We start from the raw sequence: 57671 nt of genomic DNA, 5'->3' as shown, positions 1-57671 counted from the left end.
GCAGCACCGTGCTCATCCGAGCCGCATATGTACACCACGTCCTTCTTTTTCAACCTTAAATACCGCACAAAAATATCTGCCGGCAGGTAAGCACCGGCAAGGTGACCGATATGTAAGGGGCCGTTGGCATAAGGCAGGGCCGATGTAATGGTGAATCGTTTATATTTGTTGAGTTGTGACATTAAATATCGCCTTGGTAAATAGTGTGCAAAGATAATTGATTTAAGTGGGAAAAATGCCTGAACCATGATGCTCATGATTTAAGGATTTCCTGATTTTTTTCTCTTATTATCAAGGTAATCGTTCAATCTTTAAAATCATGGTTCAAACTCAACCCTCATACCTCAAAAAAGGCGACAAAATAGCCATCACCTGCCCTGCCAAAAAACTGCCCAACCCCATGACAGATGCTATCGCGCTTCTGCAGAGCTGGGGACTGGAAGTTGTTTTGGGAGATACTGTAGACGCCTCATTTCATCAATTTGCCGGCGATGATGATTTTAGGGCAGCCGATATGCAGCGTTTTATTGACGATGACAGTATCAAAGCCATCATTGCCGCCCGTGGGGGCTATGGAACCGTGAGGATGATTGACAAGGTTGACTTTAGCCGTTTTGTACAAAATCCCAAATGGCTTATCGGCTTTAGCGATATAACGCTATTACATACCCACTTGTTTACTAATTATGGGGTGCAAACCATTCACGGGCAAATGCCGGTTAACATTCCCGATGCGTCCAAACATTCGATCGATACTTTACGAAGAGCCTTGTTTGGCGAGGAATTAAATTATGAATTTACAACACATGATGTTAATAAACCAGGCAAAGCCAAAGGTACCATTGTAGGCGGTAATTTATCGTTGCTGGTAGCTGCTGCAGGGTCGGTGTCCGATCTGGATTATAACAATAAGGTTCTGTTTATAGAGGACGTAGGTGAGTATTTGTACTCGGTAGATAGAATGCTGCGGATGTTGGACAGGGCAGGTAAACTAAAAAAACTCGCAGGTTTGGTAGTAGGCGGCTTTACCGATATCAAAGATAATGACATACCGTTTGGCCAAACTGTGTCCCAAATAGTGATGGAGATTGTTAAAGAATATAACTACCCGGTATGTTTCGATTTCCCGGCAGGGCATATCCCCGATAATAACAGTTTGGTATTAGGGCGAGAAGTGAGATTGCAGGTAGATGAAAAGCAGGCGAAGTTGTGGTTTAAATAACCAACAACGTAAGCTTCAAAAGAAAATGTCATTTCGACGAACCGGTTGTGGAAAATGTGTGAAGGGGGGAGGAGAAATCTTACGCCATGCATAGCGGCCTGCATGGCGTATAAGATTTCTCTTTCGCCCCGCCGCTCAAGTCTGCCCTTGCTCTATCGAAATGACATTTTTTTTGTTTTTGGGATGCTCCCCCTTTAGGGCCCCCGGGGGCAAACCAATTTGCTTATCAGTAGTTTATATAACATGGCTAAAAAACCGCTGCTTGAATTTACAGATAGAGGGATTTACTGCGCGCAGGGCAAATTTTATATCGATCCATGGAAGCCGGTTGATGATGCTGTAATAACCCACGCCCATGCCGATCATGCTTATTGGGGGCATAAACATTACCTTGCCCATCATCTTTCGCGCGAGGTTTTATTGTACCGTTTAGGCGAAATCAACCTGCAAACGGTTGAGTATGGTGAAATAGTACACAAGAATGGTGTTACTGTGTCACTCTTCCCGGCAGGCCACGTGATCGGCTCAGCGCAGATCCGGGTTGAATACAAAGGCGAGGTTTGGGTAGTATCCGGCGATTACAAGGTAGAAGATGATGGGATCTCTACTCCGTTTGAGCCGGTTAAATGCCATCACTTTATTTCAGAGTGTACTTTTGGGATGCCGGTTTACCAATGGAAACCGCAGGTACAAACCTTTAACGAGATTAATAGCTGGTGGCGTAATAACCTTGATAACGGACTGGCCACCGTATTGGTGGGTTATTCTTTAGGAAAAGCACAACGTATATTGCAAAACCTCGATTTGTTTAATGGAAAGATTTATACTCATGGTGTTATCGAAAATACCAATGAAGCCCTTCGTCGCAATGGCGTGTTGTTAAACCCAACCGAAAGAATTACGCAGGAAAGCTCAAAAGAAGAAGTTAGGAAAGGCATCATCATAGCGCCACCCTCATCAGTAGGTACGCCCTGGATGCGTAAGTTTCAGCCGTATAGTTTTGGTTATTGTTCGGGTTGGATGGCCATCCGCGGGGCTAAACGCCGTCGCGCTGCCGACAGGGGTTTTGTGCTTTCTGACCATGCCGATTGGGATGGTCTCATTAGCGCTATTGACGCTACGGATTGTGAGTGCGTTTACCTTACCCATGGATACACAGCCACGTTTTCGAGATATTTAAATGAGATTGGTTTTAATGCACATGAGGTGCATACTTTGTATGGAGGCGAAGAAGACCCCTCCAACCTCCCCGAAGGGGAGGCTCCAAGCGCCGGAGAACCAGAAAAGGAAGTCCTCTCCTTTGGAGAGGATTTAAGTGAGGTTGGAGGGGCCGATTCATGAAAGCCTTCGCCCAACTCTTTCTTTCGCTTGACGAAACCAATAAAACCAACGAAAAGGTTAAAGTATTAAAAGACTATTTTAATACAGTGCCCGATACCGATAAAATGCACATGCTTGCTTTGTTTACCGGTCGCCGGGCAAAGCGGCAGATCAATTCAACGCTGGTACGAAACTGGGCCATCGAGGCATCACACATTCCTGCCTGGCTTTTTGAGGAAAGCTATCATGTAGTGGGAGATTTGGCAGAAACTATGGCATTACTTATGCCTCAAAGTGACGCAAGCAGCAGCAAAACGCTTACCGAATGGATAGCCGAGATTAATGCCCTTAACGATAAAACTGAAGAGCGAAAAAAAGAATGGCTGATGGATTCATGGGCCATGCTGGATAGCCAGGAACGCTTTGTGTTTAATAAACTGCTAACCGGCAGTTTCAGGGTTGGCGTATCACAAAATTTGGTAATCAAGGCGCTGGCGGATATTTCCGGACTCGAACCCGCAGTACTTACCCATCGCATTATGGGGAGCTGGCTGCCCGAAACTTATCAGTTTTCGCAATTGATGGCGGAGCAGGATGCCGAAGCTAATATCTCCCGGCCTTATCCTTTTTTCCTGGCCTATCCTATCCAGGAAACGTCCGAAAAACAAAAAACTCCTGCTGAAGTAGGGATCGCCCTCGGTGATGCATCCGACTGGCAGGCCGAGTGGAAGTGGGATGGGATCCGTGCGCAAATGATAAAGCGCGGCGGCGAGATTTTTATCTGGAGCCGTGGCGAAGATCTGGCTACTGAGAAGTTTCCTGAGCTGCATCTCTTTTTAAATGCCCTCCCCGATGGTACGGTGATTGACGGCGAGATCCTCAGTTTCCAAAATGGCTTGCCTATGCCGTTTAACGTGCTGCAAACGCGTATCGGCAGAAAAAATCTCAGCAAAAAAATTCTGGAAGAAAGCCCTGTAGCCGTTATTGCTTATGATTGCCTGGAACATAAAGGTGAAGATATCCGCTATAAATCCCAAACTGAAAGACGGGAAATTTTGGAACAGTTACAAACAGAGACACGATATTCCGAAGTGTTCCGTATTTCATCGCTGATTCAGTTTGAAAGCTGGGAGCAGCTTGGAAGTATCAGGGAACAGTCGCGCGCTATGATAGCCGAGGGGATCATGCTGAAACGCAAAAGCGCGGCCTACCAGGTAGGCCGCCGCAGGGGCGATTGGTGGAAATGGAAGATCGATCCGCTATCGGTGGATGCTGTGATGATCTATGCCCAAAAAGGTCATGGCCGCCGGGCCGACCTGTATGCAGATTATACTTTTGCCGTTTGGGATGGCGACAAGCTGGTGCCTTTTGCCAAGGCTTATTCGGGGCTTACCGATGCGGAGATCAATAAGGTCGACTATTTTGTAAAACGCAATACCATCGAAAAATTTGGTCCCGTACGTACCGTAAAGCCCGAGTTGGTGTTTGAAATAGGTTTTGAGGGTATCAATAAGTCCACCCGTCATAAATCGGGCATAGCATTGCGGTTCCCGCGGATATTGAGGTGGCGGCATGACAAACCAAAAGAAGAAGCAGACACACTGGAAAGCTTAAAGGCATTACTGGGCGAATAAACACTATAATTTAATACCTTTGCGGCTTCAATATTAAAAAAACCTAACTATCAATAAACCAATATGATTGTAATCAGCAGTTTTCAGGAGTTTGAACAGCAGGTTGGCAACGACCTTGGCGTATCATCATGGCACACCATTACGCAGGAGCAGATCAACAAATTTGCCGATGCAACCCTCGATCACCAATGGATCCATACCGACCCGGAAAGGGCAAAAACTGAAAGCCCGTTTAAGTCAACCATTGCACATGGCTACCTTACACTTTCACTTATCCCTCACCTATGGAAAGAGATCGTAAAGATCGAAAACCTGAAAATGGAAATTAATTACGGTATCGAAAACCTTCGTTTTGCACAGCCGGTGCTGGTTGATAATGAAGTACGGTTAAAGGTAAAGCTGACCAGCTTGCTTAACCTTCGTGGCACAACGAAATCCACCATGGCCATCGAACTCGAAATAAAAGACCAGCGCAAACCGGCTTTTACCGGCGAAGTTGTGTTTTTATATCATTTTATTGGGTAAACCCACACTTAATAATCGCCCGTCATTGCTTTAAGGTACAAAGCGATGACGGGCGATTTAGATTTACAGAGTTACCTGTACAAGCTTTTGCTCTCAATAAATTTCAATACCGGGTCTGGTACAAAAAACTGTACGTTCTTTTTTTCGGCTATTGATTTGCGGATAAACGTTGCCGAAAGCTCCATAAGCGGTGTCATGGTGATGGTAACCGAAGGGTGATCGGCCAGTTCGGCGTTTTCATACCCGGGGCGTGGGTACACGTAAATGCGGTAATCGCGCAGGATAAGCTTATAGTTTTTCCACTTATGCAGGGAGCCAAGGTTATCCGAACCCATGATGAGGGCAAACTCATGCTCGGGATATTTTTCCTTTAAATGGGCAAGGGTATCAATGGTATACGATGGCTGGGGCAACTTCAGCTCAACATCGCTCACACTAATATTGGTTGCATTATCAGTAGCCAGGCGGGCCATCTCCAATCTGTCATAAGTGTTGATCAGATCGCCATACTTTTTTAACGGATTTTGGGGCGATACCACCAGCCACACCTTATCAAGCGTGGTATGGTTTGCCATATAATTGGCAATAATCAAATGCCCTATATGTATAGGATTAAATGAACCAAACAGTAAGCCTATCTTCATGTTGTGCCCCTAACCCCTAAAGGGGAAATTAAAAGTTTTGTAGATTAAGCGCTCCCGGTGTACAAAATGAGTTTTTTGCACTCCCCCTTCAGGGGGCCGGGGGGCTAATAAAGTTACTCACCAATTCCTCCGCTTCTGCGCAAGCCGTTTCAAGATCGTAATTTTTGAGTATAATATCAAATTGCGGAGCGTATTTAAGCTCTTTTTCTGCCTTAGCAAAGCGTTCTTTCAGTTTTTCTTCACTATCAGTGCCACGGCCGGTCAACCTTTCAATTAAAACCTCAAGCGATGGCGGTTGTACAAATATGGCCAAAGCCTGGGGACCGTATTTGCGTTTAAGGTGAAGGCCACCCTCAACGTCAATATCAAATATTACCGTTTTGCCTTTTGCCCAGATGCGCTCAATTTCAGTACGGAGCGTGCCATAAAAAGTACCGGTATAAACTTCTTCAAATTCAACAAACTGTTTTTTGGCAATGCGGTGCAAAAACTCTTCTTTACTTATAAAGTAGTAATCTTTTTCATGCACCTCATCGCCGCGGCGCTCACGCGTGGTGGCCGAAATGGAAAATTCAAGATCAGGAATTTTTCCCAGCAAATGATGTACTATGGTGGTTTTACCAGCACCTGAGGGAGCCGAAAATATGATGAGTTTACCTTCTTTGGTCATCGTTCATTAGTTCATGGTTCATAGCTGGTTATAGGGCAATGGAAGTAATCCATGAACTACGAACCATCATCTATGAACTTTACAATACGTTTAACAGTTGTTCTTTAATTTTTTCAAGCTCTTCTTTCATGCCTACTACCAGTTTCTGGATGTTGGCATCATTGGCTTTTGATCCTAATGTATTGATCTCGCGGCCAATCTCCTGCGAAATGAAGCCCAGCTTTTTGCCGTTTGCATCGGCGTTTTTTAATGTCTCGATAAAGTATTCGCAATGCGCTTTCAGCCTTACCTTTTCTTCGGTAATATCAAGCTTATCGATATAGTAGATCAGTTCCTGTTCAAACCGGTTTTGATCTATAGCTTCGCGGCTTGCGGCTTCGGCTAAAAACGTATTAAGGCGCTCGCGGACCAAAGGAACTCGTTTTGGATCTTCCAGCTCAACAAGGTCCAGGTTTTTTAATATAGTGTTAATACGCCCTTTAATCTCCAGTTCAATAACATTGCCTTCCTGTGACCTGAAATCCTGGAAAGCGGCCATAGCCTGTTGGAAAGTTTTCTCAACGGCTTTCCACTCATCTTCGGATATGGTATCTTCTTCGTATTTCACAACCTCTGGTAAGCCCAATGCCAGCTGAAGCAAGTTGCCGGTTGGTTCGCCAAGCTCTTCACTAACCGATTTAAGTTGATTATAGTAGTGTTTAAGCAGATCTTTATCGATCCCCGCCGCTTTTACCGACTGGCTTACCTGTTCGGTATTGATAGATAAGTTTACTTTACCGCGTTCAATAAGCTTGCTGCAGTCATTACGCAGCTGAAACTCTTTTTCGGCAAAAATCTTCGGCAAACGAAGTGATAGTTCTAAAAATTTGCTGTTCAGGGATTTAACCTCTACGGTGTATTTTGTACTGCCCGAATCAAAACTGGCAATTCCATACCCTGTCATGGATTTTATCATGCGGCAAAGATAGCAAATTTAGTTAGAGGTTAGAGATCGGAGATTAGAGGTTAGGTCACTCGGATTTCGAATGTTAAATTTCGGATTTGAAATAAATTCAATAGAGAGAGTTTATCATTCAAAAAAAATAAAAACTAACCTCCAGTCTCTAACCTCCAACCACCAAAGCGAAGCGCTTTAACACTTTTTCACATTTCAAATAAAATACACTTCCTATATTTACGTTCAATTATCACTGATGCGCAACTATTTATACCTGCTTTTAACAGGGGTTCTATACCTCATTACCGTTCATGTTTCGGCCCAGGAGTTTACGGTAAAAGGGGTTATCTCAAAAAAGGTGACCAATGAGCGTGTAGGGCAGGTTTTTGTTAAAGATCTGAATACCAAAACATTGATACTTAGTGATGATGTTGGCTGGTTTAGCATAAAAACCCGTGTTGGCGATACCCTGCTTTTTTCCCGCGATGACTATACCCCTCAAAAAGTAGTGGTACTGAACAATAGCGACATGCCCGTTTACATGCAGCCCATTATAAAACTTGACGAGGTAAAAGTTGTTGGCCAAACCAAGAGGCAGGAGATAAACCAGGTGTTAAACGATTATAAGAAACAGGGAACTTATTATAATGGCAAGCCGCCCGCGTTATCTTTTTTAAGTAACCCTGTAACCGGCCTTTACGAGCTTTTAGGAACAACTCCCAATCGCGCACGTCGCTTCGCTCAAAACGCCCAAAGCGAATTGGAGCAGGCCGAAATTCACAAACATTACAACATCCCATTTGTGAAGCAATATACCGGACTGGCTACTGATAGCCTTGCCCGTAAATTCATGAATTATTATACGCCTACCTACAAGGATATTAAAGCCTGGACTGATTATGACCTGATAAAGCACACCATACGGGCATATGAATATTACAAAAATAGCAGTGATAAAGAAAAGCTCGAAAAGCTAAACAGCCCAACATTCATCGTGCCGGATTCAACTGTTAAATTGGGTGAAGGGCCGGTAGAACTTAAAAAGGAAAAAAAACTGCCGCTTTAATCGTTAAAATACTTTGAATCAGATCCCCAAGGCTTCGCATGCTTTTTCAGCGGCAAGCTTTTCGGCGTTCTTTTTACTGAATTCTTTGCCCGAGCCCATCACTTCACCATCTATATTGGCCTGTACAGTGAAAAGCTTGGTGCTTTCGCCGTCCTGGTTGGTTACCAGTTCAAAAATAATATCGCGGCCATGTCGCTGGCACCATTCAATAAGCTTGCTTTTGAAGTTAGTTTCCGTTTGCTCAAGCGTATGAATATCAATATGAGGTTTTATGATGTGGTTGATGAGGAAGTTTTTGGTAAAGTCATAGCCTTTATCCAAATAAACCGCGCCAATCAGGGCTTCAAAGGCATCGCCCAGTAATGATCCCTGCCTGCTTGAGTTAAGCATACGGTTGTCATACTCAATCAATTTATCAAAGCCAAGTTTTTTTCCGAGTGCGTTAAGGTTTACACGGCTTACTATTTTTGAGCGTAATTCGGTCAAAAAGCCCTCATCTTCATAAGGGTATAATTTAAAAAGTACTTCAGCAACAACACTGCCCAGTACGGCATCGCCCAAAAATTCCAGGCGTTCGTTACTGTTTTTTACCCCCTTCTTGATGTTTTGGGCTACCGATTTATGACGGAAAGCCATGCGGTATAAAGACAAATTGCCCGGCACAAAACCGAGCAAATTCTTTAAAATTTTAACATACTTTCTGTTGGGTGATATATAAAGCTTGTAGAACCGACTTATAGGCATCAAACCACAATTAATCTTCGTACTTTTTAAATATTACAGAAGCGTTGTGTCCGCCAAAACCAAATCCATTGCTTTGCACTATATTAATATCGCGTTTTTGAGCGGTATTGAAAGTGAAATTGATCTTAGGATCAAAAGCCGGATCATCAGTAAAGTGATTAATGGTTGGAGGGATGATACCATGTTTTAATGCCAGTATCGATGCAATAGCTTCAACCGCGCCGGCAGCACCAAGTAAATGGCCAGTCATTGATTTGGTTGAGCTAATGTTGATACGGTAAATATCATCGCCAAACACATCCTGTATTGCTTTAATTTCCTGCGGATCACCGATTGGGGTTGATGTGCCGTGAACGTTCACATAATCAATATCGGCAGGGCTAAGTTTAGCATCTTCGAGGGCTGCGCGCATTACAAATGCGGCACCTAAGCCATCGGGATGAGGTGCTGTCATGTGATAGGCATCGGCGCTCATGCCGCCACCCATCATTTCGGCGTATATTTTAGCGCCGCGGGCTTTTGCATGCTCTAACTCCTCTAAAATGATAGTACCTGCTCCTTCACCGGCCACAAAACCATCCCTGTCCAGATCAAACGGACGTGATGCCGTTGCCGGATCATCGTTTCGGGTTGATAATGCATGCATGGCGTTAAAACCACCTATGCCGGCTTCGTTGATAATGGCTTCAGAACCACCGCTGATGAACATGTTAGCTTTACCCAGGCGGATGTAGTTAAATGAATCTATCAAGGAATTATTTGATGAAGCACATGCCGAAACAGTAGTGAAGTTGGGGCCGCGCAAACCATATTTAATAGATATATGGCCGGGGGCTATATCGGCAATCATTTTAGGGATAAAGAACGGGTTAAAACGCGGAGAGCCATCACCTTTGGCAAAGGCCGTCACCTCGTCGAGGAAAGTTTTTAACCCCCCAATACCCGAGCCCCAGATAACGCCAATACGGCTGGTATCCAGTTTTGAAAAATCTAACCCTGCGTCTTTTACGGCTTCTTCGGTTGAAAATAAGGCGTATTGTACAAAGGGATCCAATTTGCGGGCGTCTTTACGGCCCAAAAAACCATCCGCGTCAAAGTCTTTTACTTCGCACGCAAACTTAGTTTTGAATTTTTCGGTATCAAAACTTTTGATCAAGGCAGCGCCACTTACTCCATTGATCAGTCCGTTCCAATAATCTGAAACAGTGTTACCAATAGGAGTAAGTGCTCCAAGCCCGGTTACTACAACTCTTTTAAACTCCATTTAATCCAGTTAAGGAGTTTTATTTAACGTTTTTTTCAAGGTAAGCAACTGCCTGGCCAACAGTACCAATAGTTTCAGCCTGATCGTCAGGAATAGCCACGTTAAATTCTTTTTCAAACTCCATGATTAATTCCACGGTGTCTAACGAGTCGGCACCAAGATCGTTGGTGAAACTCGCTTCTGGCGTAACTTCACTTTCGTCAACACCCAGTTTTTCTACGATAATAGCTTTTACTCTTGAAGCGATATCAGACATAGTCTTTATAGTTTAATGATTAATAAAAATTCAGTGCAAAGAAAAATAAATTCTGTCAATAAACAAATCTAAAACTTTTACAATATAAATCTCTAAACAAAATTTTATTGAAACGGTTTGTATTAGTAATTTTGACGGCGTAAAAGTAATGATTTTGAACAGGAAATTTTTAAAGTTTGAGATCGATTTTGATTTTGTGCTCATTGCAGTAACAAGCTCACTTAAAGATTACCGGGTTTGTTTTCTTATAAACAAGTACTTGAATTTTAATTTCGTAAAAACCGATGACCTGGAAGTAGATATTTACCCCGGGAGCGAACCTGTTTTGTTTTCATTATACCGTTATAGCTGGGAAACCACCGAAACAGACTTCTTCTTTATAGGCAATAAAGGCTCAGATGGCTACCTGGTGCCTGAAATAAAAAGTGCCGACTATTTTTTAATGATCCGTAACTATATAGATGATAATGAGCTTGATACGATCATTTCATCGCTAAATAAAATACCAGAGATTGTTGCAGCTGTAAAGATTGACCCAAAAAAAATAAAATCACGGGAAAATCTTTTATTTTAGCGCCGAATTTAAAAAGATGTTGATTTTACAATCATTAAATACCCTCCAGTTTTAACCCGAATAATATGGAACTATACTATAATCGTACAAAAATTGTTGCCACCATGGGGCCGGCATCAGCTAAAAAGGATGTTTTATTAGCGATGATCAAGGCAGGTGTTAACGTTTGCCGTCTTAATTTTTCGCACGGTAAGCCTGAAGATCATAAGGTAGTGATCGATCTTATCCGTGAAATTAACGAGCAATACAAAACCAACGTAGGTATCCTGGCCGATTTACAGGGCCCAAAGATCCGCATCGGGTTGGTAAAGGACGGCGGTATTCATTTAGTTAACGGAACGCACATTAAAATTACCACTCACGAGTGCATTGGTAACGATGAGCAGATCTATATTACTTATGATACCTTCCCACAGGACGTACAGGCAAACGAAATTATTTTGCTTGATGACGGCAAACTGCAGTTAAGGGTTATTGAAACCAACAAAATTGATACAGTTATATGTGAGGTTGTTCACGGCGGTATCTTAACGTCACGCAAGGGTGTTAACCTGCCTAACACCAAAGTGTCTATCCCAAGCTTAACCGAAGAAGATTTGATCAATCTTGAATTTGCCCTTAAACAGGATGTTGAATGGATCGGTCTTTCTTTTGTTCGCACAGGCGAGGATATCATTGACTTGAAACGTATTATAGCACGCAACGGTTCGGCGGCTAAGGTAATTGCCAAAGTTGAAAAGCCGGAAGCTATTGAAAATATTGATGCCATTATTGCTGCTACAGATGGTGTAATGGTTGCCCGTGGTGACCTTGGTGTTGAAATGCCGCTTGAAGAAGTACCGTTACTGCAAAAAATGATTGCCCGTAAATGTCGCGCTGCTTCAAAGCCGGTTATCGTAGCTACCCAGATGCTGGAATCAATGATCACCACACCACGCCCAACCCGTGCCGAAGTGAATGACGTTGCCAACTCTGTACTTGATGGTGCCGATGCGGTTATGTTAAGCGGCGAAACATCAGTTGGTGAGTTCCCGGTTATTGTTATTGAAACTATGGCCAAAATTGTACGCAATGTTGAAGAATTAGGCTATCCGTTTAACGCTCCAAAGCAAGCAACAGTTAAAGACCCTTCTTCTCCGGATTTCCTGATCAATGCACTTTGCGAATCTGCCGTACATATTGCTGAGCAAAGTAATGCGGTAGGTATCGTTTCCATGACTACTTCAGGTTATACTGCATTTGAAATATCAAGCCACAGGCCTAAAGCCAGTACATATATCTTTACATCAAATAAGCAGCTATTGAATGCGCTTAGCCTCGTTTGGGGTGTGAGGGCGTATTATTATGATCAGCTGGAAAGCACAGATCAAACCATTGCTGATGTTAACGACATCCTTAAAGCTGAAGGCCTGATTAAAACGGGCGACGTAGTTGTTAACACGGCTTCTACCCCTATAATTAAACAGGGTAAAACCAATACGCTTAAATTAAGCGTTGTGGAATAAGGCTATTTAAAATCTTACTTTTAATGAAGAAGGCTCGCCGGGATAACTGGCGGGCTTTTTTGTTGGCGGAATATGCAGACATCAATGGAACAGCGCGTTCCGTCTTATAGGATATAAGGTGATGTATCTGCAAAAAAACAATGCCGGCTACCCGAAAGTAAACCGGCAAAGCACAATTAAAATCAGGCATAATTCAAGTTTAAGTTGAAAGGCTGATTTCTCTTGCTATCCTAAAAAATAAAAGGTAGATGCTTAAATAAATTTATCCGCGTTTATAAAACCTGTTTGAGCACCTGCTGCAGCGATAGCGTTTTACTGCAAGCCGGGGAAGCAACAGTTTAACAATAGCACCTCTTTTTATCCGGTCGCAAAATTTGTTTTTGCATCTCGGACATATTGCATCAGGCGCTTTGCCGATAGTTGGTATTGTATCGGTTTGGCTGTTAAGGGTACGGAGGTTATCCTCATTAAAAGTCACAGTCATTATATTAGGGGGTGATTGTATCTCACAAAGCTGCCTAAAAGCGATATAATAAAACTGCCATTTAGCTTTATAAAACCGCCATTTGCTTAAAAAAAGCCTCCTGTCAGTTAAAGATTTCTGAAAATTAAGAAGACAATGATAACCGGCCGGATTGTTTAAAGTAGCTCGTTAACGTCGCGGCCATAATGTTCCTTAAACAATTTGCCAAAGTATGCAGGTGTATCAAACCCCGCGGCATATGATACTTCGGCAATGGTGCGGTACTTGCCGCTTTCGATAGCTTCGCGTGCTATTTGCAATTTAATGGCGCGGATGTATTTATTAGGCGTAAGTCCGGTAATTGATTTTATGCGGCGAAACAATTGCCGCTCACTGATCGCCAGTTCATAGCTCAGGGCGGCAAGCGTAAGATCGGTTTTGCCGGTATGTTTTCGTACCCGGGCTTCCAATTCCTCAAGCCAGGATAAATCGGCAGGCGAAAGTTTCAAGCCCGGGTTTTCTGCCGGTTGTTCAATCTGCAGATCATTGGTTCCTGTAATCAGCTCATCATCATCAGAGATGGTAGCCCCGGAGCGGGCGGCGGCGTTGTTAATAAGATTAACAGTGCGTGCAAGCAATTCGCTGCTTAAAAATGGTTTGGTGAGATAATCATCAACACCAATATGAAGCGCTTTAAGCTTATGCCGTGTATTGGCCAGTGCGGTGAGCATGATCACTGGGATGTTGCAGTAAGCCGGGCTTTGCTTCAGGGTTTCAAGCAGGGTAAAGCCATCCATTTCGGGCATCATCACATCTGATATGATCAGGCTGGGCATTACCGGCATATCCTGCAGTTTTTGCAGTGCTGCGCGGCCATTGCCGGCAGTGATGAGTCGATATTGTGGCCGTAAAATATCTGCAATGTAAGCAGCCATTTCATGATGGTCTTCAACCAGCATAATAAGTTCCCCGTTAGTGTCTTTCCCCACGGTTTTACTATTCGAAACAATTACGGCTTCTGTTCCGGACACTTCAGTTGCCGGCTTTTCAGTTGCCTTAAACGGGATAACTATCTTAAAAAACACACCCTTTCCCCAATTATTATCAACCGCAATATGCCCGCCCATCAGTTCTGTAAGTTCACGTGCTATAGCAAGGCCTATGCCAGTGCCGCCTTCTGAGGGTTCGTTATTACCTCTGCCCTGGTAATAGCGGTCAAAAATGTTAGGCAGATCATCCGGATGAATCCCCACACCGGTATTGGCTACTCCAAACTCAATCATTTCCAGCTTTATATCAGCAGTAATGGTTATAGTACCTGCATAAGGCGTAAACTTAATAGCATTACTGATGAGGTTATTAGCTATTTTTTCAAACTTTTCCTGATCGAGCAAAACAAAAAGCGCCGGATCAATGAAGTTGAGCAGTCTGTAATCCATTTGTTTATATTCAGCGGCCGATACAAAACCCTGGTATAGTATCTTTACAAATGATAATAATGCAACGGGCTGGGGTTGTAATGCTAATTTCCCTGCTTCCAATTTGCCAAGATCAAGCAATTCGTTGGCCATATTGAGTAGCTTTTTGCTATTGCGTAATATCGAATGCAGCATGTTAAGCTGTTCATCTTCATAATTAGTAAAAGCCAGGAGCTGAACCGCCGGCCCCATGATGAGCGTTAATGGAGTGCGTAATTCATGACTTACGTTTGCAAAAAAGCGTGTTTTCATAGCATCCATTTTTTCCAGTTGACTATGTTCTTCGGCCAGCAACGCCGTCTCTCTTTTCTTTTTAAGAATAAACCAACGATAACTGATAATGGAGGACATTACTATAAACAGCGCAAGCACAATTAAAAAATTCCGTTGTACCTCAACCAGCTTAGTTTCACCGGCGGCTATTAATAACCGTTTATCGGCCTGGTATTTTTTATCCAGTTCGGAAGCATCCCTTGCTTTATCAAGCTGGTTGATACTGTCATTAAGCCGCCGGTACAGATAACTATACTTAAAAGCGTTTTTATAATCACCAATACCTTCATATGCATCGGTTAAATGATTATAGATGTTTTTTTGTACGGTGATGTTACTTTGTGATTCGGGTTGGATACTAACCGCCATTTCCCCGTATCGCGCGGCCTTCTTAAACTCCTTATGATCAACATACATGGTCATAAGTTCGTTAAGGTTATGCTTTTCGAGAGTTTTGAACTCGCCTTTGCGGGATAATTCCAGTGATTTCATCAGGATCTCCTCTGCCTTTTTATCCTGGTTGGTCATGAGGTAAAGCCGGCCCAGATTGCCCTGGTAACGGGCTATGCTAAAATCTGAAAGAAAATGAGCATACTTTTTATCAAGTACCTGTTCCATTAGCCGGGTAGCTTTTACCAGGTTACCCGGCGACGATATACTCCGTTCGGAAAGGATGTTAGATAGGTTACTCAGCGCAAAAATATAAGAAGCTGTATCTTTTATGCTCAATGCATCTTTTGAAGCTTGCTCAGCATAAGGCAGGGCTTGTTTAGGGTTACCAATCGACCGATAAATATCGGCAATACAAGCGCGGCAGTCTATACTTAAACTTTTCCATCCCCTATTATCGCACTCTTTCAGTATTTTAAAAGCAACGTTTAAGGCTTCAACCGTTTTGGCTTCGCGGCTGAGCATGTAGGCTACCATTATTGGTGCTTTTTCATAAGTAAGTGAATCGGCCGTGGTTGTCAATTTGGTAGCTTCACGACCAAAGGTTAAAGCATCATGTTCATTACCAATGCCATAAGCCTGGTAAGCCCGGGCCAGCAACACCCGCGCTTCAAATGGTTTATTGTTATTTTTCCTGGCCGAATCGATCAGCTTTTTTGCAAGCACAGCTGCCGAATCCGGACTTTTCATGCTGCGGAGTATTTTTAGTACAGGTTCTTTAGCGGGCCGGGATTGACTTTGAGCCAGTGCAGCAAAGCTGCATAAAATGGTAACACAAAAAGGGATGATCCTTCGGAAAAGATGAATAGGGTAAATTGTAATAGGGGTCATGATATTGAAGCCCAAATTACAATTTTATCGGCGCCCGGAATTACCTTAATTTGAAATAAATCTCCTTATAAACAATTTTTATCCAAGGTTTTTTCAGCTTACCCGTTTTAAATCAATAGTTAAAACTGCCAGTTTTGCTGTTAATATTACACCATTAAAGCTATGCCAGCTTAAGCTATAATTGATTACTTTAGCAGCTGATATCGTTATAAAATTGACCATGAAACACTACGGGCTAATTGGTTTTCCGCTCTCTCATTCATTTTCAAAAAAGTTTTTTACCGAAAAGTTCAAAAACGAAGGGATTACAGATGCACGCTATGATCTTTACCCTATTGAGCATATCAAGGACCTGCAGGACCTGCTTGATGAGCATCCGGATATTTGCGGCCTTAATGTAACCATTCCTCATAAAATAAACGTGCTGCCTTTTTTAGATTGGATAGAGCATGACGCCCGTACAGCCGGCGCTGTAAACTGTATCAGGGTGACTGCCGAAAGCCCGATTGAAGCCGCATTTTCGGGCGAGATAGGGGTTAAAGACCATGATTTCAGACTGGAAGGTTATAATACCGATATTTATGGGTTTGAGGAATCATTAAAGCCTTTAATTGGAGATGGCAATGATGACGCCCTGGTTTTGGGCGATGGAGGTGCCGCAAAAGCAGTAAAATGTGTACTGGAAAATTTAGGTATCACCTATAAAGTTGTTACCCGCAAGCCAACACACCATGCGGATAATATTTTGTTTAAAGATCTTCAGCCACACCATATCTTACAGCACAAACTTATCATCAATACAACTCCTTTGGGTACCCATCCTAATATTGATGAATGCCCGCCTATACCTTATGATTTTATTGGCGAAAATCATATTTTGTACGACCTGATCTATAATCCCGAAGAAACCCTGTTTTTAAAACACGGCCGCGAGCGCGGCGCGGTAACTAAAAATGGCTACGAAATGCTGGTTTTGCAGGCCGAAAAATCATGGGAGATCTGGAACTCAAAGGAGAAACATCCATGAAGTATGTAAGTTTACTGGCAGCAGTGCTATTGTTTTTGTCCGCATGCAGCGGCAATCATGATTACGCGCCCAAGCCCCGCGGCTACTATCGCATTCCGTTCCCAAAAAAAGAATACCAGGATTACGCTGCCGGTTGTCCGTATGCTTTTACATATCCCAAGTACGCCTTTATAGAACCGGATAAAAAGCGAGGTGCCAAACCTTGCTGGATAAACATGCAGTTCCCGCGGTTTAATGCCACGCTGCATTTAAGCTATCAGCCCATCACCTCAAAAAAAGAGTTTAACCAACTGGTGGAGGATGCCCGCACCTTCGCCTTTAAGCATACCGTAAAAGCCACATCCATTGACGAAGGCATCATCCATTATACTGATAAAAAAGTTTATGGCATTTATTATACCATAGACGGCAATGCCGCTTCATCGGCGCAGTTTTTCCTTACAGATAGTGTGCATAATTATATACGGGGAGCGCTATATTTTAACACCGAACCCCGGCTCGACTCCATACAACCTGTGCTTAGTTTTATAAAGCAGGATATGGCGGTGATGATTAAAAGTTTTAAGTGGAAGTAGAAGCCAAAACCGGAGACAAGACAGCGAGATATTAGAAGCAAGATTTTTAGAACCGGGATGCAGGATATTTTAACCATGCAAAATTGCTATATAGGTATTGAAATAGGCGGAACCAAACTGCAAATAGTTTTGGCCGATGATAGTTTTATTGTCAACAGGGCATTTCGTTTTGCGGTAGACAGAGTGTTGGGTGCCGCAGGGATCAGGGAGCATATTGCCCAAACCATCACCAATATTTCAAAAGAGTATATCATTAAAGGCATAAGCATCGGTTTTGGCGGACCGGTTGACAGGGAGGCGGGCTGCATTGCTAAGTCGCACCAGTTAAGCGGATGGGACGGATTTAACATTTCGGGTTGGTTGCAACAGCAGGTTAATGCACCGGTTATTTTGGAGAATGATGCTAATGCAGCTGCCCTTGGCGAGGCATTAAAAGGGGCCGGGCGTAACTATGAACATGTATTTTATGTAACTCTTGGCAGTGGTGTAGGTGCCGGAATGGTCATTAACGGCCAAATTTATCACGGGACAAAACCCGGAGAAGCTGAGATAGGGCATATCCGCCTTAACCGCGAAGGCCTTACGCTTGAAGATAGCTGCTCGGGCTGGGCGGTTGACAAAAAGATCCGTACAGTAATCGCTCAAAAGCCTGATGGTAAACTGGCCCAACTTTGTGCGGATGTAAATGGAGACGAGGCCAAAATGTTACTAACTGCTTTGGAACAGGGAGATGCAGATGCGCTGAAAATATTGAATGATACCGCTGCCGACCTGGGCTTCGGCTTATCACACGCCGTACATCTTTTTCACCCTGATATCATAGTGTTGGGCGGCGGGTTATCTTTATTGGGTGAGCCTTTGCGGATTCGCGTACAAGAGGTTATTCGGGCTAATACTATGGCACTGTTTTTACCCGGCCCCGAGGTTGTAATAGCCAAATTAGGCGAACTGGCAGTACCCGTTGGGGCAATTGAAAACTTAAGGAAACATATAGGTTAAATTAATTACCCTTCAAGGTTAGTTTCTCGCAATTTTAGAAAATCATTCCACCTGAAAAAGCCTGCCTCTATATGAGCGATCCCGATCAGGATGAAAAATATGGCTTAGCTATCCCATAAAACTTATTTGTTCTGTTTCCACCAAATTTACAAACACGCAGATGGATCTGTTGTTAATAGTACAGCGGCGTAATAACTGCCAATAATTTATAAACAATGAAACTCATCAAATTCAATAAAATAGGTAATGATATCCGTTTACATACCGAAAGCCTTGCCCATATGGGGTTTAGGAAAATATTTGAAGGTATCGATCAGCTTAAAATAAAAAACGGCGTTGATAAACTCGGCCTCGAAGGTTTTATTAACCAGTGCGCTTGTCTTGCAGCAGGTTCGGGGGCTATGGCAGGCAGCGGGGGGATGTTTACCCTCGTAGCGGGGATCCCATTTGATTTCATCAATTTGATCACCCAGCAGTTTAGGGCTATTATGGGCATTATGTATTATTATCGGGGCACGTATGATAATGGTTTCGACGATTTTATGTCGTTAGTAGCAACATCCGTAAGGGTGGAAGCCGGCGTGGCTATCACCAGATCCATGATGGAAGGCATTGCCGAAAGGATGCTGATGATATTAGGCACCCGCACTGCCGAACGCCTGGTTCCGGTTGTAGGCGCGGTTATTGGCGGTACGGCAAATTACCTGTTTATTAAACGCATGGCCGAGCAGGTGAAACGGATGCAAAAGGATTTTGTGGTTATTGAAGTAGGATAGGGCAACTAAGCGCAGAGCAGGCATATAGGCCTTTAACTTTAGCTTTCAAGTAATTACAGATTTGAACTACGGTTTGATGATATACCTGAGTTGAATAAGTCCGCTTGAAAATTGCTCGGCATCAAGCAATACCAGGTTAATGCGTTCTTTTATATTTGTAAAAAGTGGTTTTCCACTACCTAAAATTACCGGGTGTACTGATAGTAATAATTCGGAGATTAGATTTTTTTTGATAAACGCTTCAACAAGTTCTGCCCCGCCAAACAACCAGATATCGCGTCCTTCCTGGCTCCTGATTTCTTCGACCCTGTTTTTAAAATCAGCAGGCCTTATTATTTCAACATTATCAGCTTGGGGATCATGAAGTGTATCCGAAAACACATAAATTTTCATGGCGGCAAACATTTTTGGATCGGTACGCATGATCAGCTCATAACTTTTGCGCCCGATGAAGATGGCATCACAGGCTTTAAAAAAGTCGGTAAGGCCATAATCCTGGTCGTCAAAGCACCAGTCGTACTCACCATTAGGGCCCTCAATATAGCTGTCGAGACTAACAGCTACGTTTAAAATTATTTTACGCATAGCATTATTCTTCGGGTGTGTTGTTCATTTCCTGCCATTGCTTGCTAAATGACTTATCAGCTACCCGAGGCATCTCGCGTAAATGGCCCCAGGTACGTTTAAAGAAGGTTTTAAGCAGGAAGTTTTTCATGCCGCCGCCAAAAAAATCGGTAAGTTTGCGTTTAAGCATTCCCTTTTTCCAGATAGCCCAGCCCCAGCGTTCTTTATTGGTAACCAGGTTTTCGTTAACCGCATCGCGGCGGTTAAGGAGCAACATTTTATGGATGTCGATCTTAACCGGGCAAACCTCGGTACATTTACCACACAGGCTTGAAGCATAGCTCAGGTGTTTAAAATTTTCCATCCCCTGAGTATGCGGGGTAATAATAGAGCCTATCGGGCCACTGTAAGTGGTGGCATAAGTGTGGCCTCCAATGTTTTTATAAATGGGGCAACCGTTAAGGCAAGCCCCGCAACGGATGCAGTAAAGGCCCTGGCGCTGGTCTTTTTTTGCCAGCAGGTTGGTGCGGCCATTATCCAGCAGTACTACGTACATTTCCTCAGGTCCGTCGGTTTCATCCGGCCGGCGCGGACCACTTAATATAGTATTGTAAACCGTAAGATTTTGGCCGGTACCATGAGTAGATAGCATTGGCCAAAACAAGTCCAGATCGGTAATGGAAGGGATGATCTTCTCGATCCCCACAATGGCAATATGGATTTTAGGGAATGTAGTACAAAGGCGCGCGTTGCCTTCATTTTCGCTGATGGCGATGCTGCCGGTATCTGCTAATAAGAAATTGGCACCGGTAATACCTACATCGGCCTGTACATATTTTTCACGAAGCAACTCACGGGCTTTCAGGGTAATTTGTTCGGGCGTGGCATCAATGGGGGTGCCAAATTTTTCGTGGAAAAGTTTCGCGATATCCTCCTTGCTGAGGTGCATAGCCGGGGTAACAATATGATATGGCTTTTGGCCCAGCAGCTGCACTATATATTCACCCAGGTCGGTTTCAAGCGATTCTATTTGATTGCTCTCTAAAAACTCGTTCAGGTGAATTTCTTCCGTAACCATCGATTTGGATTTCACCACAGTTTTGGCGTTGGCTTTTTTGATGATGTTCAGGATTTCGCGCTGGGCCTCCTCAACGTCATTTGCCCAGATCACCTTGCCGCCTCGTTTCTGAAAATTGGCCTCAAATTCGGGTAGGAACTTATCCAGGTTTTCCATCACCTTCCATTTAAGCACATGACCTTTCTTTTTGGCATTATCTAAATTGATAATGCGCGAAAGGCCCCGCGATACCGCTGTATTGTACCGGTCAATATTGAAGTTGATGATGCGACGGTGATCGGCATCAAAAGCCTTCTCCTCCGATTTTACCAAAAATTCTTCAGCGGTTGCTCCCATATATGCGAAAGTAGGATTTTTGTTTTATTTTTTGGGTGAGTGGTTGATTAAGTTGATTATATGGGTGGTTGTTTTTGAACAGATAACATGTTAGAAGGTTTTAAAAGCTTCTCATTGCCGTAGGTTTAGCGCAGCGTAACCCGTGGTTCTAAATAATTGAAGCTTTCAGCTTCAGTGGTTAAGTTGAAAACTTAACCGATACAACCCACGGGTTACGCTGCGCTAAACCCACGGGAGTTATTTATAAAACACAAAAGGCGCATATTGTGCGCCTTTTGTGTTTTATTTTGATGAGAGAACCACTCTCCCCATCAACCACTCACTATTTCCCTCGGGCAGCAGCTTCATCCACTACAGGGCGTTTATCGCGGTTAGCAAGCTCCCATCCTGTGTAAAATACCAGTTGAGCGCGTTTGGCGAGTAGCGGGAAATTGATTTTGCTTACTTCATCACCCGGCTGGTGGTAATCAGCGTGTACACCGTTGAAGTAGAAGATGATTGGTACGCCATGTTTTGCAAAATTGTAATGATCGCTGCGGTAGTAAAACCTGTTTGGATCATTTGGATCGTCATACTTGTAATCAAGCTTTAACTTGGTATAAGTGTTATTGGCATTCTCGCCAATTTCATGCAGTTCTTTGCTTAGCATGGCCGACCCGATGGGGTAGACATAATTTGCAGAATCGGGTTTGCCGATATATTCTTCACCAACGCGGCCAATCATATCAATGTTTAAATCGGTAATGGTATTAGCCAGTGGGAATACAGGATGATCTGAATAATACTCAGACCCTAATAAACCTTTCTCTTCGCCAATGTTACCTAAAAACAGGATGCTGCGGCGTGGCCCGTGCCCATCTTTTTTAGCTTTAGCGAACGCGCGAGCAATTTCCAGAACGCCGGTAGTACCTGATCCATCATCATCGGCACCGTTGTTCACTTTATCTTTAGCCTTTTCGTCGGGGTTTAAACCGATGTGGTCATAATGTGCCGAAAAGACCAACACTTCATCTTTCAGGTCGGTACCCTGCATATAGCCTAACACATCAACCGCTTTTACATCTTTTTTAGTAGTTGCGTAGTTTATAACCACGTTGTTTTTAATGTCTGTTGCAGGAGTAGTAGATGCTGCCGAAGCAGATTTAAGATCAGCATAAGTTTTGCCGGTTGGTTTTATCAGTTCGTCAGCCAACGCTGCAGTGATGTTAAATACAGGGGCATTGGTGTTTGCCGGTTTGCCTGCTTCGTCTTTAATGGTTAACCGCGGACTTGTTACGCTTTTTCCAAAACGGGCCAGTGCGGCGGCAATACCAGGGTTAGCAGCTAATATAATAGCCGGATTTTTGCTTTGTAAGTTTTTTACAACCTTCATACGCGCATTGCTCATGCGGTAGCTGGTGTTTGGTGTTGTGCCTGCTTCGGGTTTATCTTCGTTGATCCAAAGTATAATTTTACCCGCCAGATCAGTGCTGCCTATTTCGGCATCGGTACCGTAGCCAACAAAAACGATATCACTTACAGATGTGCTTTTATCCGGGAATGCTCCTCCTAAATAAAAATCGGTACCATACTCAAACGATTTACCATTAACAGTAAATGCTGTTACTTTTAAAGCATTTTCGGTAAGTGGCACGTCAAAAAAGTATGAGCCGTTAACGGGTGCCTGCAGGCCTAATTTTTTAAATTCGGCGGCTATATAGTTAGCGGCCTTTTCAGCGCCTGGTTTGCCCGTTTCGCGGCCTTCAAAGGCATCCGAAGCCAGGATGCTCAGGTGCTTTTTCGCATCTTCAGCAGTTATGAGCCCGGCATATTTCATTGCCGTGGCATTCTGCTGGGCACAGGCTGTCGTTGCCGAAGCCAGCGCGATGAGCAATAGTGGTAATTTATTCATTCTTTTAGTTAATAGTTCTTTTTTTGAGGTTAAAGGGCAAAGGTGAAAGGCAAAAGGCAGCTGCCTTTTGCAAAACAAACGAAGAGATAAAAAAAACCTTTAACCTTTCGCCTTTTCCCTTTAACCTAATTACATGCAGGCTATCTTTTCCACACGGTTAGCATGCCTGCCGCCTTCAAATTCAGTATTTAAAAATGTAGTTACTATAGCGTTCGCTTCTTCGGGGGTAACAAAGCGGGCAGGTACGCAAACTATGTTGGCATTATTATGGCTACGGGCCAGTACTGCTATTTCTTCTTTCCAGCAAATGGCAGCACGAATGCCCTGGTGTTTGTTGGCGGTTATGGCAACGCCATTGGCGGCGCCGCAAATCAGGATCCCCAGGTCGCATTCACCGCTTTCAACGGCATTGGCTACAGGGTGGGCAAAATCGGGATAATCAACCGATTCGGATGAATAGGTGCCGAAATCTTTTACTTCGACAGAAGACAGTGCCTTTGTTAAAATTTGTTTGTAATCATACCCGGCGTGGTCCGAACCGATAGCTATTTTTAATCCTTGCTTCATTTATCAAAAGTATAACGTTTTATCGCTTTTTAAAGGTAAATAATTTGTTATAAACCAACCGGCGTGTATCTACCGAAAAGGGGGATTATTACAGTCAAAAATATGCAGATCTCACTTTTTCGATACAGTCCAATAAAAACTACTTGTTAACTGTAAAATAAAGCGATTTTACTATTCGCCTTTTTCGAAATCAAGTTCCTTTTTGATCTTACGTTTTTCAACAAGGCCTGCTACAACAATACTAACCTCATACAACACAAACAGCGGGATACTAACAACTGTCATGGTGAGCATATCAGGAGTTGGGGTAACCACGGCGGCTATGACCAGGATCACCACAATAGCATAACGGCGGGTTTCTTTCATGAACTTAGGCGTCATGATACCCAGGTTAGCCAATATATAAACCAGTATAGGCAATTGGAAAACAACGCCTGTAGCGAGGGTAAGGGTAGCTACTGACGAGATATAAGAATCGATATCAAATAAGTTTTGGATAACCGTACTTACTGTATAACTCGACAGGAAATTAATAGACATCGGTGTGATCACAAAGTAACCAAAAGTGATCCCTAAAAAGAAAAGCACACAGGCATAAAATACAAAGCCGGTTGCGGCTTTACGCTCGGCGTCATGCAATGCGGGTTTAATAAAACGCCATATCTCCCATATCAGGTAAGGAACGCCTAATGTAATACCAATAATTAATGCCGAGTTAATTTGGAGGGTAAACTGCCCCGCCATTTCGGTGTTGATTAATTTAATATTTACTTTGTCAATGCAAAAACCATCCCGGTGCAAAGCTGCACCAATTTTGCAAAGCATCCGGTAAGTCCAGAAGGTTGATTTACTGGGGCCCATGATAATGGTATCAAAGATCCAGTCGTAGTAGTAAAAAACAACAGCGGTAAATATTACAATTGCTACCGAAGCTCTTACGAGGTGCCATCTCAAGGCTTCGAGGTGATCAAAGAACGACATTTCTGCCTCTAACGTTTTACCTTTATCCTTTATGGCCTTGATGATCTTGTTTTCGCTCATTGTAATATATACCGCTGTATCAACGCTATAGTGCTAAATACGTTTTATAGTATGAAGATAGTTTGAATTTATTTTTATAATTCAAATGTATCCATAAACTTGGTGGTAAAGTTACCAGCGCGGAAGTTAGGATCCTTCAATAATTTTAAATGGAATGGAATAGTAGTTTTCACGCCTTCTATCACAAATTCGCTCAATGCGCGCTCCATGGTGCTTAAAGCTTCATCGCGGGTTTGGGCCACGCAAATTACCTTTGCAATCATCGAATCGTAGTTTGGCGGGATAACATAGCCTGTATACACGTGTGTATCAATACGTACACCATGGCCACCGGGAGAGTGGAAATTGGTTATTTTACCCGGTGACGGACGGAAACTGTTAAACGGATCTTCGGCATTGATACGGCATTCAATGGCATGCATTGTTGGCTCGTAATTTTTACCTGAAATAGGGATTCCTGCAGCTACCTTAATTTGCTCTTTGATCAGGTCGAAGTTAATCACCTCTTCGGTAACCGGGTGTTCTACCTGGATGCGGGTGTTCATCTCCATAAAGTAGAAGTTGCGATCTTTATCAACCAAAAACTCTACAGTGCCGGCACCTTCATATTTAACAGCTTTGGCGCCTTTAATAGCTGCCTCACCCATTTTTTTACGGAGTTTTTCGGTCATGAAAGGGGAAGGTGATTCCTCAACCAGTTTCTGGTGACGGCGCTGAATAGAGCAGTCACGTTCAGAAAGATGGCATACTTTGCCAAACTGATCGCCCACAACCTGAATTTCGATGTGGCGCGGGTCCTGAACATATTTTTCAAGGTATAAGCCATCGTTACCAAAGGCTGCACCTGATTCGGCACGAGCCGAGTCCCAGGCGTTCTCAAACTCTTCGTCTTTCCAAACAATGCGCATCCCGCGGCCACCACCGCCGGCAGTTGCTTTTAATATAACAGGGTAACCTATTTTATTGGCGATAGCAATACCCGATTTTACATCGGCAAGCAGACCATCAGATCCGGGAACAATAGGCACACCGGCTTTTTTCATGGTATCTTTGGCCGAAGCTTTATCACCCATCTGGTTGATCTGCTCGGCAGTAGCACCGATAAATTTGATACCATACTCAGCGCAAATGGCCGAAAATTTAGCATTTTCAGACAGGAAACCGTAACCTGGATGGATCGCATCTGCATTGGTTAGTTCGGCAGCCGAAATGATATTAGGAATATTTAAATAAGAATCGCGGCTTGGCGGCGGACCGATACAAACAGCTTCGTCGGCAAAACGAACGTGAAGGCTGTCGCGATCTGCAGTTGAATATACAGCAACCGTTTTAATACCCATTTCCTTACAGGTGCGGATAATACGAAGGGCGATTTCGCCACGGTTAGCTATTAATATTTTTTTAAACATTGTTTTTCTTGAATGTGCAAATTACAGATGTGCAAATATGCAGATGAAAAATATTAATGAATGATTGAAGGGCAAATATGTAAATTATAAATGTGCAAACGAATTAAATATCATCTGCACATCTGTAATCTGCACATATGTGCATCAATTAAACTGGTTCTACTAAAAACAGTGGTTGATCGTACTCAACTGGTGAAGCGTTATCAACAAGTACTTTTACTATACGGCCTGAAACTTCAGATTCAATTTCATTGAACAGTTTCATAGCCTCAATGATACATACTACGCTACCTGGTTTAATCTCGTCGCCAACATTAACAAACAGGGGTTTATCCGGGCTTGATGAACGATAAAAAGTACCGATCATTGGTGATTTTACGGTAATGTATTTCGACGTATCCGGAGCAGCAGGAGCAGCAGGCTCAACAGGCGCAGGAGCCGGTGCAGTTGGTAATGCCTGTGTAACAGGTTGCGTAACTGCCGGAATAGTGGCATGAACCACTGTAGGTTGCACCTCGTTGGTTTTTATTGTGATCTTAAAATCTTTTTGCTCGATTGATACTTCGTTCACGCCCGATTTGGAAACAAAGCGAATAAGGTCCTGAATTTGTTTAATATCCATGTTGAAGGATTAATTGGTTTTGGACAAAGTTTATATCTAAGTTATAGTCAAATGTGCAGATATGCAAATGCGCAAATATGCAAGTTATGTGTTGATTAATTAGTGAGCGGATACCATAAGTAGCCCGTTAGTTGCGTTGTTCATAAGCAGATAACATGCACTTTTTACGGATGTTTTAATTTTTTGATATATCAAATATGCTTTTTAATAGAAAATTTGCACATCTGCACATCTGAAATTTGAACATCTATAATCCGTACATCAATAAGCCCATTTTAAATAAACTGAACCCCAGGTAAAGCCACCGCCAAAGGCTGCTAAAATAAGGTTATCCCCTTTTTTAAACTTGCTTTCCCATTCCCACAGGCAAAGTGGGATGGTGCCGTTGGTGGTATTGCCATAGCGCTCGATGTTAATGATCACTTTATCTGAACTTATACCTGTACGGTTTGCAGTAGCATCGATAATACGCTTGTTGGCCTGGTGTGGTACCAGCCAGGCAATATCATCACCGGTTAGGTGGTTGCGTTCCATTACCTCGTGCGCAACATCGGCCATATTGGTTACTGCAAATTTAAACACGGCCTGGCCTTCCTGGTAGGCGAAGTGTTCTTTAGCGTCAACCGTTTCATGGCTTGCCGGTTTCAATGAGCCGCCGGCTTTTAGGTTTAAATACTGTGCACCCGAACCATCGCTCTTTAAAATAGAATCGATGATACCGTTACCCTCTTCGTTTGGCTCAAGTAATACAGCACCGCAGCCATCGCCAAAAATAATACAGGTAGCACGGTCTTCATAATTAACAATAGCCGACATTTTATCGCCGCCTACTACCAATACTTTTTTGTGCTTACCGCTTTCAATAAATTGTGCGCCTGATGTTAAACCGTACAGGAAGCCTGAACAGGCTGCCTGCAAATCAAATCCCCATGCGTTTTTAGCACCAATTTTATGCGCTAAAAGGTTTGCTGTAGCCGGGAAGATCATATCGGGGGTAGTAGTACAAAAGATGATAAGATCGATCTCCTCGGCACCGATGCCGCGTTTTCTGAGCAGCTCGGTAACGGCAGGGACCGCCATATCAGATGTAGCAAGGCCTTCGCCTTTTAATATGCGCCGCTCTTTGATACCGGTACGGCTGGTTATCCATTCGTCATTTGTATCAACCATTGTTTCCAGTTCCTGGTTGGTTAATACATAGTCGGGAACGTAACCATGTACTGCGGTAATAGCGGCATGAACTTTACTCATCTTTATAAAATTACTGGAATGCTTGTTTTATTTTATCAACGAGGTTACTCTCCACCATATTCCTTGATAAAAGGACCATGTTTTTTATTGCCTCGGGGCTCGAGATGCCGTGACCAACAACAACGGGGGCATTTACACCCAGTATAGGGCTGCCACCGTATTGTTCATAATTAAACCTGTCAAAAAACTCGTCCTTTAGCTGTTTCTTCCGCGTTATAACATAGAACGATTCGGCAAGCTTTAATATTACATTGCCGGTAAAACCATCGCATACATAAACGTCGGCGCTTTCACTGAAAAGATCGCGTCCTTCAACATTACCCACAAAGTTAAACAACGATGTAGCTTTCATTAATGGGTAGGTGGCCTGGCTAAGGATATTACCTTTTTCTTCTTCTTCGCCGATGTTCATGAGAGCAACACGCGGGTTGCTGATATCATAAACTGCCTGTGCAAATAAACTGCCGAGTACACCGAACTGAACAAGCACATCTGGCTTACAATCGGCATTGGCACCTACATCCAACAAAATACCCAAACCGCCTTTAAGTTTGGGTACAATAGTAGTCATTGCCGGGCGTACAACACCCGGAATAGTTTTTACGCTGAACATGGCACCAACAAGCATGGCGCCGGTATTGCCAGCCGATGAGAAGGCCTGAATTTCGCCGCTTTTTAACAGTTGGAACCCAACTGATATGCTCGAATCAGGCTTCTGAACAATAGCTTTGGTGGGGTGCTCACCCATACCAATAACTTCGGTTGTATGTACAAACTCGAAGTTATCAGGGCTTACACCATTTTCCTGAAGAATACTTACTGTAACTTCCTTATCGCCAATAAGCACCAGTTTCTGGTCGGCAGATAAAGTTTTATACGCTTCGATAGCTCCTAAAACAGCTGCTTTGGGAGCGTAATCACCGCCCATAATATCTAAGCCAATCTTCATTTTCAGAAAATTAAACTTATGCTACTGCTGCTTTCTCAATAAGAACTTTACCGTTGTAGTAAACATTACCATCAACAGTATATGCCCTGTGCGGCAAATGCACAGCGCCTGTAGTTTGGCAGGTAGTTAAAGTTGGAGCTTCCGCTTTGTAATGCGTTCTGCGTTTATCTCTCCTTGATTTCGAAAATTTCCGCTTTGGATGTGGCATAATATCCTAATATTAATTATTTATTCATTTTCCTGAGCGCATCCCACCGTGGGTCTGTTTGCTCACTTTGTTCACCATTTGCCGAAAAGCTATTTAGTTTTTCAAGCATTTCTTTATCACAATAAGGGGTTTCACCCTCGTTGTCGCAAACCGATGTAAACGGCACTGCAACGTTAATGTATTCATAAATCAGCCCGGCTACATCAATCTCATGATCGTTTTTGCCAAGGGTAATGATCTCCTCGTCTTCATCTATCAATTCATCGCTGAACTTAGCTATTTGCTGTTCAGTAATATCAACCTGCTGCGGCAGTTGCGATAAACACCTGTCGCAGGTGGTATCAATTGTGCCGTCTATCTTAAAATTCAGGATCAGCATAGTTTCCTGCTTATCCAGTTCAACCTCGCAGTGCAGGGTTGCTTTTTTTACGAGCGAATATTCAAACTCATCAAAAAAGTCATCCTGTATGTCATACTCAAACTGGTGTTTCCCAAGTTTAAGCCCCGTAAAGGGAATCGAATATTTTTTAAGCGATTTCAATGAGCAACAATTAGCCCGCAAATGTAGAGAAAAATACCATAACTGGAAAGTGTTTTTTTATTTTGCCCCTTTGAAGAGGCGAAAGGCGCCTGGTTAAAGGTAAAAGGTTATGTTACAGCGATTTTTATGTGCGCAAAAATCGCTGTAACATTGTTAAAAATCAATTTGCTAAGCTGTCGCCTTTCATCTTTGAGGCCAGTTGCAATGCTTTGTAAGCATTTACAATGCCCCCGGTTTTGGATAGCGTTGTAAAATCAACCTTTTCGGTTTTGCTGCCGGGTTTTAATACCATGGTGCCCCTTAGCGGTGTTGCCGAGCCTAAAATAGCTTCCTTTACCTGCTTAGCACTCAGGCTTGGATAGTATTCTAATATCAAAGCCGCAATGCCTGCCGTTATTGGCGACGAAAAGCTGGTGCCGTCTTCTGTATCAACCTCAGCATCGGTAGTAATGGAGGTAACTTTTACCCCCGGCGCAAATATATCCACGCTTTTTTTGCCGTAGTTGGAAAAATCGCCGGCAAGGTTTTGCCCCATTCTGGGCCCCGACGCACCAACGCTGATCACGTTATCAGCATCGCTTGATGAGCCATCTAAGAAAGTATCATTTGGAAATTCGGGCTGAAGATCCATGTCCTGGTTATCGTTACCGGCAGCCATCACTAATAAAACATTCTTTGAGGCAGCATATTTGAAAGCGGCATCTACCCATTCCTTATGCGGCGAGATCTTTTTTCCGAAACTCATGTTAACCACCCTGGCGCCGTTATCAACCGCGTAGCGTATAGCATTGGCTACGTCTTTATCATATTCATCGCCATTAGGGATGGCCTTAATGATCATCAGTTTTACATTATCGGCCACACCGTTGATACCATAATTGTTGTTACGCACCGCGCCAATGAGCCCGGCCACACCGGTGCCATGTGCCGCATCGGCAAATTTTACCAGGTTATTGCCATATGGTTTGCCATCCATTGTATCAGGGTCATCCCCCACAACGCGCTTACGCGAAGTAAGATCAGGCGATACATCGTTGTTGAGCTTTGCAAGATATTCGCTTAGGTCTTTAATGATTTTGGCGTTGGTGGAACCGGCTCCCTCCTGCGAAAATACTGATTCCCAAACATATTTGCTTTGGCTTAGGGTGTCATTAGTGGCTTTAACCTTAACAAGGTCGGCCTGGCTAAAAGTGCCGTTTGCCGGTAAGTTCAGACCGCGCTTAATATACCCGCTGGTAACCATCAACGCGTTCATTACCGGCGAAAGCTGGCCGATTTCGGTATTGGCCTTGTTTACTGTTGAATCATAAACCGTTTTAACACGCAGCCAGTAAGCATATTCTTTTTTATTGGTAGCAGTCGAATCCGTAACCGAGGCATATTTACCTTTTAATTTATTGTATTCACGTACCTCTTCTGTGGTTTCGGTAAAGTCGGCTTTGCCGCCGGGGCCGCCTAAAAAGTTCCATCCGTGTATATCGTCAACGTAGCCGTTATGGTCGTCATCAATGCCGTTTCCCGGAATTTCTTTTTTATTTATCCATAGCACTGTTTTAAGATCCGTTTGTGAGGTATCGGCACCACTGTCAATAGTTGCAACAACAACCGGCTTGCTTTTTTTGCCTTGCACAAACATATAAGCCTGCTTTAAGCTGATGCCGTAAAAGCCGCTCTCCTTTAAATCAAGCAGATGCCAGGCTTTTGGCGGGGCAGGATCGGTAACAGGGGCCTGTTGTGCCGATGCCGGTAAATTAACTAATAATGCTGCTGATAAAGTGGTTGCGCTTAAATACTTGCAAAATTTGAACATGAACAGTGTTTAATATGATGTCTTTATTTAAAGACTAATGAATCGTTTTAGTTTCTATATAATCTTACCAGGCTTTTTACGTGCCGGCTTTCATTTAGGTTAATTTTTATTTTCAGGGTGTTTCCTCTGGCCGGGCTATCCGCTCATACGCCTGCAGGCCTTACGCTCGTGGCCGGTATCCGCTACTATCCCTAACACTGTCTGAACCGGGATTTGGGTGGATTATGGGGATGGACAGGATTTTTTCTTGTGTCCTACTTATAAAATAGGAACAGCAATCCCATAAATCCTAAAAACTCCTCCAAATCCTGGTTCAGAAACTACAAATCAAACTTTATCCCCTGGGCTAAAGGCAGCGTTTTTGAATAGTTTATAGTATTGGTTTGTCGCCTCATATAAACTTTCCATGCATCCGAACCTGATTCCCTGCCGCCGCCGGTTTCCTTTTCGCCACCGAAAGCGCCGCCTATTTCGGCGCCCGATGTACCGATGTTAACATTGGCAATTCCGCAATCAGAACCTGCGTAGGATAGAAATTGTTCTGCCTCGCGCAAATTATTGGTCATAATAGCCGATGACAGTCCTTGCAGAACACCATTTTGCAGGTCGATGGCCTCCTCAATAGTGCTGTATTTAATGAGGTAAAGGATAGGGGCAAAGGTTTCATGCTGCACTATCTTAAAGTGATTTTTAACTTCGGCAATGCACGGTTTAACATAGCAACCAGATTCATAACCTGCGCCTTCCAGCTTGCCGCCTTCAACTACAAAGTTGCCGCCTTCGGCTTTGCATTTTTCAATCGACTCAAGATACAAGGCAACAGCATCGGCGTCAATCAACGGCCCCATATGGTTGTGCTCATTCAATGGGTTTCCAATCCTGATTTGTTTGTAGGCGCTAACTAATTTTTGTTTAAAGGCATCGTAAACGCTTTCGTGAATAATAAGCCTGCGGGTACTGGTACAACGCTGGCCGGCAGTACCCACTGCACCAAACACCGCGCCGATGAGCGACATGTCCAAATCGGCATTTTCGCTGATGATAATTGAATTGTTACCGCCAAGCTCCAGCAGGCTTTTGCCCAACCTTGCACCAACCGCGGCGCTCACCGCTTTACCCATACGGGTTGAACCTGTGGCTGAAATTAAGGGAACACGCGTATCAGCAGCCATGAGCTCACCAATGTTGCGGTCGCCGATAACCAGGCATGAAACGCCTTCTTCAATGTTATTCTTCTTAAAAACCTCCTGTGCTATATGCTGGCAGGCAATAGCTGTTAAAGGCGTTTTTTCGGATGGTTTCCAGATGCATACATCGCCGCACACCCAGGCCAGCAGGGAGTTCCAGCTCCAAACTGCAACAGGAAAGTTAAATGCCGAAATAATACCAACTATACCCAGCGGGTGGTATTGCTCATACATGCGGTGCTCTGGTCTTTCGCTGTGCATGGTTAAGCCATATAATTGGCGGCTTAAGCCAACTGCAAAATCGGCAATATCTATCATTTCCTGCACCTCGCCCAGGCCTTCCTGCAGGCTTTTGCCCATTTCGTAGGATACCAGGGTGCCCAGGTCATGCTTGGCTGCGCGTAAAGCCTCACCAATCTGGCGCACTATTTCGCCCCGTTTAGGTGCCGGGGTTTTACGCCAGGTTTTAAATGCTTTGGCTGCCTGCTCAATCGTCTGGTTATAATCTGCTTCGGTTGCCAGCCTTACTGATGCTATTTTTTTGCCATCGACCGGCGATGTTATATTTTTTACTGCAGCACCGTTGCTGCTGCCCCAGGTACTGCCTGTACTAAAGGCGTCATTAATATCGTTTATATGTAAACGTTTTAGGATATCTGAAATATTAGGCTCCATAATTGTTACTTTTGCCAAAGGTAGAAATCTTTAGGGCAATTTTTCAGAATCACTCATCGCTTGCCTGTTGTATCCATTGTCATTAATTATCAATGCTTTGTATTGAACAGTTGTTAAGAATGTTTGAATGTTGAAAACTAAATTGCATTTTGGATGCTTACTTATTGTAATTTGAACTCAATAAGTCTTTACAAGGCAATTTGTCAACCTAAAGCGGATGTTCTGCAAACAAAATTGAATGGAAGAAGAATTTGAATTTGGTTTTACCGAAGACCCAAAATTCTCGGTAGAACGGTACGAGGAAATGATCAGAAATCAGGACTTGTACTTTTTTGATGCCCAGGCGTTTGAGAACATTATCGACTACTACATCGAAAAAAATGATCCGGCCAGGGCATTACAGGTAGCAGAGTACGCGAGAAGCCAGCACCCTTTTGCGGCAATTTTCCTGATTAAACAGGCCCAACTGCTTGTGGTAAGCAACAAGGTTCCGGAGGCTTTTGCCGCTTTGGACCAAGCTGCTATGCTCGAAGCATCTGACGCGGATATCTATATCATCCGTGGTAATCTGTACGAAAGCCTGGAGCGTTACTCCGAGGCGCTGGAAAATTACGAAAAAGCGCTTGACCTTGCCGAAGAGACCGACGAGATCCTGCTGCACATAGCCTACGTTTATCAAAACATGGGCGATTATGATACTGCTATAACCTATCTTAAGCTTTGCCTTAAGCAAAATATGGAAAACCAGGATGCCCTTTACGAGCTGGCTTTTTGCTACGACGTAATGGACAACCAGCAGGAAAGCGTACAGTTTTATCAGCAATATATCGATAACGAACCGTACAGCTACGCGGCCTGGTATAACTTGGGCAACGCTTATACCAAGCTGAGTCTGTTTGAAAAAGCCATCGATGCTTATGACTATGCTATATTAATTAAGGACAGCTTTGCTTCGGCCTATTTTAACAAAGGCAACGCACTGGTTAACCTTGAAAAATATGCAGAAGCTATAGAAGTATACCGTCATACTTTTGAGTATGAACAGCCTAATGCCGATACGTATTGTGCCATTGGCGAATGCTACGAAAAGCTGGAGCAAATGGACGACGCCCGGGCTTTCTACAAAAAATCGGTTAAAATGGATCCAAAGCTGGCCGATGCCTGGTTTGGGATAGGTGTAACCCTTGATTTTGAGGAGCGCTATTTTGAGGCCCTGCACTTTTATAAAAAAGCGCTTGACCTTGACATCGCCAATGCCGATTACTGGTTTGCTATTGCCGATGCCGAATATAAGCTCGGGCATTTGGATGAAGCAGAAAAGGCTTACGAAAAGGTGGTTGAGCTAAATCCGCTTGATATTGACGCCTGGCTTGATTATTCGTCGATACTTTACGAGCAGCAAAAGCTTAATGAAGCTATTGAAATTATAGCCCAGGCTATCAAAAATAATCCCGAAGCGGCCGAGCTTTACTATCGTATGGTTGCCTACCTGTTTGCCAAAGGCGAATACAATGAAGCCCTTAACAACTTGGAGTATGCTTTAGCAGCCGATCCGGAAAAACATTACATCCTGTTTGATTACCTGCCGCAATTGCAAAAGAATAAAGTGATTGTGGATATTATCAACAGGTATACTAAGTAGGGAGAATGGTTGATTGAGTTGATTAGGTGAATGGTTCTATCTCTTAAATAAGGTAAAACACGAAAAGACGCATAGAATATGTGTCTTTTCGTGTTTTAAGATAAACGCGCGGCCGCAAGATGACGGCATATCACCCCACTCACTTAATCAACTCAATCAACAACTCACTACCAACAATGAATTTACCATGAGCTTTAAAATCATTTAACATTTGAAATTTGCACATCTGCATATTTGTTGCGACCTTTGCCTCGTTAGAACTTTTAGTTATAGGCTATAACAAATATTTACAATGAACTACACTATTAATCATCTTCCTGATCGTACAACTAAACCCCGCGATAAAGGCATTACCATGGTTATGGACAAAGGCCTTAGCTTGCGCCAGGTTGAAGATTTTATTGAAGTTGGCGGGCCGTATACTGACATTGTAAAGCTGGGTTGGGCTACATCATATGTAACCCCTAACCTTGAACAAAAGCTAAAGCTCTACCGGGAGGCGGGGATCCCTGTTTATTTTGGGGGAACCTTATTTGAGGCCTTTATTGTACGTAACCAGTTTGACGATTACCGCCGTTTATTGGATAAGTACCAACTGGAACATTGCGAAGTATCCGATGGTTCGATCACTATTGAGCATGATGTAAAATGTAACTATATCAGCGAGCTGGCCAAACAAGTTACAGTAATATCTGAAGTGGGCTCAAAAGATGTTCAAAAGATTTTTGCTCCTTATAAATGGATCAAATTGATGAATGCCGAAATTGAGGCCGGCTCATGGAAGGTGATAGCCGAAGCTCGTGAAAGCGGTAACGTTGGTATCTATCGTGATTCGGGAGAGGTACGCCAGGGGTTGATTGATGAGATCCTGACCCAGATCCCCGAAGGGACAATTATATGGGAAGCGCCTCAAAAAGCGCAGCAAGTTTGGTTCATTAAATTGATAGGTGCAAATGTAAGCCTGGGTAATATCGCCCCAACGGATATCATCCCGCTTGAAACCCTAAGGTTAGGTATCCGCAGCGATACTTTCGACCATTTTTTAGAGATGTAATTGTTGACTGATCTTAATATAACAATTTACCCAGCCTCCGGAGCAATCCGGAGGCTTTTTGTTTTAGAAAGCAAGAGTCAATCTTACACACATGCAACCTGACAAGACTGGCACCGGCAGGCTAAAGCACAGTGACTGAGCATTGTTAAAACTATATGTCTTTTTTCAAAAAAAACACATGAATTCTTAATTATCAACACTGCAAGTATTTAAAAATCAATTAATTTCTCTTGCATAAGAACAAGGGATGCATGTTATTCCAGGCATGTGGAAAACTCCGGCTATTATGCTGTTCAGCATACTAATAGATTTGATTTAAAACCCCTGAACCTTTTTAACGTTGCACGTACTCAGTTAATTTTATCATAATCTGTAAAAGCTATGGCTAAAAACATTACCAGGAAGGCGCCCGCAGCAAGCGGGGAAAAGGGGCTCAAAGCCGAACGCTATTTCACCAAAGAAGGTACCAGTGTTTACGACCTGTTTAAATATGAAAAGCGATCGTCGGTGATCCGCAACCCCTCAGGCGATGCTGTATTTGAAATGAACGATGTTGAGGTACCGGCGGGCTGGTCGCAGGTGGCTACTGATATCCTGGCTCAAAAATATTTCCGTAAGGCAGGCGTACCTCAACCCGACGGCTCAACCGGATCTGAAAAAAGCATTAAACAAGTTGCCCACCGTATGGCCAACTGCTGGAAGGATTGGGGCATGCGATATGGTTATTTTGCTTCGTCAAAAGATGCTGAGATTTTTTATGATGAAATAGTTTATACTATTATTGGGCAACTGGCTGCTCCAAACTCGCCGCAATGGTTCAATACCGGCTTGCATACTTCATACGGCATTACCGGCAAACCACAGGGCCACTATTATGTCGACCCGGTAACAGAACAGTTGAGCAAGTCAACCTCAGCTTATGAGCGCCCGCAGCCGCACGCCTGCTTCATCCTTTCTGTTGATGACGATTTGGTGAACGAGGGCGGCATCATGGACCTTTGGGTTCGTGAGGCCCGTATTTTCAAATACGGATCGGGCGTAGGCACAAACTTTTCTAAGATCCGCGGCGAGAGTGAAAAACTATCGGGCGGTGGTTATTCATCGGGCCTGATGTCATTCCTGAAAATAGGCGACAGGGCAGCGGGAGCTATCAAATCGGGCGGGACAACCCGTAGGGCAGCCAAAATGGTTTGCCTTGACCTGGATCACCCCGAAATTGAGGGTTTTGTGAACTGGAAAGTGGAAGAAGAAAAGAAAGTAGCAGCCCTGATAGCCGCAGGTTATTCGTCTGATTATGAAGGCGAGGCCTACCGCACGGTATCGGGTCAAAACTCCAATAACTCGGTACGCATTCCCAACAGCTTTTTCACAGCACTTAAAACCGGCTCGGCCTGGAATTTAACCAGCCGGATGAGCGGCAAAGCCGTTAAATCCATATCCTCGCAAAAACTGTGGGACGATATCGCTTTTGCTGCCTGGGCCTGTGCCGATCCGGGTGTTCAGTTTGATAGCACCATCAATGAGTGGCATACATGCCCCGAAGGTGGCAGGATCAATGCATCTAACCCCTGCTCGGAGTATATGTTTTTAGATAATACAGCCTGTAACCTGGCATCCATCAACCTTGCTCATTTCTTTAATCCGCAAACACGTGTATTTGATGTAAAGGGTTTTGAACATGCCTGCCGCATGTGGACCATTGTACTGGAAATTTCCGTATTGATGGCTCAATTCCCATCAAAAGAAGTAGCACAATTATCCTATGATTACCGCACGCTTGGCCTTGGTTATGCCAACCTGGGTTCGGCCCTGATGGTGAACGGCATACCTTATGATAGTGACGAAGCGCGTGCTATTGGCGGCGCCATCACCGCCATCATGACCGGCACTGCCTATGCAACTTCAGCCGAAATGGCCCGTGAGTTGGGTGCTTTCAGCCGTTACAATGATAATAAGGAGCACATGATGCGGGTGATGCGCAACCATCGATATGCTGCGTATAACTCTACCGAAAACTACGAGGGACTGGAAATTACCCCTCCGGGTATTAACCCAAAGCATTGCCCCGATTACCTGCTTTCAGCTGCCTGCAATGCCTGGGACAAGGCTGTTGAAATGGGCGAAAAATACGGCTACCGCAACGCCCAAACCACTGTTATTGCTCCGACGGGAACTATCGGTTTGGTGATGGATTGTGATACTACGGGTATCGAGCCGGATTTTGCACTGGTGAAATTTAAGAAGCTATCGGGCGGCGGTTACTTCAAGATCATTAACCAGGCCGTACCGGAGGCTTTGCGCAATTTAGGTTACCAGGAACATGAGGTTACCGCCATTGTTAATTATGCCAAAGGTGCAGCGACCCTAAAAGGTGCTCCGCATATCAATATAGATACGCTTAAAGCCAAAGGTTTTAATGATGATGAACTGGAAAAGCTGGACAAAGGCCTGGTATCTGCCTTTGAGATCAGTTTTGCTTTCAATATCTGGTCGCTGGGCGAAGAATGTTTGAAACGTTTGGGCATCACGGCCGAGCAGTATAATGCGCCCGATTTTAATGTGCTGCGCGCACTTGGTTTCAGCAAAAAACAAATTGCAGAAGCTAATGAGTATATCTGCGGTACTATGACCATTGAGGGAGCGCCGTACCTGAAACAACATCACTATCCTATTTTTGATTGCGCCAACAAATGCGGCGCAAAAGGCCAGCGCTATATCCATGCCCATGGGCACATCAAAATGATGGCAGCAGCGCAGCCGTTTCTTTCGGGTGCCATTTCAAAAACCATCAACCTGCCAAACGAAGCCAAAGTTGATGAGATCAAAGATTGCTACGAGCTTTCGTGGAAGCTGGGCCTGAAAGCCAACGCACTTTATCGTGATGGCTGTAAGCTATCCCAACCGCTCTCAACCAAATCAGATGTTAAGGAAGAAGCTGATGACAAGCTGGATACAATTGAAGAAGTATTAGGCGAAGCTGCTAACGTAAAACTGAGCGATCTGACACCCGAGCAGGTTATTGAAGCAGCCATGGCCATCATGGAGAAATCAAAGGATACAAATTTTATGCGCCAGCTTTCGCGTGTAGTGCAAAAGAAACACCTGCCGTACAAACGCCGCGGCTTTACGCAAAAGGCCAGTATTGACGGGCAAACCGTATTTGTACGTACCGGGGAATATGAGGACGGTACCCTGGGCGAGATTTTTGTAGATATGCATAAAGAAGGTGCAACCTTCCGCTCATTGATGAACTGTTTTGCCATCGCGGTTTCTATCGGCCTGCAATATGGTGTACCGCTGGAAGAATACGTAGAAAAATTTACCTTCACCCGTTTTGAACCGGCGGGAATGGTGGTAGGGCATACCAATATTAAAAGTGCAACCTCCATTATCGATTATATTTTCAGGATGCTGGGCTATGAATACCAGGACCGCACCGACCTGGTACACATCATAACCGATAAAAATGGCATATTGGGAAACCCGCAAATGGGTGATGAGGATTTTAATGCCGATGAAACCAATGTGTACCAGCCATCTACGCTATCTTCAGATAATTCTATTAATGCTCAAAGAAAAGGCTTATCTTTCGATGTTAGTATGGGTGTACAAAGTGATGCGCCAAGCTGTAACGTTTGCGGGCATACCACGATTCGTTCAGGTACCTGTTATAAATGCTTAAACTGCGGCAACTCAATGGGATGCTCGTAATCAATACGGATTTTTTCAAATCAATTATAAATAGTTAATTATGTTTAGCCCCGCTCACCAGGCGGGGCTTATTTATTACCAGGGTCAAAATTAATGCAGCAGTAATAGTAATTGCAATGCCATAAAAGCCCTGGCATAAAGCCCGCCTGCAACCCGATGCTTATTTTTGTGTTCACAATAGATATGAGCACAAACAAAATTAAACTGAGCGTGCTCGACCAGTCGCCAATAAGAAAAGGCGCTACTGCCGAGCAGGCCATACAGGAAACTATACAACTGGCAAAATATACCGATACCCTTGGCTACACCCGCTTCTGGATTTCGGAACATCATAATATGGGTATTATAGCAGGCTCAACGCCCGAAGTATTATTAGCCCATTTGGCCGGCGAAACTAAAAACATGCGCATGGGGTCGGGCGGTATCATGATGCCAAACCACAGCACCCTTAAAGTTGCTGAAAATTTTAGGATGCTGGAGGCGCTGTTCCCCGGCCGGATTGACCTTGGAATGGGCCGCGCGCCGGGTACTGACAGGATCACCGCAGCCGCGCTTAACCCTTCAAACCAGTTCAGGGAGCAGGACTTTGTTGAGCAACTGGCCGATCTGCAGAATTACTTTCATGATACTTACGAACCGGGAACCATACAGGCGCGTATCAGGGCTATCCCGCAGATTAAAACCGTGCCTAACATGTGGTTGCTAAGCTCAAGCGGACAAAGCGGCTTGTTTGCAGCGCATTTCGGTATGGGTTTTTCCTTTGCACATTTTATTAACCCCAATGGCGGACCTGAAAGTGTTAAAATGTACAAGGAGCGATTTCAGCCATCTGATGATCTGCAACAGCCAGAGGCCAATGTAGCGGTGTTTATCTTCTGTTCGGAAGATGAAGAAAAAGTAAAGCAACACCAGGCCGTTATGGACCATCGCTTTCTGCAGTTTGAAAAAGGCGGGCCAATAGTGCCGCTAAGCTATGACGATGTGAAAGATGTGGAGTATACGCCTGCCGAACAGGAACGCATTCGTTATAATCGTTACCGTGTAATTGCCGGTTCGCCTGCCGAGCTGAAGCTGAAGTTAATGTGGCTTGCCAATGACTATGAAGTGGATGAGATCATGGCTGTTACCATTACCGAAAACTTTGAAGACAGGCTTGAATCGTACCGATTGTTGGCCAAACAGTTTGAACTATTATAATTCCGGTAAATAACTTTTTTAATTAAATGCCGTTTCTATACCAGTAACGGCATTTTTTGTTAACGCCTGTATCATTATTCACATATTAAAAAACTTTATAAGGCTTTAAATCGTATCTTTGGAAAGATTATAAATAAGTCTATTTTCTACAATTCAATGGTTATTATCATATTCTTTATAGCGCACTGGTTTCTGTCGCTATTTTTTCAAACGTTTTTCCTGCACAGGTACGCATCTCACAAAATGTTCACAACCAATAAGTTTTACGAAGGAATGTTTTACCTGCTTACTTATGTTTGCCAGGGATCATCGTTTTTAAACCCGAGGGCTTATGCCATTATGCACCGTGAACACCACGCATATAGTGATACCGAAAAGGATCCGCATTCGCCTCATTTTTTTAAGGATGTTTTCCAGATGATGGTATATACAGCTAAAAGCTACAGGCTACACGTAAAGAAGCTTAAAGAACCTGAAGAACGTTTTAAAGGTAACATTCCTGAATGGCGTTTTGTTGATTTCATAGGATCATCGGTTGTATCCCGTATTTCATTCGGCATTTTATATATTTTATTTTATGTAGAATTTGCTACCGCATGGTGGATGTATCTACTGATCCCGATTCACTTTTTAATGGGGCCAATTCATGGTGCTATTGTAAACTGGTGCGGCCATAAATATGGCTATCAAAATTTTGATAATGGAGATAAGTCAAAAAATACTACCCCGTTTGATTTTTTAATGCTGGGCGAACTATTTCAGAATAATCATCACAAACACCCCAACAAAGCCAATTTTGGCGCCAAATGGTTTGAGATAGACCCGGTTTACCCCGTAATGAAACTCATGCACTGGATGCGGATAATTAAATTGCGCAAAGCGTATTTATAAGCTTTTAAGGTTAAAGGCGAAAGGTCAAAGGCAAAAGGTTTTCTTTTCTGCTTTTGACCTTTTCTTTTAGGTGAAAGGTCAAAGGCGAAAGGAAAAAGGTTTTTATTTCGGGTTGTTAACCTACAGCTTTTATAATCACCTCAATAGTCTTTCACCATTTAGCTTCTGCGCTCTTCCCAACCTTTCGCCTTTATCCTTTCGCCTTTCACCTCAATCGGCTATCTTTGCCGCTTATAAATATATAAATCCATGAGTGTTTCTTTATTAGCTCAAAATTTGCATGGCTCGGAGATCATTAAGATTGCGGGCGAGATCAACGAATTAAAACGACAAGGCCAGAATATCGCCAACCTTACCATTGGCGATTTCGATTCCAATATTTATCCTATTCCAACTCCTCTAAAGGAAAAGATTATAGACGCCTATAATCATAATCAAACCAACTACCCGGCTGCTGATGGTATGCTTGATCTGCGCCAGAGTGTAAGTGGCTTTTTGAAAAGAAGTTTAGGTCTTGACTATGCACCTAACCAAATCCTGATTTCGGGTGGTTCGCGCCCGCTGATCTATTCTATATTTTTGGCGGTAGTTAACCCCGGCGAAAAAGTGGTTTTCCCTGCACCGTCATGGAACAATAACCATTACAGCGATCTGCTGAATGCCGATGCAGTGATTATCCCCACTGCTCCTGAAAATAATTTTATGCCTACGGCAGATGATATTCGCCCGCATTTAAAAGGAGCGGCTTTGCTGGCGTTGTGTTCGCCTTTAAATCCTACCGGTACCATGTTCAGCAAAAAGGACCTGGAAGAGATCTGCGATCTTGTAATTGCCGAAAACAAGAGCCGTGCAGTGGGTGAGAAACCACTGTATTTACTATACGATCAAATCTACTCGCAGTTAACTTTTGGCGAGCATAAGCATTACGATCCGGTAACCCTTCGTCCTGAATTAAAAGATTATACCATTTTCGTTGATGGCGGTTCAAAATGTTTTGCAGCAACGGGTGTACGTGTAGGCTGGGGTTTCGGGCCGGAGCTGGTTATCGAAAATATGAAAGCCATTGTAGGCCACATGGGTGCCTGGTCGCCAAAGCCTGAACAGATGGCTATGGCCAAATTTTTAACTGATGAGGCTGATGTAAACAGTTATCTTGATGATTTAAAGGGAAAGATCCAGGCAAGCCTTACTGCCCTGCATGAAGGTTTCCAGGAAATGAAAGCCAGCGGTTTAAATGTAGATTCGATTGAACCGATGGGCGCTATCTACCTTACCCTGAAAATAGATTACAGTGGCAAAACCACTCCGGACGGCAAAGTATTGAAAGATTCGGCAGATATTAACTTTTATTTAATTAAAGATGCCGGAGCCGCATTTGTTCCATTCTCGGCCTTTGGTACAGGTGATGAGGTGAACTGGTTCCGTGCATCGGTTGGTGCAACTCCACTTCATGAAATAGAAGCCTTGATACCGAGGGTGAAAGCAGCGTTGAGTAAGTTAAAATAAGCCCCTCTAAATCTCCGCCTAAAGGGTGATACTTTAAAATTGCGCGTTATCAGAAAAGAAAAAGCGATGAGCACCAATTACTCACCGCTTTTTCTTTTAAAGCCCTCGCGGTTTAGGGAGGGGTGTTTTTACCCCAATATCTCCTTAATATCATCCGCCGTAAGCGATTTAATAAAGCTTTCTTCGGTAGTAATCAGCGCTCTTGACAGGCTGAGCTTACGCTGCTGCAGGGCCAGGATCTTTTCTTCAACCGAATCTTTGGTGATGAATTTATAGATGAAAACGTTTTTGGTCTGCCCGATACGATGTGTGCGGTCAATGGCTTGCTGCTCAACAGCCGGGTTCCACCATGGATCGAGAATAAACACATAATCGGCTTCGGTAAGATTAAGACCTACGCCCCCCGCTTTTATCGAGATCAGGAACACACGCGTTTTTTCATCCTCCTGGAATTGCTTAACCACATCGCCCCGGTTTTGCGTAGCGCCGTCCAGATAGACGTAAGGAATACCAACGCGCTCAAAATGCTCGCGGTAAATGCTAAGCTGTTTTACAAACTGCGAAAATATGAGCACCTTGTGACCACCATCAAGCACGTTGCCTAAGGTATGCACCACATCTTCAAATTTACCGCTGTCGCCTTCATAATCCTTATCGATCATGATAGGATGGTTAGCAATTTGCCTTAACTTGATCAAACCCTGCAATACCTGAATCTGTGTTTTAGCGAACGTGCCATCCTCCAGGCTTTTCAGCAACTCATTCCGGTATTCGGATTTTACCTCTTCATAAACCGAAGATTGTTCTTCGGTCATCTGGCAGTAAAAAAGATTTTCAGTTTTGGGTGGCAATTCTGTTGCTACCTGTTCTTTGGTGCGGCGTAACACAAAAGGCTTGATCAGGGCCTGAAGTTTGCGGGCCTTATCTTCATCCTTTTTCTTTTCTATAGGAGCTACAAACTCGTTTTGGAAAAACTGCTGTGCACCCAATAAACCAGGATTAATGAACGACATCTGTGTCCACAAATCGTTAACCGAATTTTCGACCGGGGTGCCGCTCAAGATCAATTTAAAGCGCGACTTGAGCTGTTTAACCGCCTGGTATGATTTTGATGATGGGTTTTTGATGTTCTGACTTTCGTCCAGGATCACGTAATCAAAAAAGAAGCCTTTAAACATTTCAATATCAATGCGGCTGATACCATAGGTAGTGATCACCACATCGTAATTGGCAAAAACTTCAGCACTGCGATAGCGCATGGTGCCCGTATGTACCATAAGCTTTAACTGCGGTGCAAATTTGCGGGCTTCATTAAGCCAGTTATATATCAGCGAGGTTGGCATGATTACCAGCGAAGTGGCTTTGCCTCCGGCTTCTTCCGTATCTTCCTTGTGCTTTTGCAGCAGCGATAAAGTTTGGATGGTTTTACCCAAACCCATATCATCGGCAAGGCAGCCGCCAAAGTGGTATTGTTTTAAAAAGTGAAACCAGTTATAGCCTGCTTTTTGGTACGGCCTCAAATTGCCTTCAAAATTAACGGGCATCGGCGCGTCCTCAAGCTCATCAAAATTGGTGAGCTTTTGCAGTTTGCGGGTCATGGTAACGCTGGCCATTTCGCCTTCGGCTAAATCGGTAACGAGGCCAATATGGTGACGGCGTAGTTTTAAATCATTGCTGCCTTCGGTAAAGTGCAGCAGGTTGCCATATTGCGAAAACCATTGTTCAGGAATTACCGCAATTTCGCCCGATGGCAGGGTAAACTCCTTTTTATGGTTAAGGATATGGTTTTTTAACTGGATAAAAGGGATTCGGTACGGGCCGAAGCTCACCATGGCGTTGATATCAAACCAGTCGTTATTTTCGGTTACTACCAGTTCAATTTTACTGCTGCCAAATACGTAGCGTTTTTGCCCTTCAGGCTGTTCCAGTTCAAAGCCCTGTTCAATAAGCTGATCATGATGCTGATTGAGCCATTCAAAAACAGAGAACGAGCGGTCGTCATCTTCATCGTGTCCGGCAACTTCAAGGTTTTGGAACAATGATGAAGCTATTTTAAGCCCCATTTGCTCCAATTGGTGCATTTTGCCTTTTTCCCAGGTAGTTGAACGTTTAATACGGTGAAACAGGTAATCATCGCCGGTTTTTTCCATCCGCACAGAAATGTGCCTGCCATCGCCATAAGGAAATACATAGCCCGCATACTTAAAAGAAAGTTGCAGCTGCGAAGTACCGCCTTCAATATAAATAGGTTTAAGCACAGGGCAGGCATCATACTTTTCGGTATTGATGGTAAACCCTTCGGCGTAAACATTATGCTTTTCGATAAGCGGGGCAACAAATTTTTCAAAGTATGATTGCTCCGACGATTTTGGTATAGCGATGAAACGCTTGTTCAGGAATGGTTGCAGTTTTTTACCCTCAATCTCCTTGTCGAAATAATACAGGGTATCATCAAGCAGCATCCAGGCCGGGTGATTGCAAATGATCTCGGCATTTTTAAACATGAACTCAATGCGCATGCCCTGATATTTGATGGTAGGAAAATACCTGATCTCTTCTTCACTGCGCCTGAAATGAAATAACACTGATGCTGCCTCGGTAGCCAGCTGAAGTTTGCGTTCGCCTGGATAGCCTTCCTTACTCATCTGGTATACCTGCTTACCGCAAAGTAACGATAACGCTTCAGCTATCCGCTTCTCCAGTTTTGGGCGGATCATGTCAAACATCTGCTCGTTGAAGATCTTGGAGAAAAACTCGAACGGACGGATTGGTTTTTTATAATACCTTTTGATCACGTTGCCTTGCTCCATCTCTTCCAGCAGTTTGATCAGCCTGATATCGGTATCGTCCAGAAATTCGCAAAATTCTTTGGCGGTATTGGAAAATAAACGCTGGTGTGTTAGTGAAAATTCACCGTTCGGATTAAGCTGAACAATGTGTGGTTCAATAACATACGACAGGTAGTCATGCTTGGCAATGGCATAAATAATTTGGCATGGTTTGGAACTGTCGACGCGTAACATGTGCTTCAGGGTAAAAAATTATTTGAAGCTACATCAAGAAAAAATTCAAACGTAAATAGAATTTACTGTAATTGAAAGAGTTTTATATTAAAAAAATGTTAATAAAGTAAAATTGACACATTGTTGATAACATATGTAGTGTTTTTGACGGTTGAAAAGGTTTGGGATTAAACAGATTTACCACAACTGTAAAACTGTTGAGTTCAGTCAAAGGAGAAGTCTGTCTTCTTAGAATCCCTTGAGCCCAGGTTTATAATATTGATATTTAATACCTTGATTATTCATAATAGTGTTGTTGTATTCTGTGGTTTCGTTTGGTTAATTTTTATTAAATAAAAATTAAATAATTACAATAAATATAATTAATAATATTATTTTTGACTTAAACTTAAATACATAAATCACAAATGAAAAACCAAAACCTCAAACTCGCATTTATTGCGTTTACCACCTTGCTATTGTTTAATTCCTGCAAAAAAGCAATTCATGATTTAGCACCTGCGGATAAAGAAAAAAACAGCACCAGTGCCTTGGACTACATTAAATCATTGGGTTTCCGGGATTCTGATATTAAGGATATCGGTACCGACTACCTGGTGGACGGTGATATGCTGTTTTCAAAGAAGACCGGTGTTGCAACAACAAATGGTGGCGCTTCGAAAATTAAGACAGATCAATACGGTGCGCAAAATTACCTGGGTTTAAACACTAATGTAGTGATCAATATTGATGCTTCTATGAGCGCGTATACTGCTGAAATTAACGCGGCCATTGCACAATGGAATGGTATTCCGAACTGCAGGGTGAAATTTTCTGTAGGCAGTTCGTACAATGTTACGATAATGGCGAATAATAATATTGGTGGAGCTTGCGGGCAGTCTTATTTCCCGATAAACGGGCAGCCTGGTTTTATAATCTACATAAGCCCAGCCGCGATTTCGGGAAATTCATTTGATCAAAGACAACGAACAATAGCGCATGAGTTAGGTCACAGTATTGGTCTTAGGCATACCAATTGGTTTTTAAACGAACCACAGAACGGAACAGCACCTAACAGCGCCCATTACAGCGCCACTCATATTCTTGGTACACCTACTGAAGCCGATCCGGTTTCGTTAATGAATGGCAATGAATGCGGTACCGGGGCAACAGTGCTTTCGAACTATGATAAAATTGCAGTACAATTTCTTTATCCACTAAACCCGCCGGTAGCGGGCACATCACCCGTTTTCAGATATTATAACGGCGGCTCGTCCGATCACTTTTACACTACGGATTATAACGAATTGGCTCAGGGAAATAACACAGGGTATATATTTGAGGGAATCGGCTTTTTTGCCTTTACTAGCCAGGTAGCCGGTACAGAGCCTGTATATCGTTATTATAGTTCCTCTGCTGTTGATCACTTTTATACAAGGAATGCGACTACTCCTGGTGGTTACATCAAAGAAAAGGTAGCCTTTTATGCCTATCCCAACCAGGCAAATAGTTCAGTGCCAGTTTATCGCTATTATCACGGAGGTACACCTGCCGAAATTGACCATTTCTACACTAAAAATCAAAACGAATTTTATTGGGGTGCAGGCGGATATGCTTATGAAGATGTGCCGTTTTACGCCTATTAATTATCGCTAAAAAAAAACCAAAGCGGTCTCTTTAAGAGGCCGTTTTGGTTTTATAGTTATTTTAATGCTTTACATATCTTCGCTCCTTTTCTCCAGGGGCATCCACATTTTGTCACCCTGTTTATAGGTTTACAGGGTAATATCCCACTCAGTACGATTTACCGGTTTGCCCAGTTTGGCTGCACTGAAGTTAATGCTTCTTCAGGGGCTCTCATAGAGAATGCTGTTGGCTTCGCTAAGTAAACACGTTGTTTATCAGGTTATTTTGGTTTGCTCAATAGATTAATAAACAACCTGTAAGCTCCCGGTACACCGGCAGGCAACTCCCTGAAAAATGCCAGGGAAGTATATACAAACCGGCCCTTACCATAATCGCCCACAATTAATGATCCGTTAAGCGGTTCTTCTCCTTTATCATGCATTTGCAAAATGGGTTTGTACTGCGGGTCGATATTGCTTACAAAATACAATCCGCGTTCCTGGATCCAACCGTTAAAATCATCATTGGTTATTTTATTAGGATAGTTTAATACCGGATTTTGCGGATCTAAAATCGTCACTTCGGCGTTTTCGTCAGTAACCCTGCGGTTCACTACGGTAAACGGATATGGGCCTATTTGCTTTACAACAATACCATTGTTGTTATTGTATTGCACTACCAGGTTGCCGCCGTTCTTTACATATGCCATTAACTTCGATTGCTGATAAGCAAGTCGCTCGTTCACATTGTAGGCCCGTACGCCGGTAACGATGGCATCATAGCCCGAAAGATCGCCGTTTGTTACTTCATTTTCGGTGAGGATATGTACTTCGTAACCTACCTGGCGCAGGGCTTCAGGCATCTGGTCGCCGGCACCGGCAATGTAGCCTATTTTTCTGCCGTTATGTTTAAGATCGAGGTAAACAAGCTTTGTTTGTGCCGGCGGAAATAGGGTAATAGCTGGTACGTGATCATACCTGATACGGCGAAGGCTAAGTGAAAACGGTTTGCCATTGGCGTTAACAACTGCTTCCAGATCGGTTGTGTTGGTTTTGGTATCGGTTGGACTAACCGTAAATGCCACCGACCATTCATCGTTTTTGTCCTTATCGGTAAAGTCAATTTTTTCGGGACTTATTTTCCATCCGGCAGCGGGTTTCAGGCTGATGGTACCACTTGCTTTGGTAAAACTTTTCAACTTTACCAGTACTGTTTGTGCTTGTTGCGTGCTGAAAATATAATCCTTGTCTTCAATATTAGCGGTTACCGGCGGCGTTATTTCAATAGGCTGATAAACCTCGCCCCTAACCGGGTCAACGTATTTATATACAATTCGGCGGTCGATATTTATGGGCTTACCCTCAATAATAAACTGGAAAGTAACTTTTGGCAGGTCAGGATTTTCAGGGTTACCGGCAAGCGTGTTATCCGGCAAAGTGTAAACACCTATTGGATGCGGTAAGGCCAGCCAGTAAGGCTGCGTTAGCATGGAAGCTGCGGCAGTGGTTTCAAAAGTTTGGAGTTGGTTAAATGGGATCTCCTTGCTTTGCAAAGCCAAAGAGTTATCATTGGCATCAATGCTGTTTATTTTAACACGATAATTAAAACGGTTGATCACCTGCGCGCGCACGCCTATTTTATCGCCGAGTGAGTAAGTTGACTCAGTAGCATAAGCCTCAAACCACAGGCCGGCACATGCCGCTATGAGATTGTTTAGCTCTTTAGTTTTTTGTTCACGCCAGTAGGTATCCGGTACTTTCTCAACTTTCATCAGTAATTGCACCAATGCGGGTAAGGACTTTTCAGGAGCTTCGCTGATAAAGTTCCGGCTGATCACGCCTATCATGGCTGCAATAGCGTCTCCGTCTTTAACTCGTTTCCAGGTGGTATTAACACCATCCATCAAATCGTTTTGAGGGGCATCGCCTAAAATAGTTTTAAAAAACTCGTATGATTCGCCGCGTTGCTTGGCCGAGCCAAAGCCCTGGGTTTTATGATTACTGCGACTTTCGGCAGCTATTTCGCCATAGCTTTTACCTAAGATTGGGTTATAAACACCTACATCAATTTTAAATTGATCGGGAGCGGTAGTATTAACACTGCCAAAGCTGAAGGTGTTCCACATAAGGCGTTTGGCCTGCCATGGCTTTACATATTTTAATTGCTCGGGATAACGGCTCGGATCGGCAGCAGCTGTAAAAGCTTCCTGCGCTAATATGGCCGATGAGGTATGATGACCATGACCACCTTCGCCGGTTGTAGGGAAGCGGCAGATGATCACATCGGGCCTGAACTTGCGGATCACCCACACTACATCGCCCAATACTTTTTCTTTGTCCCAGATTTTTAGTGTTTCTTCCGGTCCTTTCGAAAAGCCAAAATCATTGGCGCGGGTAAAAAATTGTTCAGCACCGTCAACGCGGCGGGCGGCCAGCAATTCCTGCGTACGGATTAAACCAAGCAATTCGCTTTGCTCATTACCTATCAGGTTTTGCCCGCCATCGCCGCGGGTGAGCGACAGGTAACCGGTGCGATAATGTTTTTCCTGCGCAAGGTAGGCCAGCAGGCGGGTATTTTCATCATCAGGATGCGCCGCAACATACAATACGCTGCCAAGCACATCAAGTTTTTTAAGGTTTTGCTGAATAGTGCCGAGATCGGTAGGCGGGTTGGTTTGGGCTTTTGAAAATGCAGTTGTTAGCAGGAATACTACAATGAGGTGGATACGCTTCATAGCAACAAATATATTGAAAGATAGATATTCTGTATTTCCTGTATCAACAATATAACAAAACCATTACTGTGGCCGTCAATCTGTTAAGATTTTTGATGGTTCATATTAAATGTTTCAACAAATACTTTTATTTTTTACAATTTTCTTAAGGTTGTCAAACAAATCTGTCATTCGATGGTAATCTTAATCAACCGATTAACTTTTTCTGCTTCAATCCGATACGCTTAATCAATCGTTTGATTAATTTTGTGCCGTTAAAACAATGGAAAAAGATAAAATAGATAAAAAGGAACATATCCTCGACGTGGCCGAAAAGGTGTTCGCGGACCTGGGTTATGACGGAGCCTCCACCCGTACCATATCGGGCGAAGCCGGTGTAAACATGGCTATGCTCAATTACTATTTTGGATCAAAAGAAGGACTTTTCCTGGCAGTTTTTGAACGCAAGATCAATTCGTTCCGTACGCTGCTGCAAAATATTAGCAGCGACGGCAGCATGAACGCCTGGGATAAACTGGATAAATGTATTGACAATTATGTTGAACGCATCATCGCCAACAACTGTTTTCAAAAACTCATTAACAGGGAAGTGTCCATGAACAAACGTGGCGACCTTACCGATAAGATCATCGAGATACTGATGGTAAATGTATATGAGGTAAAAAGAATTATGGAAGAAGGTGTAAACAACGGCCTGTTTCATGCAGATGCCGATATACCGTTGGTAATAGCAACCCTCTTTGGTACAAAAAATTATATAGTTAACATGCCTCAGATATCATCATTAGTATTGGGACATGATATTCGTGATGAAAAGTTTATGGAAAATGAACTGAAACCACGTGTTAAAACATACATGAAAAGACTTTTAAAAGCTTATTTAGTAAAAGAACATGACAACTCAAAATAACAAAACCAATCACCTTAAGCTATTAAAGCAGGTGTTACGGCCCGTTTTGCGGGGCAGTATCGCCCTGATAGTTTTAAGCCTGCCTTTTGCTGCCAGCGCACAAGACAGGACAATTACACTTGATGAGGCTATTAAACTTGGCCTCGAAAACAGTAAAACACTAAAGCTATCAAACTCAAAGGTTGAACAGGCTGTTTCTGAATACAACCAGGCCAAAGATGAAGCCCTGCCAACAGGTAAAGTGAGCTACGGCTATAACCATGCTGAAATTCCGGCCAACAGGCTTGCATTAGGCGAGTCAAGCTTTAATTTGCCCAACCGCGCTGATGCTTACCTTGGCATTCTAACTTTAAACCAAACCATATTTGCCGGTGGTAAATTGAAATATGCCCGCCAGTCAACCGACTTGCTTACACAGGTTGCCCGTTTGGATGTAGAGAATGATAAAGACCAGATTGTTTACGATATAATCAGCTCATACTACAACTTGTACAAAGTATTGCAAAGCAAAAAAGTAGTAACACAAAACTTAACTACTGTTGATGCCCAGATTAAACAGGCACAACGCTTTTTTGAACAAGGCTTAGTTACTAAAAACGATGTACTGCGTTTTCAATTGCAACGCTCAAACATTGAAGTTAATGGCGTTGACCTGGAAACTAACCGCCGTATCATTAACTATAACCTTAACGTGTTGTTAGGTTTACCTGAAGGTACACAGTTAAACATAGATCAGATTAAGGAGGCCGACAGGCAGGTAGCTCCGTTGACAGCTTACCTTGATACAGCAATGGCTGTACGCCCGGAGTTTAAGCAATTCGCGTTGCGTAGTCGTGTTGCCGAAACCAATATCAAGAGTATTAAAGCTAATGAGCTGCCAACTTTAGGCGCTTCGGTTGCAGGGTACTATGTAGATGTTAACTCCAACCCTATACCTAAAAGCGGCAATTTTATTACTCCACTATCGGCCGGCTTAACGCTGTCATGGAACTTCGGCTCATTGTGGACTAACAAGAACAAGGTAAAGGAAGCCCATATCCAGAGCCAGCAGGTTGACATAAATAAAAGTATCACCGCAGATCGTGTGAAAGACGAGGTTAACCAAAGCTACCAGAACTATACCCAGGCGCTTGAAAAGGTTAAACTTTTACAGACCGCTATCGATCAGGCTGGTGAAAACAACAAGATCCTCGAATCGAAATACAAAAGCAATATAGCATCCGCAACAGACAGGGCAGATGCAGAAACCTTGCTTTACCAGGCACAGATCAACTTAGAATTGGCTAAAGCCGATGCTGGTCTTGCTTACTATACGCTACAAAAATCAACAGGAAAAATCAACAAATAATAATACCAAACCTTTAAATAAAATGGCAAAGGAACAAGAAACACCGGAACAACCGAAAAAGAAAAATAAAGTTATCCCCATCATATTAGGTATTGTACTTATTGGCGGCGTAATTTTCGGTATAAAAGAATACATCTACTTTAGCAAACACATTGATACTGATGATGCCCAGATCGACGGCGATATCAGCCCTGTAGTTGCCCGCGTTGGCGGTTACGTTGATTCAATTTATTTTGAAGAGAACACCCATGTTAATGTTGGTCAGCCGCTGGTTAAAATTGATGACCGCGACTATAAAGTAAAATTAGAGCAGGCTCAGGCGGCACAAGTTGGCGCAAGCGCAGGCATTAATGTAAATCAATCGCAAATTTTTGCTAACGAAGCAAACTCTGCAAGTGCAAAAGCTCAGGTTTCATCAAATCTGGCCCATTTAGAAAAAGTACAGAAAGATTACGACCGTTACGCCAACCTGGTAAAAGACGGGTCAGTAACCCAGCAGCAATTTGACCAGGCTAAGGCCGACTTGGATGTTGCAAAAGCTAATTACAGGGCATCGCAGGATCAGTACAAAGCTGCTGTTCAGCAAATTGGTACAACCCGCAGCCAGTTGGCTGTTACCCACACGGGTGTATCACAAAGGCAGGTTGATATTGATTATGCAAAGCTGCAATTGAGTTACACGCTGGTGAAATCTCCGGCAAGCGGCTTAGCCTCTAAAAAGAATGTACAGTTAGGTCAGCTGGTACAGGCTGGTCAAACTTTGTTTTCAATAGTGAATGATAACAGCCTTTACATTACCGCTAATTACAAAGAGACACAGCTTACCAATATCAAAAATGGTTTAAAAGTTGAAATTGAAGTTGACGCTTATCCAGACATGAAGCTGGAAGGACAGGTTTACAATTTTTCGCCTGCTACAGGTGCCAAATTCTCACTGTTGCCTCCGGATAATGCTACCGGTAACTTCGTAAAAGTTGTACAGCGTGTGCCTGTAAAAATTAAAATCAACGGCACTAAAGAAGAGCTTGCAAAATTACGCCCTGGTATGAGCGTAAACGTATCTGTAATTAAAGAATAACATTATGGCTGAAACTGGCTTTAAAAAGTGGATCATCACCATTACGGTGATCACAGCCTCATTACTGGAGCTGATAGATACCACTATCGTTAACGTAGCGTTGCCTCACATACAAGGTAACCTTGGCGCAACCCTTGAGGATGTGGCCTGGGTAGTTACCGGGTATGCGGTAGCAAACGTGATCATATTGCCCATGTCGGGTTGGCTGGGCGGCCGTTTTGGGCGTAAAAATTATTTCATGGCATCTATCATCGTGTTTACCATCGTATCCTTTTTATGTGGTAACGCGCACAGCATGGATGAGCTGGTATTGTTCAGGATTATTCAGGGTATAGCCGGCGGTGGTCTGATTTCGACAGCCCAGGCCATATTACTTGAAACCTGGCCCCGTGAGCAGATAGGTACTGCAACCGCGCTATTTGGTTTGGGAGCGGTAGTAGGTCCAACTGTAGGCCCAACCATTGGCGGCTGGATAGTTGAAAACTACTCATGGCCTTGGATCTTTTACGTAAATATCCCGGTGGGGGCGCTGGCGGCGTTTTGTACGTACACCTTCGTGCGGGAAACACCCAAGGATGCCAAAGGCAAACCTGTTGACTGGTGGGGTATTATCTTGCTGGCTATTGCAGTAGGCAGCTTACAAACCGTACTTGAAAAAGGTGAAAGTGAAGACTGGTTTGCTAAGCCATACATCCTGGTTTTAACTATATCGGCTGTATTAGGTACCATATTATTCATCTGGCGCGAAATGAGTACCGAGCACCCGATTGTAAACTTCAGCATTCTGCGGCACCGAAGTTTTGCCGTGGGCATGTTCACATCCTTCATACTCGGGTTTGGTTTGTATGGATCGGTATTCGTGTTCCCGGTGTTTTGTCAAAACCTGCTTGGTTTTAATGCCCAGCAAACAGGCGAGCTGTTGTTCCCCGGTGGTTTGTGTACCATTGTAATGATGCCGTTTATAGGCAAAATGCTGAATAAGGGCATACCAGCCCAGTTTATGGCTACTGCGGGCATGTTCCTTTTTTATGTATTTACACATATGTTAAGCAATTCGACACTGGCTACCGGCGAAAAGGATGTGTTAATACCGTTATTAATCCGTGGTGTGGGTATGGCTTTATTGTTCGTGCCGCTTACTACTTTGGCCATGGCTGATTTGAAAGGTCCTGAACTGGGCCAGGGATCGGGCTTGAACAATATGATGCGCCAGTTGGGCGGTTCGTTCGGGATTGCTACATTAACCACCCTCATCCATATACGCCAGGGTGTGCACCGCAATAATCTGCTTGTAAATATCAATCCGTATAACAATCCGTTTAATGACCGTTTACACATGCTTACCCAGGGATTTATGGCCAAAGGCAAATCAATGATTGATGCTACCCATATGGCATACCAGGCTATTGAAGGTATGGTTACCAGGCAAACATTGTTGTTAACGTATGATGATGCTTATTGGATATCGGGATTGGTGATGTTATTTTCGATACCGTTGCTTTATCTTCAGCCGTTCAAAAAGCTGAAAGCTGTTGCCGATTCGCACTAAAACAATAAAAGCCGTTCCACTATTACCGGAACGGCTTTCCCCAAAAAAAATTAACAATTAAAATTTAAGTAACTCCTCCCGCATAAACAACATATTTGAATATTGCGACCGGGGTTTGTTTAATCTTAAGGTATAAATTTACTGGATTTTAATTAATAAACGCAAATTTTATTGGGCAATAAAATACTATTTATGAAAAAGGCATGAAATTTTATTATTTCATGCCTTTTTCATTGTTAAAATAAGTTAAGCTTGTTAAAATATAACTTTACCTGTAGCGGTAATTAATGATGCTATACGTACGGCATCAAAAATACGCTCCTCGGTGGTGCCTAATTTTATAAGCGAATCCTCATGTGCGTTTACACACATTTCGCAGCCATTAATGGCTGATACAGCCAAACTGGCCAGTTCAAAAAATTCTTTACCGGTTACCGGTTTCATCATGAGTTGCATACGGATCCGTGCCGGGATCTGGGTGTACTTTTCCTTTTGGGTAAAATGCCTGAAACGGTAAAATACGTTGTTTGATGCCAGCAATGAGGCGCAACCTACAGCTTCGGCAATTTCGGCATCGGTAGCTTCGTTTTCTTTAGCGTATTTGGTAAAGAAGTTGGTAAGCGGAACATTGTTATTGTTTACAGCAGTAGCCAAACCCAGCAAGGCGCATTCTTTATTAGTTAGATGTGCAGAAGTAAGGGTGCTGGTAAAGTTCAGTTTAAGGTCGCGCAGATAGCGTGATTCGCCTGTTTCTAAAAGGCTCAGGCTGGCTGTGCGGTAATTTTTATCTAATCCGATACTTTCAAGTATCTCCTGGATCACTTCGGTACTTTCGTTCATTTTTTGGGGTAATTTTCTTATTGTAGAGACGCATAATTGCGTCTCCTGTATGCAAATTAAGGAGGTTAAACACCATGCAATGTGGCTTGTCCTACGGAGACGCAATTATGCGTCTCTATATAAAAAACAACTTTCAGCATTAGGCTTTTAGCCTTCCGCTTTTGGCTTTTCCTTAGCTTAAAAAAGGGTGTAAAAAATCCCCGCACCGAAATACAGTACGGGGACGTTTATCTGTTGTATAATTATACAGTTAAAGTTTCCTGACCTTTTTCCCAGTTGCAAGGGCAAAGTTCGTCAGTTTGTAAACCGTCAAGTACGCGTAATACTTCTTTTACGTTACGGCCAACGCTCAAGTCGTTAACTGATACCCAACGGATGATACCTTGTGGATCAACGATAAAAGTAGCACGGTAAGCGATTTTTTCAGTTGGCTCCAAAATACCTAAATCTTCAGCTAATGATTTTGAAGTATCAGCAAGCATAGGGAATTTCAAATCGCGCAGATCGTCGTGATCTCTTCTCCAGGCAGCGTGAACAAATTCAGAGTCGGTAGAAGCACCGATCAAACGGGTTTCGCGGTCGCGGAATTCGCCAAAGTTTTTGTTGAATTCGGCGATTTCAGTAGGGCAAACAAAAGTAAAGTCTTTTGGCCACCAGAACATTACAGTCCAAACGTTGTCATCGTTGGTTAAATACTCAGAAGTAAGGGTTTCAAACTCTTTACCTTTTTCAAGGCTTACTACTGCTGTTTTAGAAAATTCGGGGAATTTTTGTCCTATCGTTAACATATTTTGATATTTCTTTTAATGTTTATGCAAATATAAAAATTTTAAACCGCCTCCCGAATACTAATAATTGATGCTATATAGATTTTAACTATATGGTTATTATGTAATATAAGTAATATTTATTGGTCTAATTTTAAGTATTTTGGCTCGTTTCTACTATTTCAAAAAATGCATTATCTTGGTTGTATGAAAACTAAACCTATCATCATTATTGCGATAACTGTTATTGTATTAACTGTTGGCGGATACTTTATTTTCCGTGGAAAATCCAAACCGTCGACCAGCAGCAATGAAATAAGCAACTTTTTAAAAGCATTCAAAGCTCAGGTTATAAAAGGCAATCGGGATTCATTGATGAGTTATTTTGCCGATAAGCAAGCATCTGAACCTATAAATAAATTAATAACAACCCTAATCAACAAACAGCGAAAAA

Annotated in this window: 48 protein-coding genes (2 of these 48 running past the window's edge); 23 read left to right on the top strand and 25 right to left on the bottom strand. The window is 43.3% G+C overall.

What is annotated here, in order from left to right:
- Positions 1-182, bottom strand: partial view of a methionine--tRNA ligase gene (gene metG, locus BLS28_RS23280; RefSeq protein WP_091173080.1) — the beginning only. Its footprint begins 1891 nt before the window's first position; only the first 182 of its 2073 coding nucleotides appear in the window; the start codon lies at positions 180-182; its stop codon lies beyond the left edge, outside the window.
- Between the two features lie 137 nt (positions 183-319).
- On the opposite strand from metG, the gene BLS28_RS23275 reads away from it, so the two are divergent.
- The 4 genes from BLS28_RS23275 to BLS28_RS23260 all read left to right on the top strand — a co-directional run bounded on the left by BLS28_RS23275 (position 320) and on the right by BLS28_RS23260 (position 4701).
- Complete coding sequence (locus BLS28_RS23275; RefSeq protein ID WP_091173077.1) at positions 320-1222, top strand: S66 peptidase family protein; 903 nt, start codon at positions 320-322, stop codon at positions 1220-1222.
- 243 nt (positions 1223-1465) lie between these two features.
- Positions 1466-2563, top strand: a complete 1098-nt coding sequence (locus BLS28_RS23270; RefSeq protein WP_091173073.1) for a ligase-associated DNA damage response exonuclease — start codon at positions 1466-1468, stop codon at positions 2561-2563.
- A complete protein-coding gene (locus BLS28_RS23265; RefSeq protein WP_091173068.1) occupies positions 2560-4176 on the top strand; it encodes an ATP-dependent DNA ligase in 1617 nt (538 codons plus the stop codon). The genes BLS28_RS23270 and BLS28_RS23265 overlap by 4 nt, the downstream gene beginning before the upstream one ends.
- 63 nt (positions 4177-4239) lie before the next feature.
- Positions 4240-4701, top strand: coding sequence for a MaoC family dehydratase (locus BLS28_RS23260; RefSeq protein WP_090534746.1), 462 nt, complete (start codon positions 4240-4242; stop codon positions 4699-4701).
- A 71-nt stretch (positions 4702-4772) separates the two neighbouring features.
- Here the strand turns inward: BLS28_RS23260 and nadD are convergent, their stop codons facing one another.
- From nadD to BLS28_RS23245, 3 genes are all read right to left on the bottom strand, one after another.
- Positions 4773-5345 (bottom strand): nicotinate (nicotinamide) nucleotide adenylyltransferase, encoded by a 573-nt coding sequence (nadD, locus tag BLS28_RS23255; RefSeq protein WP_091173065.1) that lies wholly within the window; start codon positions 5343-5345, stop codon positions 4773-4775.
- 88 nt (positions 5346-5433) lie between these two features.
- Positions 5434-6015, bottom strand: coding sequence for a guanylate kinase (gmk, locus tag BLS28_RS23250; protein ID WP_090534749.1), 582 nt, complete (start codon positions 6013-6015; stop codon positions 5434-5436).
- Between the two features lie 79 nt (positions 6016-6094).
- Complete coding sequence (locus BLS28_RS23245; protein ID WP_256337519.1) at positions 6095-6970, bottom strand: YicC/YloC family endoribonuclease; 876 nt, start codon at positions 6968-6970, stop codon at positions 6095-6097.
- A 238-nt stretch (positions 6971-7208) separates the two neighbouring features.
- Between BLS28_RS23245 and BLS28_RS23240 the strand changes: the two genes are divergently transcribed.
- Complete coding sequence (locus BLS28_RS23240) at positions 7209-8018, top strand: hypothetical protein (protein WP_091173059.1); 810 nt, start codon at positions 7209-7211, stop codon at positions 8016-8018.
- Between the two features lie 18 nt (positions 8019-8036).
- Here the strand turns inward: BLS28_RS23240 and rnc are convergent, their stop codons facing one another.
- Genes rnc through BLS28_RS23225 form a run of 3 tightly spaced genes read right to left on the bottom strand, consistent with a single transcriptional unit; the run spans position 8037 to position 10282 of the window.
- Complete coding sequence (gene rnc / locus BLS28_RS23235) at positions 8037-8762, bottom strand: ribonuclease III (RefSeq protein WP_090534754.1); 726 nt, start codon at positions 8760-8762, stop codon at positions 8037-8039.
- Positions 8763-8772: 10 nt separating this feature from the next.
- A complete protein-coding gene (gene fabF / locus BLS28_RS23230) occupies positions 8773-10026 on the bottom strand; it encodes a beta-ketoacyl-ACP synthase II (protein ID WP_091173053.1) in 1254 nt (417 codons plus the stop codon).
- 19 nt (positions 10027-10045) lie between these two features.
- Positions 10046-10282, bottom strand: a complete 237-nt coding sequence (locus tag BLS28_RS23225) for an acyl carrier protein (RefSeq protein ID WP_031266521.1) — start codon at positions 10280-10282, stop codon at positions 10046-10048.
- Positions 10283-10436: 154 nt separating this feature from the next.
- Between BLS28_RS23225 and BLS28_RS23220 the strand changes: the two genes are divergently transcribed.
- Both BLS28_RS23220 and pyk read left to right on the top strand, forming a co-directional pair.
- Complete coding sequence (locus BLS28_RS23220) at positions 10437-10856, top strand: IPExxxVDY family protein (RefSeq protein ID WP_090534796.1); 420 nt, start codon at positions 10437-10439, stop codon at positions 10854-10856.
- Between the two features lie 65 nt (positions 10857-10921).
- Positions 10922-12361, top strand: a complete 1440-nt coding sequence (gene pyk / locus BLS28_RS23215; protein WP_091173049.1) for a pyruvate kinase — start codon at positions 10922-10924, stop codon at positions 12359-12361.
- A gap of 639 nt (positions 12362-13000) precedes the next feature.
- On the opposite strand, the gene BLS28_RS23205 is transcribed toward pyk, so the two are convergent.
- On the bottom strand, positions 13001-15856 hold the full coding sequence (locus BLS28_RS23205; protein WP_091173043.1) for an ATP-binding protein: 2856 nt from the start codon (positions 15854-15856) through the stop codon (positions 13001-13003).
- Positions 15857-16076: 220 nt separating this feature from the next.
- On the opposite strand from BLS28_RS23205, the gene BLS28_RS23200 reads away from it, so the two are divergent.
- The 4 genes from BLS28_RS23200 to BLS28_RS23185 all read left to right on the top strand — a co-directional run bounded on the left by BLS28_RS23200 (position 16077) and on the right by BLS28_RS23185 (position 19233).
- Positions 16077-16883 carry a shikimate dehydrogenase family protein gene (locus BLS28_RS23200; RefSeq protein WP_091173039.1) on the top strand — a complete coding sequence of 269 codons (807 nt, stop codon included), beginning with the start codon at positions 16077-16079 and terminating at the stop codon, positions 16881-16883.
- The gene (gene gldD / locus BLS28_RS23195; protein ID WP_091173143.1) at positions 16880-17458 is read left to right on the top strand and encodes a gliding motility lipoprotein GldD; all 579 of its coding nucleotides are present in this window, start codon (positions 16880-16882) and stop codon (positions 17456-17458) included. Before BLS28_RS23200 ends, gldD begins: the two co-directional genes overlap by 4 nt.
- Before the next feature lie 75 nt (positions 17459-17533).
- A complete protein-coding gene (locus tag BLS28_RS23190; protein ID WP_091173140.1) occupies positions 17534-18457 on the top strand; it encodes an ROK family protein in 924 nt (307 codons plus the stop codon).
- Between the two features lie 215 nt (positions 18458-18672).
- Positions 18673-19233: a hypothetical protein gene (locus BLS28_RS23185; protein ID WP_091173036.1), complete on the top strand. Its 561-nt coding sequence runs from the start codon at positions 18673-18675 to the stop codon at positions 19231-19233.
- 66 nt (positions 19234-19299) lie between these two features.
- On the opposite strand, the gene BLS28_RS23180 is transcribed toward BLS28_RS23185, so the two are convergent.
- The 13 genes from BLS28_RS23180 to amaB form a co-directional block, all read right to left on the bottom strand.
- Entirely contained in the window at positions 19300-19818 is a 519-nt protein-coding gene (locus BLS28_RS23180) for a dihydrofolate reductase family protein (RefSeq protein ID WP_091173034.1), read from the bottom strand.
- A gap of 4 nt (positions 19819-19822) precedes the next feature.
- Positions 19823-21211, bottom strand: coding sequence for a LutB/LldF family L-lactate oxidation iron-sulfur protein (locus tag BLS28_RS23175; RefSeq protein ID WP_091173030.1), 1389 nt, complete (start codon positions 21209-21211; stop codon positions 19823-19825).
- Between the two features lie 322 nt (positions 21212-21533).
- Positions 21534-23102 (bottom strand): M28 family peptidase, encoded by a 1569-nt coding sequence (locus BLS28_RS23170; RefSeq protein WP_091173027.1) that lies wholly within the window; start codon positions 23100-23102, stop codon positions 21534-21536.
- Positions 23103-23231: 129 nt separating this feature from the next.
- On the bottom strand, positions 23232-23669 hold the full coding sequence (gene rpiB / locus BLS28_RS23165) for a ribose 5-phosphate isomerase B (RefSeq protein ID WP_091173023.1): 438 nt from the start codon (positions 23667-23669) through the stop codon (positions 23232-23234).
- 171 nt (positions 23670-23840) lie between these two features.
- Entirely contained in the window at positions 23841-24710 is an 870-nt protein-coding gene (gene tatC / locus BLS28_RS23160) for a twin-arginine translocase subunit TatC (protein WP_091173019.1), read from the bottom strand.
- A gap of 74 nt (positions 24711-24784) precedes the next feature.
- On the bottom strand, positions 24785-26119 hold the full coding sequence (gene accC / locus BLS28_RS23155; protein ID WP_091173015.1) for an acetyl-CoA carboxylase biotin carboxylase subunit: 1335 nt from the start codon (positions 26117-26119) through the stop codon (positions 24785-24787).
- A 148-nt stretch (positions 26120-26267) separates the two neighbouring features.
- Positions 26268-26741, bottom strand: coding sequence for an acetyl-CoA carboxylase biotin carboxyl carrier protein (gene accB, locus BLS28_RS23150; RefSeq protein WP_091173011.1), 474 nt, complete (start codon positions 26739-26741; stop codon positions 26268-26270).
- Positions 26742-27002: 261 nt separating this feature from the next.
- Positions 27003-27992 carry a beta-ketoacyl-ACP synthase III gene (locus BLS28_RS23145; RefSeq protein WP_091173008.1) on the bottom strand — a complete coding sequence of 330 codons (990 nt, stop codon included), beginning with the start codon at positions 27990-27992 and terminating at the stop codon, positions 27003-27005.
- A gap of 10 nt (positions 27993-28002) precedes the next feature.
- Positions 28003-28941, bottom strand: a complete 939-nt coding sequence (gene plsX, locus BLS28_RS23140) for a phosphate acyltransferase PlsX (protein WP_090534780.1) — start codon at positions 28939-28941, stop codon at positions 28003-28005.
- A gap of 16 nt (positions 28942-28957) precedes the next feature.
- Positions 28958-29149: a 50S ribosomal protein L32 gene (gene rpmF / locus BLS28_RS23135; RefSeq protein ID WP_090534782.1), complete on the bottom strand. Its 192-nt coding sequence runs from the start codon at positions 29147-29149 to the stop codon at positions 28958-28960.
- Positions 29150-29165: 16 nt separating this feature from the next.
- A complete protein-coding gene (locus tag BLS28_RS23130; RefSeq protein WP_091173002.1) occupies positions 29166-29690 on the bottom strand; it encodes a YceD family protein in 525 nt (174 codons plus the stop codon).
- A gap of 160 nt (positions 29691-29850) precedes the next feature.
- Entirely contained in the window at positions 29851-31500 is a 1650-nt protein-coding gene (locus BLS28_RS23125) for a S8 family serine peptidase (protein WP_091172998.1), read from the bottom strand.
- Between the two features lie 320 nt (positions 31501-31820).
- A complete protein-coding gene (gene amaB / locus BLS28_RS23120) occupies positions 31821-33362 on the bottom strand; it encodes an L-piperidine-6-carboxylate dehydrogenase (protein ID WP_091172993.1) in 1542 nt (513 codons plus the stop codon).
- Positions 33363-33600: 238 nt separating this feature from the next.
- Here amaB and BLS28_RS23115 point away from each other — a divergent pair, with 238 nt between their 5' ends.
- From BLS28_RS23115 to BLS28_RS23090, 6 genes are all read left to right on the top strand, one after another.
- Positions 33601-35004: a tetratricopeptide repeat protein gene (locus BLS28_RS23115; RefSeq protein ID WP_091172989.1), complete on the top strand. Its 1404-nt coding sequence runs from the start codon at positions 33601-33603 to the stop codon at positions 35002-35004.
- Positions 35005-35296: 292 nt separating this feature from the next.
- Complete coding sequence (locus BLS28_RS23110) at positions 35297-36058, top strand: phosphosulfolactate synthase (RefSeq protein ID WP_090534791.1); 762 nt, start codon at positions 35297-35299, stop codon at positions 36056-36058.
- Between the two features lie 381 nt (positions 36059-36439).
- Positions 36440-39769, top strand: coding sequence for a vitamin B12-dependent ribonucleotide reductase (locus BLS28_RS23105; protein ID WP_091172983.1), 3330 nt, complete (start codon positions 36440-36442; stop codon positions 39767-39769).
- Between the two features lie 183 nt (positions 39770-39952).
- Complete coding sequence (locus BLS28_RS23100; protein WP_091172979.1) at positions 39953-40966, top strand: LLM class flavin-dependent oxidoreductase; 1014 nt, start codon at positions 39953-39955, stop codon at positions 40964-40966.
- A 156-nt stretch (positions 40967-41122) separates the two neighbouring features.
- On the top strand, positions 41123-41857 hold the full coding sequence (locus tag BLS28_RS23095) for an acyl-CoA desaturase (RefSeq protein ID WP_091172976.1): 735 nt from the start codon (positions 41123-41125) through the stop codon (positions 41855-41857).
- Positions 41858-42106: 249 nt separating this feature from the next.
- Positions 42107-43363 carry a pyridoxal phosphate-dependent aminotransferase gene (locus tag BLS28_RS23090; RefSeq protein ID WP_091172972.1) on the top strand — a complete coding sequence of 419 codons (1257 nt, stop codon included), beginning with the start codon at positions 42107-42109 and terminating at the stop codon, positions 43361-43363.
- Between the two features lie 128 nt (positions 43364-43491).
- Here BLS28_RS23090 and BLS28_RS23085 read toward each other — a convergent pair whose 3' ends face one another.
- A complete protein-coding gene (locus BLS28_RS23085) occupies positions 43492-46386 on the bottom strand; it encodes a DEAD/DEAH box helicase (protein WP_091172969.1) in 2895 nt (964 codons plus the stop codon).
- A 407-nt stretch (positions 46387-46793) separates the two neighbouring features.
- On the opposite strand from BLS28_RS23085, the gene BLS28_RS23080 reads away from it, so the two are divergent.
- The gene (locus BLS28_RS23080) at positions 46794-48011 is read left to right on the top strand and encodes a M57 family metalloprotease (protein ID WP_091172966.1); all 1218 of its coding nucleotides are present in this window, start codon (positions 46794-46796) and stop codon (positions 48009-48011) included.
- 260 nt (positions 48012-48271) lie between these two features.
- Here the strand turns inward: BLS28_RS23080 and BLS28_RS23075 are convergent, their stop codons facing one another.
- Positions 48272-50725, bottom strand: coding sequence for a PIG-L family deacetylase (locus BLS28_RS23075; RefSeq protein WP_091172962.1), 2454 nt, complete (start codon positions 50723-50725; stop codon positions 48272-48274).
- 262 nt (positions 50726-50987) lie between these two features.
- Between BLS28_RS23075 and BLS28_RS23070 the strand changes: the two genes are divergently transcribed.
- From BLS28_RS23070 to BLS28_RS23055, 4 genes are read left to right on the top strand one after another with little or no spacing between them, the layout of a single operon-like run.
- Positions 50988-51635 (top strand): TetR/AcrR family transcriptional regulator, encoded by a 648-nt coding sequence (locus BLS28_RS23070; protein ID WP_091172957.1) that lies wholly within the window; start codon positions 50988-50990, stop codon positions 51633-51635.
- Positions 51619-52983 (top strand): TolC family protein, encoded by a 1365-nt coding sequence (locus tag BLS28_RS23065; protein ID WP_091172952.1) that lies wholly within the window; start codon positions 51619-51621, stop codon positions 52981-52983. Before BLS28_RS23070 ends, BLS28_RS23065 begins: the two co-directional genes overlap by 17 nt.
- 22 nt (positions 52984-53005) lie before the next feature.
- Entirely contained in the window at positions 53006-54061 is a 1056-nt protein-coding gene (locus BLS28_RS23060) for an HlyD family secretion protein (protein WP_091173137.1), read from the top strand.
- Positions 54062-54065: 4 nt separating this feature from the next.
- Positions 54066-55610 (top strand): DHA2 family efflux MFS transporter permease subunit, encoded by a 1545-nt coding sequence (locus BLS28_RS23055; protein ID WP_090535020.1) that lies wholly within the window; start codon positions 54066-54068, stop codon positions 55608-55610.
- 255 nt (positions 55611-55865) lie between these two features.
- Here BLS28_RS23055 and BLS28_RS23050 read toward each other — a convergent pair whose 3' ends face one another.
- On the bottom strand, positions 55866-56450 hold the full coding sequence (locus BLS28_RS23050; protein ID WP_091172949.1) for a carboxymuconolactone decarboxylase family protein: 585 nt from the start codon (positions 56448-56450) through the stop codon (positions 55866-55868).
- 242 nt (positions 56451-56692) lie between these two features.
- Complete coding sequence (locus BLS28_RS23045) at positions 56693-57238, bottom strand: peroxiredoxin (protein WP_091172945.1); 546 nt, start codon at positions 57236-57238, stop codon at positions 56693-56695.
- A gap of 186 nt (positions 57239-57424) precedes the next feature.
- On the opposite strand from BLS28_RS23045, the gene BLS28_RS23040 reads away from it, so the two are divergent.
- Positions 57425-57671, top strand: the 5' end (the start) of a protein-coding gene (locus BLS28_RS23040) for a WG repeat-containing protein (protein ID WP_176844545.1). The gene runs 848 nt beyond the window's last position; 247 of the gene's 1095 nt are visible here — the first part of the coding sequence; it begins with the start codon at positions 57425-57427; its stop codon lies off the right edge, out of view.

It is taken from the genome of Mucilaginibacter gossypii, from assembly GCF_900100945.1.
GTDB classification, from domain to species: Bacteria; Bacteroidota; Bacteroidia; order Sphingobacteriales; family Sphingobacteriaceae; genus Mucilaginibacter; species Mucilaginibacter gossypii.
Note: the sequence above shows the minus strand (reverse complement) of the source record. Positions and strands in the feature narration are given on the sequence as shown.

Bases quoted from the DNA above. Each gene is read 5' to 3' on its own strand.
- BLS28_RS23260 (WP_090534746.1), top strand. From the start codon at position 4,240: ATGATTGTAATCAGCAGTTTTCAGGAGTTTGAACAGCAGGTTGGCAAC.
- BLS28_RS23115 (WP_091172989.1), top strand. From the start codon at position 33,601: ATGGAAGAAGAATTTGAATTTGGTTTTACCGAAGACCCAAAATTCTCG.
- BLS28_RS23240 (WP_091173059.1), top strand. From the start codon at position 7,209: ATGCGCAACTATTTATACCTGCTTTTAACAGGGGTTCTATACCTCATT.
- BLS28_RS23075 (WP_091172962.1), bottom strand. From the start codon at position 50,725: ATGAAGCGTATCCACCTCATTGTAGTATTCCTGCTAACAACTGCATTT.
- BLS28_RS23110 (WP_090534791.1), top strand. From the start codon at position 35,297: ATGAACTACACTATTAATCATCTTCCTGATCGTACAACTAAACCCCGC.
- accB (WP_091173011.1), bottom strand. From the start codon at position 26,741: ATGGATATTAAACAAATTCAGGACCTTATTCGCTTTGTTTCCAAATCG.
- BLS28_RS23050 (WP_091172949.1), bottom strand. From the start codon at position 56,450: ATGAACGAAAGTACCGAAGTGATCCAGGAGATACTTGAAAGTATCGGA.
- BLS28_RS23180 (WP_091173034.1), bottom strand. From the start codon at position 19,818: ATGCGTAAAATAATTTTAAACGTAGCTGTTAGTCTCGACAGCTATATT.
- tatC (WP_091173019.1), bottom strand. From the start codon at position 24,710: ATGAGCGAAAACAAGATCATCAAGGCCATAAAGGATAAAGGTAAAACG.
- plsX (WP_090534780.1), bottom strand. From the start codon at position 28,941: ATGAAGATTGGCTTAGATATTATGGGCGGTGATTACGCTCCCAAAGCA.
- BLS28_RS23055 (WP_090535020.1), top strand. From the start codon at position 54,066: ATGGCTGAAACTGGCTTTAAAAAGTGGATCATCACCATTACGGTGATC.
- BLS28_RS23125 (WP_091172998.1), bottom strand. From the start codon at position 31,500: ATGTTCAAATTTTGCAAGTATTTAAGCGCAACCACTTTATCAGCAGCA.
- BLS28_RS23275 (WP_091173077.1), top strand. From the start codon at position 320: ATGGTTCAAACTCAACCCTCATACCTCAAAAAAGGCGACAAAATAGCC.
- amaB (WP_091172993.1), bottom strand. From the start codon at position 33,362: ATGGAGCCTAATATTTCAGATATCCTAAAACGTTTACATATAAACGAT.
- BLS28_RS23270 (WP_091173073.1), top strand. From the start codon at position 1,466: ATGGCTAAAAAACCGCTGCTTGAATTTACAGATAGAGGGATTTACTGC.
- accC (WP_091173015.1), bottom strand. From the start codon at position 26,119: ATGTTTAAAAAAATATTAATAGCTAACCGTGGCGAAATCGCCCTTCGT.
- gldD (WP_091173143.1), top strand. From the start codon at position 16,880: ATGAAGTATGTAAGTTTACTGGCAGCAGTGCTATTGTTTTTGTCCGCA.
- BLS28_RS23205 (WP_091173043.1), bottom strand. From the start codon at position 15,856: ATGACCCCTATTACAATTTACCCTATTCATCTTTTCCGAAGGATCATC.
- rpiB (WP_091173023.1), bottom strand. From the start codon at position 23,669: ATGAAGCAAGGATTAAAAATAGCTATCGGTTCGGACCACGCCGGGTAT.
- BLS28_RS23175 (WP_091173030.1), bottom strand. From the start codon at position 21,211: ATGGGAGCAACCGCTGAAGAATTTTTGGTAAAATCGGAGGAGAAGGCT.
- BLS28_RS23225 (WP_031266521.1), bottom strand. From the start codon at position 10,282: ATGTCTGATATCGCTTCAAGAGTAAAAGCTATTATCGTAGAAAAACTG.
- BLS28_RS23090 (WP_091172972.1), top strand. From the start codon at position 42,107: ATGAGTGTTTCTTTATTAGCTCAAAATTTGCATGGCTCGGAGATCATT.
- BLS28_RS23060 (WP_091173137.1), top strand. From the start codon at position 53,006: ATGGCAAAGGAACAAGAAACACCGGAACAACCGAAAAAGAAAAATAAA.
- BLS28_RS23095 (WP_091172976.1), top strand. From the start codon at position 41,123: ATGGTTATTATCATATTCTTTATAGCGCACTGGTTTCTGTCGCTATTT.
- BLS28_RS23070 (WP_091172957.1), top strand. From the start codon at position 50,988: ATGGAAAAAGATAAAATAGATAAAAAGGAACATATCCTCGACGTGGCC.
- BLS28_RS23185 (WP_091173036.1), top strand. From the start codon at position 18,673: ATGAAACTCATCAAATTCAATAAAATAGGTAATGATATCCGTTTACAT.
- BLS28_RS23100 (WP_091172979.1), top strand. From the start codon at position 39,953: ATGAGCACAAACAAAATTAAACTGAGCGTGCTCGACCAGTCGCCAATA.
- BLS28_RS23085 (WP_091172969.1), bottom strand. From the start codon at position 46,386: ATGTTACGCGTCGACAGTTCCAAACCATGCCAAATTATTTATGCCATT.
- BLS28_RS23045 (WP_091172945.1), bottom strand. From the start codon at position 57,238: ATGTTAACGATAGGACAAAAATTCCCCGAATTTTCTAAAACAGCAGTA.
- rnc (WP_090534754.1), bottom strand. From the start codon at position 8,762: ATGCCTATAAGTCGGTTCTACAAGCTTTATATATCACCCAACAGAAAG.
- gmk (WP_090534749.1), bottom strand. From the start codon at position 6,015: ATGACCAAAGAAGGTAAACTCATCATATTTTCGGCTCCCTCAGGTGCT.
- fabF (WP_091173053.1), bottom strand. From the start codon at position 10,026: ATGGAGTTTAAAAGAGTTGTAGTAACCGGGCTTGGAGCACTTACTCCT.
- nadD (WP_091173065.1), bottom strand. From the start codon at position 5,345: ATGAAGATAGGCTTACTGTTTGGTTCATTTAATCCTATACATATAGGG.
- BLS28_RS23170 (WP_091173027.1), bottom strand. From the start codon at position 23,102: ATGAATAAATTACCACTATTGCTCATCGCGCTGGCTTCGGCAACGACA.
- BLS28_RS23245 (WP_256337519.1), bottom strand. From the start codon at position 6,970: ATGATAAAATCCATGACAGGGTATGGAATTGCCAGTTTTGATTCGGGC.
- BLS28_RS23145 (WP_091173008.1), bottom strand. From the start codon at position 27,992: ATGAGTAAAGTTCATGCCGCTATTACCGCAGTACATGGTTACGTTCCC.
- BLS28_RS23065 (WP_091172952.1), top strand. From the start codon at position 51,619: ATGACAACTCAAAATAACAAAACCAATCACCTTAAGCTATTAAAGCAG.
- BLS28_RS23105 (WP_091172983.1), top strand. From the start codon at position 36,440: ATGGCTAAAAACATTACCAGGAAGGCGCCCGCAGCAAGCGGGGAAAAG.
- BLS28_RS23265 (WP_091173068.1), top strand. From the start codon at position 2,560: ATGAAAGCCTTCGCCCAACTCTTTCTTTCGCTTGACGAAACCAATAAA.
- rpmF (WP_090534782.1), bottom strand. From the start codon at position 29,149: ATGCCACATCCAAAGCGGAAATTTTCGAAATCAAGGAGAGATAAACGC.
- BLS28_RS23080 (WP_091172966.1), top strand. From the start codon at position 46,794: ATGAAAAACCAAAACCTCAAACTCGCATTTATTGCGTTTACCACCTTG.
- BLS28_RS23190 (WP_091173140.1), top strand. From the start codon at position 17,534: ATGCAAAATTGCTATATAGGTATTGAAATAGGCGGAACCAAACTGCAA.
- BLS28_RS23200 (WP_091173039.1), top strand. From the start codon at position 16,077: ATGAAACACTACGGGCTAATTGGTTTTCCGCTCTCTCATTCATTTTCA.
- pyk (WP_091173049.1), top strand. From the start codon at position 10,922: ATGGAACTATACTATAATCGTACAAAAATTGTTGCCACCATGGGGCCG.